We start from the raw sequence: 57671 nt of genomic DNA on the forward strand, positions 1-57671 counted from the left end.
CTGGGCGAACATTGCCGTAAGACGAGATATCTGCGGGGTCGCCGTAGGGGTCTTCACTAGCTGGGCGAACATTGCCGTAAGATGCAGGGTCTGCGGGATCGCCGTATGGATCTTCGCTGGCTGGACGTACATTGCGATCGCGGAATTCGGCATCTTGATCGGCTTGATCGCTGTTCGACCCCAAAAGCAAGTCCTTCGCCTTACGGAAAAATTCATCTACCATAATCTGTCTCCTGATTTAAGTTCGTGTTTCCGACGTGCGCGATCGGCGTTATCCTCCGGGAAACCCGCTTTCTTATTTACACACGCTTCGCTGGTCTAGAGTGCTGGGGCTGCGGATGAAGTTAGACCAGTGAGATCGCGACCTGTGGCACTCCGGTTATAGCCTTGGAATTCCCGATACTTTTGTGCTTCAGATTCTGGTACTCGAATTCCTTCTGCTGGTGGCGTTACCCAATGAGCGCGATGTTCAGCATCACGGTAATATACACGCCCATTTTTGGATAGATAGTATTTACCTTGCGCTCCTTCTTGGGGAGCATTCTTATGTTGGTTGTACATATAGTAAAGTGCCGCAGCTCCTGCCAAAAGCGCCACTTTTTGCCCTGTACCCAATCCTTTCTTAACTTCGGTTTGGCTTGCAGTCTTGCGATCGCTCACTGTTCTACCAACGGTATCATCCACTGGTGGTGGCACATTAGCTTTTTGGGAACCGCCTCCGCAGCTACTCAGCAAGGGAACCATTAACAATGCCGAAAGCAGCACTGCAAATAGACGCGAAACTATTTTACGTTCTTTATATATTGTGTTCATTGGATTTCGTTCTCACCTGTATTTGCTAAAAGCCTTGCTGTTGCAAAAACAAAGTTGGAATTCCTGTTATTTCGCTGGGAATTGAAAAAACATATACCACTCAATTTACAACTGCACAGCTACAGCGTTTCTCTTTCATATTCATGGATTTTCTCAAGTATTACATCCCGCCTTTGAGAGAAATCGTATTCATCCCAAGGAAATATATTGTTGATTTTTTTATGAGTCTATTTAGCTGAAACGCCGAAATTTTCAGCAATTTCTCGGTTATTTTTTCTGCATAAATAACTTAGAAAGATACAGTTACTATGATGCTTTTTGCCAAAAAGTACACTCAATATGACATCAAAAAACACTAGCACTCGTCTTCTTTTAGCTTTGTGGGATTTGGGAGGAGTGCAGCAGGAAGTTAAGAAGGGTCAACTCACTAAGCGAATTGTATCCAAAAGTCAAAAGGTAGCAGATTATCAGGGCATATTCGAGGAATTACAGAAGCAAGGTGCGATCGCAATTTCCAAAAAAGGATATTCTCTGACATCTGGCAAGGGTTTAGAGGTGTTGGGTGAGGGTTTAAGAAGTGGCGATTTTAAGTTTGAAGAGACAACTGTTAGCGCTTGGGTGGCGAATGCGTTGGTGAAGTGGATTAGTCAGATTGATATTGCGGTAGTTGGTGCAGATGTACCAGTTAATGGGAAGAGTGCGTTAGCCGAGCTTTCCAAAGGAATCGCATCTTACGACGAGTTTAAGTCGGTGGCGTTGGAAGTCTACGACAAGCTTAACCAAAACTACAACCTAGATGATCTTGTTCCAATTTATCGTATCAGGAGAGAAATAGGCGATCGGGTTAGTCGTGAAGATTTCAATACATGGCTGCTAGAAATTCAAGAAAAGGACATTTTGCAACTTCAGGGTGGAAGTATAGAAGATAGCGCCCCCGACAAGATTGAAGATTCCATTACTACTAAAGTCAGTGGATTACGTTGTTATGCTAAACGCCTCAATTTTTAAACTAAGTTACTCGGTTTTTTCCCCTTTTATTTCTTAGTAATTATTTTCAGCAGATGCACAATCATGATTAATTCTTTCTCTTCATATTCAGACATCAACAAAGCTATTACAAGCCATAACCCATTTGATAGATCATTAGTAGTCAGAAATTATGATATCTGGAACCAAACTTTTCCTGATGTTCCTTCCATAAATGCTCATGTATCAGATGCTGTTTATCAGGCAATAGAGCAAATCAGCACAGGAAAACGTTCAGTTATTGGTATAACTATTAAAGCTGAAAAAGGACTGGGTAAAAGTCACTTAATGAGTCGCATTCGCCACCATATTCTGGATGAAGGTGATAGTTTTTTTGTTTATATGAGCGAAGTTGATTATGGTGACTCAAACAAAATACATTCTAAATTTCTAAACACATTGTCATTTAGTCTAAAACAGACTGGTAATCAAAGTGTAATGCAATGGCAAGAGATCGCAACTACTTTAGTCAATGAGGTATATAAGTCAAGCTACACTCCTCAAGAGTTAATGAAGCGATTTCCTGGGGTTTTAGCTCAACATCCTAAAATAGTTGATGCCTTGACTGCTAAAGTACTGAAACTTAAGTCAAATATTGAAAATCCTTATTTGATTCAGGCTATCCTATGGACGCTTTCTTTAGATAAAGTTTCATTTGCAACTAATTGGCTTGCTGGCAGAGACTTAGCACAGTCACAAGCTGACTCTATGGGATTACCAAATACTAGTCAAGACGATAAAGAAGCTGAAGCATTCCAAACAGTATGTCAAATTCTAGACTTAATTGGTGATTACAGGACAATAGTCATCTGCTTTGATGAGTTAGAAAGCCTCAATTGTAATGAGCAAGGTTTTACAAGGGCACAGGTTATTGCTCTGTTTGCAAAAGATATATATAGCAGAATTAAACGTGGGGTATTAATTCTAGCTATGTTCGATGAAACTTGGACGCAACAAGTTAAAGTTGTACCACAAGCAGATTCAGTTATTGATAGAATTGGTGAAAAGAAATTTGATTTAAGGCATCTTAATAGTGATGATGTAGTAACTCTTGTTTCGCACTGGCTGAAAGATTTTTATGATACGAATAACTTAACTCCACCTCATCCGGTCTATCCTTTTGATGAAAATAATTTACGAGTACTTGGTAAAGAAAAACCAATAGTTAGAAAGGTTTTACAGTGGTGTACAAATAATTGGAATTTGCCTGGTATCCCACTGGTGGAAACAGCTCCACTACATAAAATTGAAAAAGCTTTTAATAAAGAACTTGCAGCACTTGATAACACAATAGACAATTACTTTGAAGATAGTAGTACCATAGCTAAATCTATAAGTTTTTGTTTATCAGCTCTGAAAGGCGAAACTGTAGAGAGAGTAAAAATTGATGAAGTTGAAGAAGTTATAGTCAAAAATGTAGATAAAGGCTACCTCAACTTTAGAGTTATTGGTAAGGAAGATGGAAGAGTTATCAAAATAGTAGTAGCAGTGGTGCAAGAATCTAGCAATAAATTTGTAAGTGCTGCCTTGAAAAGATTAATAGATTATAAAACATTTGATATGACTCGTGGCTGCTTAGTTCGTGCTAAAGATGTGAAACAGAATACTAAAGGAAAAGAGTATTTAGATAAACTACTTTCTAAAAACTTAGGAGGAGAATTTATTCAACTTAATGTTGAAGATATTAAGCCTCTTTTAGCTATTTTATTTGTTAAGCAAGCTTGCAAAGATTATGAAGTTAGTGAAGAGGAGATTTTTCAGTTTATAGTTCAGCAGAAAATTACAGTTGATAACTACTTAATACGTGAAATTTTAAGCGATCCATCTGGTCAAATTCCCAGTGGCTTAATAAATGAGGAATGTGTTGCTGAAACTCAGCCTATACAAAATCAAAATGGAACTAAACAACTAGATGATATGCTTGATAATTTAATGATTAAACTTGGTTTATGAGTAATCTAATTTTGCTCAATACTGCCTTATCTCTACCTTCTCCCGACGTTGAAGCTTTGCTACAGGGTCGAATAATTATAGCTCTACCCCAGACATTTATCCAGCCGGGGCGTTCCTTTGCTCTTTATCCCTCTGCAACCTCAATCAACGTGCTACCCGATGAAAAATACTACAAATCAAATTTCTTGACGATTACCCAAAAAGTTATTCCTCCAATAAGTTCTGAAACAGTCTGGATTCAATCTTGGGGTAAGTGTGAACTGTGCCAAATCGTAAATCACTCAGAATCGTTAAAAGCTTTGTCACAATTAAATATTTGGACAACAAAAGGATTACAAGAGATTTTGCTGCAAAGGAAGCATATCTTTCTTGCTTATTTGCGTGTCTATTTATTATCTGAGCCAATTGAAATATCTGTGAATCCACAAAGCCAGTTTATAGGTTTACCTGATCCGTTGAAGGTATCTGTTGATTTACCAGTATTAAACGATCGCACCTTCGCCCAACGCAAACACCAGTTAGAAAAGCTAGAACCCTCGATGCATCCTGAATTGGAAGAATTGCAGAGTGCGATCGCATCCCTAGCCATTAGCCAACCAGCAGCGAAACAATTAGACGAGGAGATCAAAGTATTTCTGGGTTGGAGTAGTGACAAGCTAATTAAGCAACCCGATCCAAATTTAGCTTGGATAAATGATATTGCAAAATTAGGCGATCGCAGCATTGAGCTAGAGGAGAAAAAAAGCAACTACCAAGCTGGTACAGATTTTGAAAACATCGCACGTCAAAGTCTGGAGTTTTTAGGATTCAAGGTTGAAAATGCTTACAAAGGTGGCGCTGGAGGCTTAGATTTATTTTGTTCAAAACCTTACCCTATTGTTTGCGAGTGTAAAGCGGGTAGGCTTATTCCTAGCGGTACAGTTGAGGAATTAATTAAGCTAGGCGGAATGCATTTAGGTGCTGATCAATTTTTTGATTCGGCAAAATTAGTAATTGGCCCAGGTAATCCATCTACGGATATACTAAAAGCCGCGCAAAAATGGAAAGTAAGTATTATTAATGCTATGACTTTACAAAAGTTAGTTGAATTCAAAGCCAAATATCCAGGTGCTATTAATTTAGTCGAATTACAGCAATATTTAGAACCTGGGCAAATTGACTATAGAATTAATGAATATATTGATAAAGCTGAGAAAGAGATTAAATTGCGATCGCATATTATCCATCTCGTCAAAAATTATCTAGAAAATTCAGGTATAGAATCAGCTGGTGTTGAAGCTCTACATGGTGCGTATTTCGGATCGCATCCGCCACAGCCAATCAAAACAGCAGAAATGCACGAAATACTGATAGAACTTTCCTCACCCTTAACAGGCTATTTAGGGCGAATTAAGGGTAGTGATTGGAAGAGCGATCGCTTTTACTTTCTCCGCGATTTACCTATTAACTAAATATAGTAAAATATATCTCTTTTTTTACCTTCGCGCTCTTTGCGTCCTTCTCTAACGAGACGCTGCGCATAGCTTGCTTTTCCGTAGGAGTATGCGGTTCGTTTAAAAATAAATGAAGTAAGTAAGCGTAGCCAGCCGTAGACATCGCTTTTAGCTTATAGGTGATTTCCCCGTTAACTAAAGATAGTGAAATAATTTTATTTTTTTACTTATGCTTTATCTGGATATCTGCTATTCATTTAAAAATAACTGCGATCGCAATTATCCTAAAGTTAATATACCAGCCTGATAATTCACCACCAACGGCAGAATTTTTAGCCATTCTGAACCTAACAATACTTCCGTCATTTCATTGCCCACATAAACGTTAATTTCATACTCTTGTTCGTTTAATATCACCTTGCCTAAATAAATATCAAATCTTGATTCCCCCTTAGCAGTTCGTAGAGATTCCTCACCGATATAAAACCAGTTTAGACCCTCTAAATCTTGTTTGTTAATAGCGAGAAAGCCTGTAAAACCAGCATCCAACATAGCATCTACAGGCAAATCTAATCCATCAGATGTAATCAAATCAATTTCAAATTGGCTCTACTGCAATATACCAGCCGTAGTGTTCCTTAATCAAATCGGGACGTACACGCTCAAAAATTTCGCGACAGCGATGATAAAATGCCTCATCTTCAGCTTTGCGTCTCGCAAGTTCTTCTGGTGGTAAAATTCGTTCTGGAAAGATTCTGCCTCGACGTGCAGGTTGTTTTGCAGTTGATTCAGCCATAGTAGTTAGCCCTATTTCTTAATGCTGTCTTAACTTTATTTTACAGAAATATAAAGGCGATCGCTTTTACTTTCTCCGTAATTTACTTATTAACTAAAAATAGTACAATCTATCTCTTTCTTTTCTTCTCTCTGCGTCTCAGTGGTTCGTTTAAAAATAACTGAAGTGCGATCGCGATTCCATTTATCTCAAAGTTAATATACCAGCCTGATAATTTACTAACTCCATTTTTTTATGCTGCCTTAACTTTATTTTAGAGAAAAACAAAGGCGATCGCTTTTATTTTGTAAGTAATATTACTAAAAATTTAAGCAATAAAATATACTTTTAGTTTACTTTTGTGCCTCTCGACAATACGCTATACTTAGCTTTCTTCTCCGTAGTAATATGCGGTTCGTTTCAAAATAACTAAAGTACAGATTGCTTTACAATTAATTACTTTATGAATAATTAATATTATCTATTGACTTAATTTTATTTTATGAGAAGCAATAAAAATCTTAGTTGCATCCCACCACAAGGCATCGCAGTCTTTCATGTTTTTCTCAGTAACTACTATTTATAGTTACAAACTTTACAAAAAGTTCATACTTAGCCACTGTGTACTTTGATTTACATAAGATAAAGGCTTAGTACTGTCGAAGAAACACATTATACTTACTACACTGGTATTCATTAATCACAAATCCCTAAAAAGTTGAAAACTTAGGCAAGATGACCCATGTATTATCAAATTTGGAATTTCTTTCTTAAAGAAGATAAATACATTTATTGGAAAGAAAAAATAAAAGTTAACAAAAACTTTGACAAAGTGACATGGCAAAAGATTATTGATTTCTTGTCATTAGTAGAGCAAACTTTCCAGTTAAAAAGTCAACTAGCAGAAACCGATAGCCTTGAACCGTTTCTCAAGCTAGCAAGAGAAAACGGTTACAATTTGACCGCAGAAGAACTCGCCTGGTTTCTAATTACAAGAAGACAGATTTGGGATCTTTTTGATATTGCCCAAAAAACGCCATCTCTCAAAGAAGAATTACTAATAGCTAAAGAGCCACAACAGTTCATCGATATTGCTGCCGAAAATGGTTATTACTTTTCTGTAGATGAGTTAGCTTGGCTATTAATTGACATTAAATCATCATCAGATTTAGTATCTATTAACAACAGCGTTGGAGAGATTCTCACGGTATCAAGCTACGGCAGAATTGAAACAGGATACTGGATTTGGCTAGCAGAACACTGGGGAATTGTGCCACCATTTTGTCATCGGGATAAACCCAGCACTTTCTTATGTCAAAATCTCAACAATCCTTTTTTACCCGATCGCTGTTTTTTACCCAAGAGTTACTTTAATCAACGCCTGATAGCAATTCATAATTAAAATAATTCGTAATTAGGTAAAGGAAGAGAAAAAAGCAATACTTAACCAAACGGTATTGAGTTATGAAACTTAATTACGAATTATACAGTGAAGCATCCTAGACAGAAGATATATCTTCTATTTAGGATGCTTCACAATAAAAAATTGTTGAGACAACAATTCTGGACAAAATCTGAGATTTAGATTAGAGCTATCAGCTAGCAGAAACGGTCAAACTACCGGGTTTCTGAAGATTGCCTTGTAAAATCACACCTCGTTGATTGGCATGAATGTGACGCAAAATCTTGTAAATTGCCTCAACTTGGTCTGATGCGCCTGCCTTCTCGGCGAGTTCGTCAAGAGAAAGGGGAGTTTTTTCTTTTTGTAGTACTGCTACCACTCGTGTTTGCAAATCTAGAATGGAGGCGGCAGCTTTTTTGCCAGCTTCTACTCCTGGTTGATGGTAGGCGTTGACGTTGACTAAGCTAGCGTATAAACCAACAGCACGTTCATACAAAGCAATTAATGCCCCTACAGTTCGGGGATTAACTTGGGGAATCGTGACTGTAATGGAATCGCGGTGATTTTCATAAAGCGCTTGTCGGGTTCCTTGGAGAAAACCGGAAAGATAATCGCCTGATGTAACTCCAGGATCTATTTCAGTGGACGGGCCGTGACGATCTTCCAACACTTCGATGAAGGTAGCAAAGAAATTCGCTACACCCTCGCGTAACTGCTGGACGTAAGCGTGTTGATCTGTTGAGCCTTTGTTGCCATAAACGGCGATACCTTGATGGACAACATTACCGTCTAAGTCTTTTTCCTTGCCCAAAGATTCCATCACCAGCTGTTGCAAATAGCGACTAAATAAAAATAAGCTGTCCTTGTAAGGTAGGACAACCATATCTTTTTCGCCCTTTCCGTTACCTGCAAAGTACCAAGACAAAGCAAGTAAAGCTGCTGGGTTATTTTTCACATCTGGGACGCGGGTAGCGTCATCCATCTCTTTGGCGCCATCTAGCATAGCGCGAACATCAATGCCTTGTAATGCCGCTGGTACTAGCCCCACAGCAGACATTTCTGAGGTGCGTCCTCCTACCCAGTCATACATCGGAAATCTAGCCAGCCAACCTTCATCTTTGGCCAGCTTATCGAGGTTGCTATCAACGCTAGTAATTGCTACCGCATATTGAGCAAATTCCAAATTGTGTCCGGCGTAAGCTTTTTTAACTTCAATCATGCCGTTGCGCGGTTCCGGTGTTCCCCCAGATTTGGAGATCACCAATACCAAAGTGCTGGCGAGGCTATTTCGTAGATGATTGAGAACGCGATCGATACCTGCGGGATCGTTGTTATCGATAAAGTGAAGTTTCAGCGGCGGGAAATCAGGAGCGAGAGCTTCCGCGACAAATTGGGGGCCGAGAGCGGAACCACCAATACCAATAGAGATAATATCCGTGAAGCGGCTTGCTCTGGGAGGATGAATAGCACCTGTTTGGACTTTTTCCGCAAAGGCTTCGATTTGTTCTAAGGTTTGGACTATTTCTTGTGTAAGTTCTGGAGCTGGCGCTAAATCAGGATTTCGCAGCCAGTAGTGTCCAACCATGCGGTTCTCGTCAGGATTTGCGATCGCACCCTTCTCTAGTTGAGCCATATCCGCAAACGCCTTGTCAAACTTCGGCTGCAACGATTCCACGAAGGCATCATCGAACCGCATCCGACTTATGTCTAAGTACAGTCCCAATCCCTCGTGGAAATATAACCAGTTTTGGTATCGTTGCCAAAGTGCCCTAGCATCCATAGGGAAATCTCAAATAAAGTGTTTTTCAAAAACCAGTTTAATGTAAGGTTATAGCGATCCCTGCCTAGCCTTATACAGTTTACAGTTTTCAGTGTTCCTTTGACCGTGCCAATTTTAGATTTTAGATTTTAGATACTTCGACTCCGCTCAGTACAAGTTTTAGGTTAAAATTTATTTCGGTTGATGCTCCGCACTTCTTTACCAGAAGCTACCACGAACGTGCCAAGAAAGCGAACGTGGGTGGAACAAATCCAAAATCCGCAATTCCAAAATTCAAAATTGATTGACTCTTGACTTTAAACATCGGGCATAGGGATGACACGCAAAAATTTCACAATTTCACCTCTAATTTCTATACCAATCAGATAATTGTCTAGGGTGAAGCGGTGAAAAATGCCTTCACTATCAAGCTGTCGCAGTTCTTTTAAATCGCTCAACTGCCACTTTTGGGCTAACTCAATAAAAACAAAATCATGTACCCGCTCGTAGGCGGCAGGTTCTAAATTCTTCAGGTCTAGCAAAAAAGACCTGGCATAGCGCATTTCCAGACTCACTGGGCGTTACCTTCACCAAAACTTGAGGGGCCAAAGAGTGCTGAGTTGAAAGTGCTGAGTGCTGAGTCAAGAACCAGTACTAAGACTTACAATTCAGTATATGGATCTAAATCCTCTGACTTTAGTTCTAAATAATAAATAAATCCTAACTAATCCCTTAGTTTTAACTATGGGCTACTACTGGGCACTCAGCACTCAGCACTCAGCACTCAGCACTCAGCACTACTAAAAGCGCTGCTGAATCAGAAAAACATCAACAGTCTGACCGCTTCTTCATGGGTTAAGATATCCCACGGTTGCTGCGATCGCTTGACTTTTTGTATCGCTTTGAGCATATAAAAGTCATAATGTAAAGCTTCGAGAACATTCCAAATGTCTTGCAAATCGTCATCGCCTAATTGCTCGATTAAGTGATGCATTCTAAGTCGCAGCAAATTCATACGTTAATTATTCCCTACCACCAAACACCAACAATAAATAGTATTCCCATAAAATTAGCTACGCTCAAGCTACGCTAAAATTTATTCGCCCGACGAGAAGGCAGAGGAGCAGAGGAGCAGAGGGGCAGGGGAGCAGGGGGGCAGGGGAGGATAATTAATGACAAATGACAAATGACAAATGACAAATGACCAAATAATTTAATATGGTTGACTATCTCATTTTCTTAGCAATTTCTACAGCACTTTTTGCTTTATTCGCACTAGGACTGAATTTACAGTGGGGCTTTACGGGATTAATTAACTTTGGTCATATTGCTTTCATGACTCTGGGAGCGTATACAACGGTATTGTTAAGCTTAAAGGGCGTACCCCTACTTATATCAGCACTGGCTGGGGCAATTGTCGCAGCCTTATTGGGTTTGATAATTGGTTTTGTAACTCTCCGCTTACGAGAAGATTATCTAGGAATTGTCACCATTGGTACGGGCGAATTAATTCGTTTGGTGGTGAATAATCAGGAATTACCTGTGGGTGACACCTGGATTTCTGGGGCGTTTGGTGTACAAAGTTATCCCATACCCCTATCCACAGAACCAAGTTTGTTTGTCAGATTAATAATGATTGGGCTTTTAACGCTGCTGGCTGCCGTAACTTTCTTTTCTTTGTGGCAATGGATTCGCACCACTCAAATATCTCGGACTACTGATTTGGGCAAAAGGACGACTAGCAAGCAAGAATTTGCATCGCGCTTGGGTGTGGGAATTGTGTTAGCAATTTTGGCGGCAGCGATTTATATTTCTGGGGTAATCGGATTGTATAACTACAACCCAAAAGCGGGTTTAATGCTGGTGTTGCTGCTGGTTTTAGCATTTGTATACTGGCGCTTAGAAATTTTGGTGCGATCGCCTTGGGGTAGAATTCTCAAAGCTATCCGCGAAGATGAAGAAATTCCTAAAGCGCTGGGAAAAAACGTTTTTTGGTATAAATTACAATCTCTCATGTTAGGAGGTGCGATCGCGGGTATCGCTGGTGCTTTCTTTGCTTGGCAACTCAGCGCCATTTACCCTGATAATTTTCAACCGCAGATCACCTTTGACACTTGGATTATGGTGATTTTAGGCGGTTCTGGGAATAATGTTGGCACAATCGTAGGTGCGGTAATTTTCTTTGCTTACGATGCGTTAACGCGAGAAGTCTTACCCAGAATCGTTTCCCTTGATGAAGCACGTTTGGGCGCATTTCGGATCATGGTAATCGGATTAATTTTGATGGTACTGATGATTTGGCGTCCTCAAGGTATCTTAGGGAAAAAAGAGGAACTCACCCTTGGTAAATAACTATTCATCTCCACTTCCCCTTTTGGCAGCCACTGGACTTTCTAAAAGCTTTGGTGGTGTCAAAGCAGTTAATGAGGCCAGAATCGAAGTTGCTAAAGGCAGCATTACGGGCTTGATTGGCCCCAATGGTGCTGGCAAAACTACTTTATTTAACTTACTCTCAAACTTCATCCGCCCAGATAAGGGACGAGTGATTTTTGACGGCGAACCGATTCACAATTTGCAACCATATCAAATCGCCCAGCAGGGGGTAATCCGCACCTTTCAGGTTGCACGGACTCTCTCGCGGTTATCGGTGTTAGAAAATATGCTGCTGGCGGCGCAAAAACAAACGGGTGAAAATTTTTGGCAGGTGCAGTTGCAACCGCACATCGTCGCTAAGGAAGAAAAGCAACTGCAAGAGCGAGCAATGTATCTATTAGAATCAGTTGGCTTGGCAAAAAAAGCACACGATTATGCTGGTGGTTTGTCTGGTGGACAACGCAAGCTGTTGGAAATGGGACGGGCGCTGATGACTAACCCCAAGTTAATTTTGTTGGATGAACCTGCTGCTGGGGTGAATCCGAAACTTATTGATGATATTTGCGATCGCATTATCACTTGGAACCGTCAAGATGGCATGACTTTTCTGATTATTGAACACAATATGGATGTGGTTATGTCCTTGTGCGATCGTGTTTGGGTACTTGCCGAAGGGCAAAATTTAGCTGACGGTACGCCAGCAGAAATTCAAACTAATCCCAAAGTTTTAGAAGCTTATTTGGGAAAATAGAGTGTGATTGACTTTCTGTTTATGCAATGTATTTAGCGATCGGACTTTGGACAAATAAAAGTACATGAATACTGTTACTTGTTCAAAGTCAAATTTAAGACTATTAATCGTGCTTAGATTAGAGTAAATATTATGGGTATTACAGCTAGCTACAAACGCATTACACCACAAAAATTTGCAGAAATTCAGAATGCTCCTGAAGCGGCAGCATCTTTCTTTAAGCTTGATTTAGATAATTTAGTTTTTGATTTTAGTAATCCACAGGTAATGATTGCCAAACTACAAGATCGGCGACGCAATGAACATTACTTCAGGCTTGAAGATTGGCACGCACTACATTTTCTTCTCACTGGAGAGTCAAGTTTGGAAGGTGATACCCAAACATTGCCACCTCTTTCTAATGTAGTCATGGGAGGTACGCCGACGCAGTTTGAAGCGACTTACGGATTTGTACGGTATCTCACACTTGAAGAGGTTCGAGATGTTGCCGATGCCTTAAGTCAAATTTCTGTTGAAGAATTGAAGAGTCGATTTAATTCTAGCGTGTTTAATGCAGCATAAATATACCCAAATCCTAGCTCTGGAGGATGGGATGAAGAAGAGATAGAACCGTTGTTTGAGCTATATCCACAATCGGTAGAATTTTTTCAGAATGCTGCTAAAGAAGGTGATATTGTTTTGCTGTCATCTGATTGATTAATTTTTTCGGAAATTTGGCTTTTGTTAAAATCGAGTTGTATATCTCAGTAGAAAAAGTTTTTTATGTCAATGATGACAGTCAAAGATTTAGAGCAAGTTCAAACCGCTTTTACCGAAGCAGGTTTAGATTACCAGCTGGAACTCGAAAATGGGAAAATTTCAATAATGGGCCCGTCAGATATTGTATCCAGCGAAATCAGTAGTCGTCTCATCGCCTTTCTCTTTGCTTGGATAAATCCTCGTCGCTGGGGAAGAGTATTTGATTCTGCTGGCGGTTTCATTATGCCAGATACAAACCTCAAAGCACCCGATGTTTCCTTTGTTCGCGCTTCCCGACTTCTCCAAAGTCCTCGTTACTTTGGAGAACTTGTCCCTGACTTAGTAGTAGAAATTAAATCTCAGAGCGATAAAATTAAACTTATAGTAGCCAAAATTTTGAAATTTATAGAACTAGGAGCGGTTGTCGGAATTCTGATCGATCCTGATGAAGAGACAGTTACAATTTATCGCTCTATAGGCGAACCGACAGTTTTAGAAAATGGCGATACTTTAACGATACCAGAACTTTTTCCCGGTTGGGAATTGCCCATTACTGAGTTATGGCCTCCTATCTTTACCGAGGAAGAAACACAAATTTAGTGAATGAGTACACCCGCATAAATTCAAATTAATCCAAAACTTTTAGAAGCTTATTTGGGATAAGAAAGTGTAATTTGCCTTCTGTTTATATAATGTATTTATTGCTTATAAATTTCCCTGAGTTTATTATTCATTGATTCTGACTCCTAAATTAGGACTTCTGAATTCTTATTCAATCTTCGTTATTTTCTGCAAAATTGACTTGCTCATAAAGGTCGCGCAATTCAATTTGAAAATCAACTGTTTGTAGTGATAAAATTGCAGATTCATGTTCAATTTCAGTAAATGACCATTGACTTTCCGCAGTTTTTACATACTGCATCACATGATACTGATATTGATCGATTAAAATATATTCCTTGAATTCGGGAATAGAGCGATAATAAAGAAACTTATCGCCTTGGTCATAATTTTTAGTCGATTTAGATAAAACTTCAGCAATTAACATCGGGTTCATAACCGTTGTTGTGCTGGTTCCCGTATAAATAGGTTGTCCCTCAATCACCATCACATCAGGATAAGTATGCTGCCGATAACGGGGTATCCACAAACGCACATCACCAATATAAACATCATAATTCTTGCCTCTCAAACCAAACTTCAAATAAGCATAAAAGTTGCCAGCAATTTTATTATGATTTGTAGTGCCACCTGTCATCGGTACAATTTCTCCATCACGGTATTCGCTTTTATATTCTGCTTTTTCTTCAAGTTCTAAATACTCTTCAGGTGTATAAGAAAATTTTTGTGTTTCTAACTGCATAAAAATACAACCTATGATTGTGCGGTTTGCTCATCTCTCATATCTATGTTGTACGCCAATAAACCCCATTCTCTCGCTGCATTAACTTGCAAGCAATGAACTCCCGTCGCAGGGTGGCGCAGTCGGGATGGTAGCGTTTAAGAATGTCATTTACCATGCGTTCAGGGTAGTTGACTCCTATATCAAACTGGTTTACTAACCACTTGAGAATTACTAGACGCTTTTTGCGACTAGCGGGGATTTCCTTAAGGTATCCACCCTCAAAATAGTTTTTCAACACTTTGCTTTCCCAAGCTTCAGTATCCACATCCTCTATCAAGGATGCTATTTTTTCAGGTGTGAAAATTTCCTTGCTAATGCTTTGCAAAGCCTCACTATCCAATTGATATAGACGGCTATTACCTTCAGGACGCATTGTCACCAAATTTAGCTCTTTAAGTTTCGCTAAATGATGAGATACCGTCGGTTCCTTCAGTTGCAGTAGCGCCGCCAATTCTTCAACGCTGCACTCCTGATTTGCCAGGATACCTACAATCTTCAATCGGCTATCATCCGCCAATGCCTTGAAAAAGCGGAGTAAGATGTTAAATTGCTCTGGTTGCATAACTAACTTCTAATTAGATATCTATCTAATTAGAAGTATATCTAATTGAAAGCTCAGATCCCCAACTTTTCACAGAAGCCGGGGATTTTGTTGTTAAATTTAACTAAATTGTTCTTCTGCATCAAGGTTGAACAGCATTTGCAGAGTTTGCATACAGCGCCGTCTAGCTTCAACATCTTGCTGCGATCGCAATTGCACCATCGGGTCATGTAAAATTTTATTGACAATTCCCCGTGTTAATGCCTCTATTATTTCTTGATGTTTGTCAGCGAATTCCGAACCCAATCTCGACAAAGCTTTTTCTAACTCTTGTTCGCGGATGGTTTCGACTTTATTTCGCAGACAGCTAATAGTAGTAACAGTTTCCAGACTGCGCCACCAAATATCAAAGGCTTCCACTTCTTCTTCTAAAAGTCGTTCGGCTTCCTGTGCAATCTTCCGACGGCTTTCGTAGTTTTGCGCTACAACAGCCTTCAAATCATCCACATTAAACGCTTGTACATTTTCCAGTTCATTTACATCCGCATGGACATTACGCGGCACAGAAATATCAAATAACATTAAAGAGCGCTGAACTTCTAAAACCATTTCCAATTTGGCACGGTCAAGTATTGGCTCTGTTGCCGAAGTACTTGTAAATACTAGATCGCTATCGGCAATTACGCTCATCATTTCCGATAGCGGATGAATTTTGATCGGTTGTTGAGGGAACAGCTTTGCTAATTCTTGGGCGCGATCGCGAGAGCGATTTACAATACTAATTTCCACAGCACCTTTAGAAATTAGGTGTTGCACCAACAGCCGCGACATTTTACCAGCACCCAGAATTACCACTCGGCAAGCTGCTAAATTTGCCACTTTTAGCTGTGCTAACTCGACAGCAGCCGAACTGATAGAGACAGCGCCAGTACCAATACTAGTTTCAGTACGAACCCGCTTACCAGCTGTCAGCGCTTGTTTAAATAATCGATTCAAAATGGTTTTTATACCGCTATATTGCTGTCCCAGTTTGTGAGTAGTTTTCACCTGAGCCAGAATTTGACCTTCTCCGAGTACCAGACTATCTAAACCACCTGCTACGCGCATAACGTGCATCACTGCATCATCATGTAGCAGCATAAACAAGTGTTGTCGTAGAGAAAGCACGGGTAATTTACTATATTCCGCAAGAAACTGCGTTACTTCCCGAATACCTTGGTCTGCTTCACTGGCAACAATATAAATTTCTAGGCGGTTACAAGTGCTAAGAATTGCAACTTCGTCAATATGGGGATAGCTGGCCAGTTGAGCGATCGCATTTTCAATTTGTGGTTCTGGAATGCTCAGTTTTTCCCGGACTTCTACTGGGGCTGTTTTATGGCTTAACCCCACCACTGCTATATTCATTTGCTAAATCGTAGTTACTAGTTGGTAGTTGAGAATAGGGCATTGAGTGAGAATAGGGAATGGGGAATTTTTGTTTATTGGTTGATAATTTTTCCAACTAATAAACAATAACTAATCACTAAATACTAACTACTAACTAGTGTAACGATGAAGCATTTGGTTGACTATTTTTCCATTTTATAGAAAGATTTATTTCCTAATGCTTCACCTCTACTTTTACCATTCCCCATTCCCTAAAAATTAGTTCAGTTGGAGAGTCTTGGGTTTACCAAACATGTGAATTGTATCAACAAATCGAGCCGTATTCGATTGGTTGGAAATTACCAAGCTTTGAGTTCTTGCTCCACCACTGAAGAAACGTACACCTTCCATGAGATTACCACTGGTAATGCCGCAAGCAGCGAACAGAACAGTTTGACCAGATGCTAGTTCATGAGCATCATAGACCTTATCGGGGTCATTGATATTCATAGACTTTAAGCGATCGATGTTGGCTTCTCTGCTTTCTCCAATCAGACCTGTTTTAACTATCGCTGGATCGTAGATTAGTTGACCTTGGAAGTGTCCACCCAAAGCACGCATTGCTGCTGCCGAGATTACACCTTCAGGAGCCGCACCGATACCCATCAGCGCGTGGATATTAGTTCCAGCAAAGCCACAGCTAATGGCTGCACCCACATCACCATCTGAAATTAGAGCGACTCTTGCTCCAGCCTCACGGATTTCTTTAATTAAATCGTTGTGGCGTTCGCGCTTCATCACCACAACTACGAGTTCTTCAATCGAGCGCTCTAGACACTCAGAGAGAATCTTCAGGTTTTCTGTGGCTGACTTGTTGATGTCTACCTTGCCCTTAGCTGCGGGAGGTGCTGCTAACTTTTTCATGTAAAAGTCAGGAGCAGCAAATAATCCACCCTTTTCAGAAATTGCCAAGACAGCCATCGAACCAGGTTGTCCATAAGCTACCAAGTTCGTACCTTCACAGGGGTCAACGGCGATATCAATTTCAACTAGTTCATCAGGATTACAGAGAGCTTCGGCATTTGGTTGAGTACAAATACCAACTTCTTCCCCGATGTATAACATAGGCGCGTCGTCGCGTTCGCCTTCCCCAATCACAATGCGACCGCGCATATAGATTTTATTCATCCGTTCCCGCATAGCTTCCACAGCTACCTGGTCAGCGATGTTTTTTTCGCCTTTACCCATCCACTTTGCGGATGCGATCGCCGCTTGCTCTACTACTTCAATAATCTCTAACCCAAGTGTATTTTCCACAGAGTCTGCCCTCTCAACTGCTTGAATTTCCGCCGCTTTATCTGGCCATTTCAGTTTTCAAGTCTACCAAAGGGCGGATACACGTGGAAGAAAGTTAAGTTTTACTGCTAACTGGTTACAAAAGTGCCAGTTAACACATCTTTATTTTTTACTCTTAACTACTCCAGTATAAAGCGTGTTTAAAAGTAACTAAGTTAAGAACTTGCACAAATGGGTAGCAGTTTATGTATACAACATTGCTTTTCTTCAGTGTTTATCTTTAGGTATAAAATAATAAAGGAAAAAAGCTGGTGAATTCACTCAAAACCGAAAAACGAGGCGCAGAGTAAATAGCTTGTCAAATTAAGAGGTGAATCGTGTTTATCGACTACATCACACTCATGTTGATCAATATGGTAGCTGGGCTATTTCTACTAGCTGACTATGTGTATCGTGGTATAGATAGTTCTAATCAAAGACAGTGGATTCCAGGATTCGGAATTACAGGTGCGATCGCACTCACGACTGGTTTACACATGAGCTTCACCTGGCCAGTAATGGGTAGCTTTAACATTGCCTTCGGTGAGACGAGTATCCTATTTGGAATCTTGTTTATTGCAGCTGCAATCGCACTTGCTCAAGGTTGGGATTTGTTGACAATAGCAATTTATGGTTTCTTTGCTGGTGCAGTTGCGATCGTAGTCGGTATCCGTATCATCAACTTGAATTTGACAAAGCAACCGCTTTTATCGGGAATAGGCTTTATTTTAACTGGATTAGGCGGTATTTTTGCAGCACCAACTCTTTATTGGAAAACCAATCGAACCTGGCGGCTAATTGGCGTAGCAGTGCTGATAGTAGCCGCTCTAATTTGGGCTTTTACTGGATATTTAGCTTACTGGAATCATTTAGAGGGTTTCCAAAAGTGGGTTCCAGCGCCGATGCGGTAAGCAATGATCTAGGCTAAAGACATAGTTAAAACCTTGCTTAAGATCAATATGCTGGACTTTCTCAATCCCCTTTTAAATCGCCATCCAGAGCGAGTCAAAGCCAACGTCGAACTTTACACATGGCAAACTTGTCCTTACTGCATTCGAGCCAAAATGCTGCTGTGGTGGAAAGGTGTAAATTTCACTGAATACAAAATCGACGGCGACGAAGCAGCCAGAGCGAAAATGGCAGAACGCGCTAACGGCCGCCGCACAGTACCACAAATTTTTATCAATAACCAGCACATTGGCGGCTGCGATGACCTCTATCAGTTAGACACACAAAGTAAACTCGACCCCCTTTTAGCTCAAGCCGCTATTTAGAAATCAAATTAGCCCCAACAATTTTCTTGGTGATGCTATGTTGGGCAATTTTTGATTTTAAATTGCTCAGTAAGCAAGTTTGTAGTAAGGACTTTAGTCCTTAATATTCTAAGCACTAAAGTGCTTAGGGACTTCCAAATAAAAAAATATCCAATTATTTATTGTGGGGTGCGCGTCTCGCCCGCCCGTAATCAAGGGCGGGCAAGATGCCCACCCCACAAGATTGTATAGTTTATTTCTTGGAAATCCCTTACTACAAACCCTAAACTTTCAAAACTAGCTTGACAAAGTGCCAGAAAACTGTGGCACAAGTTTGCCCACCTTTAGGGCAAGGAATATTGAATTGATAAGAATATGTTAACCATGTATACGGAATATCTTATACATCAACAATGGATGAATTATGCCTTAGAATTAGCAAAAACAGCAGGTGATGCAGGTGAAATCCCTGTAGGTGCTGTTATCATTGATTCAACAGGCAAATTGCTAGCAGAAGGAGAAAACAGAAAAGAGCGCGATAAAGACCCTACTGCTCATGCGGAAATTCTAGCTATCAAGACAGCTGCAACAACTTTACAAAATTGGCATCTTAATGAATGCACACTCTATGTCACTCTCGAACCTTGCCCAATGTGTGCAGGTGCGATCGTCCAATCACGACTAGGACTACTGGTATATGGAGTAGACGATACAAAAACTGGCGCAATTCGTACAGTTATTAACATCCCCGATAGTGCTGCTTCTAATCACCGTCTCCAAGTAATCGGAGGCATTCTAGAGTCAGCTTGTCGTCAGCAATTACAGACTTGGTTTGCTATTAGGCGGCGTAAAGTAAACTAACGGACAGAGGTAAAACTGTCCATCTACTACGACACAAGTCACACAAGAGAATCTACGGTGTAACTAATCACGCCTTTCGTTAAATTTTTACCCGTCAATCAGCTGCATCCGTCATGATGGAATTTTACTCTTCATCCGATACCAGCCAGCACACCTCAGTAAGTCCTCAGGTAGATAGCACTACCTCAAAGGTTTCTCCTTGGTTAAGTCCCCTGGCATATTTATTAGGGCGTCACTGCCTATTACCATTATTCTTTGGACAAATTAGAATAACCGGACAAAAAAATATCCCCACAACTGGGCCTGTGATCCTTGCGCCTACACATCGGGCGCGTTGGGATGCGTTGCTTGTACCCTACGCTACCGCTTGTCTGAGAAAGCAAGACTTGCGATTTATGGTGACTATTGACGAATGCCAAGGTTTGCAAGGCTGGTTTGTTCGACGTTTAGGGGGATTTCCTGTAAATTCTAAGCATCCATCAATTCGCACGCTGCGACATGGAGTAGAGCTACTTCAGCAGCACAAAACCCTGGTCATCTTTCCAGAAGGTAACATTTTTCGTGATGGCCAAGTTCACCAGTTGAAGCCAGGAATTGCTCGTCTTGCTTTGAGTGCTGAATCTAGCCATTCCGGGCTGGGAGTGAAAATTATACCCGTAGGCATTAACTACAGCCAACCTTATCCCAATTGGGGTACAGATGTGAGTATTGACATTGGCTCCCCAATAAAAGTCGCAGATTACATGAATGGCTGTATAAAACAAGATGCAAAAAGCATCACAACTGATTTAGCAAAGGCACTACAACAATTAAGCCATCAAGAAACAAAAGTTACTAATCACGCATTTGCAGAAATTACTAATTCTTGATAAAGTCAAACCTTATAATCATTGACCGTGCATAATTCAGAAACTGCAAAATTCAGTATTTGAGACTAATTGCTAACTGCACTGCTATATTCATCCTAAGTAAGTCAAAAAAGATTAGTGGTATTTTGCAACCTTTGAGGATGTATATATAAATTACCCTCTATTGATAATATATTCAGCCAAATTGGCATTTTTTTGAGCCAATAGCTAAATTAATTGTCTGCAAACTACTGAATTGCTGGATGATAAATATTTTCACATTTGGTCAGATAGTTAAATAAAAGTTGGGAAGCGCTGACTGAAGACATCGCTATTCTGAACTAGTTTGGTGCGATGCCTACGGTGGGATTCACCTACGCAAATACTTCAAGCAGTGCTTTGGAAAAATTCTCCTGCCAAATATCCCAGTTAACCTGAGATAATTATTGGAGATAAAAGTAAGTACTCAGACCGATGGTGACGCACTCCAGCTTCAGTATCGCCATCGCAGTGATATAAGTTAGTTGGTATACAGGGGTAATGGGAACTCTATTAAACTGATTTTTAGTCTAAATCAGAGATACTTAGGAAGTAACTTTGCTTTGTCCAAGACCAAAACAGAGTTAAGATACCCGAAGTTTCCCTAACTCTTTTATATAGTTGTTGCACTAATTGATCCCATGAACACTGCTGTCGCTGTTACCTTGATGCACCGTACTGTTTTATCAGTTATAGCAGTCCTCAGCCTGCTATCACCTGTGAATGCTCAGGTATCACAGTCACCAGGCACTACCAGCCAACCACAACCCATTGACCCCAACGATCCTAATAACCTCCGCCCCATAACCCAAAGTAACAGCCTTTTGAGCATTGCAGGTGGCGATCGCTTAGTAAAAGATGCAGAACAAGCCGTTTCTGCTCAAAACTACACCTTAGCTGCCAAGAAACTGCAAGAAGCACGTCAAGTTTATAATCAGCTATCTAATTTTTATCAAGAGTTAAATTCTAGCTTTTCGGGAATTGACAACAGAGTTTCTGATTCTCAGCGTCAAAAAGCTCTATTAACAGCCCAAAAGCGAGATGAAGCCACCTTTCAGCTAGCATTGGTACATCGGGCACAAAATCAGCCAGAATTAGCTGTACCATTGTTAGTTCAAATAATTAAGAGTCAGAACCCGACGCGGGATTTAGGCAAGAAAGCCTATAAACAGTTGTTTGAGTTGGGTTTTGTTGATTCTCCCTATCCCAGAGAAGGTGGTAATTCATCCTCTTCATCCCCCAAAAAATAAAATTTTTGTTGCCTGTTTTTCCCTACCCACATTTCCCTAACCAGTCGCTTGGGAACGCCCCAGTGCTAGGATAGAGCTATCCGCCATAACCAAGACCTGAGCGTTCTCAAGCAATACACCTCAGAGACGGCTTTATCTACAGCCTTGCCAAAGCCTGAAGTTGGCACAGGCATTTGCTCTATATCTGTTAATAATAGAAAAGTAAGTTTTTTCAGGAATTGCGATGATTAGTCCGCAACAGGTTGAGGAAATGATCAAGGCGGGACTGCCAGACGCACAGGTTCAGGTGCAAGACTTGACTGGTGGCGGCGACCACTATCAGGTGACAGTAGTTTCATCGCACTTTGCAGGTAAAGGACTAGTGCAACAGCACCAGTTAGTTTATGGTGCGTTGGGTCAAGCTATGTCAACTGAAGCGATTCATGCCTTGGCGGTGAAAACATACACTCCCGAAGCTTGGCAAGCAACAGCAGCTTCGTAAATAAGAGTCAGAAGTTAGGAGTTATGAATTTTGATTCCTTACTTCTCACTCCTCACTGTTGAATCCAACATAGGAAACATAAATACCATGACACCAGAACTCAAAGACAAAATTGATAGCTTGCTACAAGAAAACAAGATTTTAGTTTTCATGAAGGGAAACAAGTTAATGCCCCAATGTGGTTTCTCCAACAACGTTGTGCAGATCCTCAATACCTTGGGAGTTCCCTTTGAGACGGTTGATGTTCTATCAGACCCTGAAATTCGTCAAGGTATCAAAGAATACTCTAGTTGGCCCACAATTCCCCAAGTATATATCAATGGTGAATTCCTTGGCGGTTCTGATATCTTGATTGAACTGTACCAGAAAGGTGAATTGCAGGAAAAGGTAGAAGTAGCATTAGCTTCTTAAGCTCTCTTTACCCAAACTAAAGGGTATGTTGCTGAATTTGCCCTTTGCAATCAAGGCAATGTGCCGTTTTTAATATCCTTGAAAGGAGAGATACTATTTTTTTCCCCTTTCAAGGTTTTTTTAATCGGTTTCTGACAAAAATACTCTTTGTTGGACTTGATTTTATTGCTAGACAACAATCCCCTCACTCTGATTGGCAAAACCAATATAGGGCTGAGGGGATGCGTTTAATCAATACAATATCTCCAAAATTTCACACCACGAAATCCGTTGACCAATACAGATAATATGCTATAATTATCTGCGGTAATTAACGGTTACTAGCAATGACCAGGTAAATGGTAGTTAGTAGTAATCGGGTTGTGGCTGTGGTTGCGGCACTGCAAAGTTTGATCCATCGTACAAGAAGCGGCTGGCCTCCTCTTCTAGGCGATGAATCAGAAAAGGTTCAATGACGTTGCTATGTCGCAGTGCGGCTAGATATCCATCCAAATACATCCGCATGTCATCCGTGCGATAACCGCGATTCCATAACTCGATGAAGGCATCGGTGAGTCTTTGGTAATAGCGGATGGTTTGTGTGTCTTGGAGCATAACTGCTGTATTAATCTCTTTGGAATGAGAATTGTAAATGATTCACGCTAAAAAGTGAAGTGTAATTTCACTTTGGCATAAACTCAAAGTCAACACATCTACTTTGGGTATTACCCTTATAGCAGCTACAAGCTACTTTAATCCTATTCCAGAAAACATCAATTCTAGTTAGCTGCTTAAGTTATTTTTTTGATTTTCACAATCAACAGCCCAATTGTATTGATGTTATATTCCTGGATGGGAGTACTAAGTATTTGTGAAAAAATCCACTTTTACCATAAGTACCATAAGCTTGAATCAGGTTGAAAAGCTGTTGTTGTTAGCTGGTTGGGTTATACATATTTTTTGCCACATTACACCCATCTAAAAGCAAAATGTTAAGTTAAAAGAACTTTTCATAAGTCTAACAATACTTTCGAGAAATTTAATAAAAATTTAATAATATTTCTCATCCCCTATTGGCAAGGCATAAATTAAATATATTGCCACTGATTTTATTAGGAAATGTAAAGTTAATGGCAATTGAAGTAACAAAGGCTACAAAACCTTAGAGATGGGCTTGTTACTTTGAAAGTCATCGACGCTAAGGGGTCTTGCCACCGTGGGTTCGGTTTGTATAGAAATCATTGAGGGGAATCCCCATCTGAGGTCGTTGTTGGGTTGGCACTTGCAACAACTGGAATACCGCGTGCATCAAGCTGCCAGTATTTATCAAGCAAGGGAAGTATTTTTAAGCCATCAACCAACACTAGTAGTTTTAGATGCAGACCTGCCTGATGGTGATGGCATTGAGTTTTGTCGTTGGTTGCATCGTCAGCAGCAGCCTCTAATCTTAATGCTATCTGCCCGTAATAGTGAAGCTGATATAGTCGCAGGTTTAAAGGCGGGTGCAGATGATTACTTGAGCAAACCTTTTGGGATGCAAGAGTTTTTGGCACGGGTAGAGGCACTGATTCGCCGGAAGCGCACACCTACTGCACCAGCTTATTTGGATTATGGCACTTTGCAAATCGATTTAGTTCAGCGTCGTGTCCGCTTTCAAGGGGAGTTTATTGACTTAACGCCCCAAGAATTCAGTTTACTGTACGTTTTAGCACAAGCTGGAGGAGTACCTCTAAGTAGATCGGAATTGCTGCGTCGTGCTTGGCCTGACGCTATCGATAACCCTCGTACCATTGATACTCACGTTTTATCGCTGCGGAAAAAGGTTGAACTCGATCCCCGGCAACCCAATTTGATTCAAACTATCCGCAATGTTGGATACCGTTTTAACATGGAAATTTTGAATACGAATATTTCACAGTCACAAACAACAAAGTTAGCTAGAGAGAGATTTAATAATCAACGTTCAACACTTACTAGTAGTCAAGTGTGAATAGGGCATCCCTTCTCTGCGAGACGCTACGCGAACGCTCAGGGCAAGTGGGCATTGGGGTGAGGGGGAGTAAGAAAACGATTCCTGATTCCTGTCTCATCCAAAATTTAAAATCCAAAATCGTCTTGAGATGCTGCTTGAATCAGGTTTTTTCGTAATTCAATCCAGTCTATCTCTGAGGCTCTTTGATTTGCGAATAAATGACCTTGTTGTAGGTGTAATAACCGAGTGCAAAACATCTGGGCTAGTTCCAGTTGATGATTTACCATCAGAATCGTGGTTTGATGAGTTTGACTCAACTGGATTAAGACTTGCATTAGATGAGAAGCCGTACCAGTATCGAGGGCAGAGGTTGGCTCATCTAATAATAATATTTTAGGCTGGATAACTAAGGCACGAGCGATCGCTACTAGTTGTCGTTGTCCCGCAGAAAGTTGCACCTCTGTTCGCCCTAACCATTCATTGGGAATGTGCAGTTGGTCTGTCCAATGATTAACTCGTTGCTGAATTGTCTGTTTGGGCAAACCACGCAAAACTAAAGGATAAGCCAAGGCTTGCCCAACTGTCATCCCTAACAGTTTTGACTCTTGCAATACAAGTACAAGCATCTGTCGTAGCTGGATGACGGGAATTTGGCGATATTCTTGATTTTCTAGATAGAGCTTACCACTCGTGGGTTCAACTAGGCGGTTGATGAGGCGTAATAACGAAGTTTTCCCAGCGCCTACTGAGCCGACAATGGCAATGCGATCGCCCTGAAATACTTCCAAGCCAATATCTCGCAATATGGGATACCCTTGCTGATTGCCGGGAAGTTGGGTTTTCAGCTTTGTAAACAGATTAACTTGCTCTAGCCTGAGTATGGCTTTTGCTGTATTCAACGGGACTGAGGATTGCAGAGAAATAACCTAAGTTAATTGTGTAGTAGTTAAGGCTGTAGCGATCGCCCAGCCATCGACTAATAGTAGCAGCAGAGTGAATACTAGTAAAATCAGGTACATCCAGGGCTGTGCTAAAGGGCGAACATCTGTGGTATCAATGCTCGTCTTTGCTTGGACAATTTGCACCAAACGGGCAAATCCAGCTACACGCATCGGTAGTAAATAAGCTTTCCCATCCTGGCTGAGGAAATAATAAACTAGCCCTCCTTGACCAGTGCTGCGGGGTTTTAACTCTTTGACTTGTGACCAAGGTAAAGACCAGCCTTTACGAAAAAAGCGAGGCACCCAGGCGGGGTAAGTAACCTGAATTCCCTCGTCATCTACCATTACTTGTTCGGTTAATACCGCGTACAAGGCAACTAAACCGATGCCAATCCCTATCCACAATAATTCTGGAGGTACGGGTGCAGCTGTTACCTGCGATAAAAAGGGTAATGGGACTGTGAGTGCTATGTATAGACTCAGCAACGTTATCCGAATCAAAGGAGACAAACGAAAAACAGAAGTTGAGATATTGGCTGAGTTTGCTGTCACGGCTCAATTACAATGCTTTTCTTCATTGTAGGGTAGGTCTATGTCCCTGGTAGTTGATGTGTAGTAGTTCACGGTAAATACTTTTGCACTACAATCCAACCAGTAAGGGACACCCAGGCAAATCCTATAAATAGAATAATATTGACGCCGATGTGTAAGGGTCTAGCCCAAGGTCGTCTGACACTAATTAGGGTGGCACTGAAAGCAGATAGTAAAACTAGTGCTACCACTATCAATCCAGCGATTAAGTGCGATGAGTGACCTAAAGAGCCAAAGTGCCCTAAAGTGCCAACAATACCGATCGCTAGCAGTAGTAAGACTAAACTTACCATGCTGATGCCCATTGTATAGTGGAGCGATCGCACCCCTTTATTACCGCCCATAAATGGCGTGATAAAAGGAAATTGTTGCGAAGTTCTCGCCCGAAACATCCAAACGCCGGTGACTGCTAACATCAGATATGCCAACAGAGACAACCCCATAGACCAGGCGGCTATTTTCCACAACCAAAGAAATGAAGGCAGATTCATAAGAATGATTGTAGATGAGATGAGGGAGACAATGAGAATAACCAATGTCCCATACCCAATAAATAATAAACAAAAGGGCTGCTAAATTAGCAACCCTTAAATTTAGATAAAATTGTTTTTTTTTAATCAACCGAGGCTAAACCAAGGATTTGCAAGGGTTTTGTAGTATCTCCGATTTTTGTATTAATTTGCTGCACCATTAGTTTGGTATTAAAAGGGTCTTTTTCGTCTGATGAGTTTGTATCAAACTCATTAGTACTGGGTTCTTCGAGCATCAGGCGATCGCACGGAATCTTATCGGATAAAATTGCACTAGCCATCATCCCTGTATGAATCTCCACTTGACCTTTTAGTGGAGCTTCAAAAACTAAACGTTGTCCAGGGAAAACAACCCTTTCAAAATACCAGTTGGGAATATTGGAGATGCGAGCTACCTGTATTTTGCTCGTGGCATTAATGTAGCAGCAGAGAATTTTTCCCGATTGCTCAGGTGGTAGAGGATCTAATATTTGAGCCATAACTGCTGAGGAGCTTTACGCCACAATTTTACATTACACTAGCCAAGCCTAGCACCCACTGATCCCAGTTGCTGTAACTGCGAATACCAACTGAGTTGTTGTAGATTATTTCTGTCTAAAGATATATTTTCAGTTGTGAAAATTTTGTAACTTTTCACACCTTTTTCGGAATTATACACTATAAACAAAAGTTTTTGATATTTTTTTCTGGTATAAAAGTTTCGATTCTCTTAAAACAGATTCTTAGGGAATTGACATAACGATGATCCCCTAGCTTTTAGCATAGCGAAGAAGTAAGTTTTGCTCTTTCATCTATCCCAGGATTAAGCAGCTGGGATCATCGCTTAATGAATAAACTCGATGTTATGGTAAAGCTATATGAAAAAATATCTTCATAAAGCTCTCTATACATTCCATGTATGTTTTATGCACAGCAATTTTAGCGTTTTCCGCAGTTGTTAACGGCAAGTGAGCATATATCAATAATTGGCTGAAATGTCAAGCACGATTGTGATAAATAAAACCAAATAAAACAAGCACACACTTTAAAACTGAATGTTTTTCTCGCTTTCTCCACAGATTGGCAAGATGGAAGTTAAAACACAGATGATGGAAAATCGAATTCTTTACGTTCGCCTTCCTTGTAACCCCATCTTTCCTATTGGGGTTGTCTACCTAAGCGATCATGTCCACAAGCAGTTTCCTAATATTGAACAGCGCATCTTTGATTTGGGAACAGTGCCACCTTTAGATTACAGTTCGGCTCTGGATCGCTGTATTGATGAATTTAAACCGACACTACTAGTATTTTCTTGGCGGGATATTCAAATTTATGCCCCAGTTGGTGGGCGTGGTGGCAACCCTCTGCAAAACGCTTTTGAATTTTACTACGCCAAAAATCCTCTATTGAAACTACGTGGTGGATTGGGCGGTTTGCGAATCTTCATCGCTTATTATGTAGAGTTGTGGCGAAACCAGGGCTTAATCAAACGCGGTTTAAACCGTGCCCAAAAATATAATTCTGATGCTCGTGTAGTTGTCGGTGGTGGTGCAGTCAGCGTATTTTACGAACAATTGGGTAAAAGCTTACCTAAAGGGACAATTATTTCTGTAGGTGAAGGCGAAACCCTGCTGGAAAAACTTTTAAGTGGCAAGGATTTTCGCGATGAACGCTGTTACGTTGCCGGAGAAACTCAACCACGTCAACGACTAATTCACGAACAACCCACCCCAATAGAAAAAACAGCTTGTAACTACGATTATATAGAAAGCATCTGGCCGGAATTTAACTTTTACCTGCAAGAGCAAGACTTTTATATAGGTGTACAAACGAAGCGTGGTTGTCCTCACAACTGTTGTTATTGTGTCTATACGGTTGTCGAAGGCAAACAAGTACGTATCAACCCAGCAGATGAAGTAGTTACGGAGATGCGCCAATTATACGAGCGCGGCATTCGCAACTTCTGGTTTACCGATGCCCAATTCATCCCTGCGAAAAAATTTATCGCCGATGCTGTAGAACTATTGCAAAAAATCGTCGATTCTGGTATGACAGATATCCACTGGGCAGCATATATTAGAGCCGACAATTTGACACCCGAATTGTGTGAGTTGATGGCGAAAACGGGGATGAACTACTTTGAAATCGGGATTACCAGTGGTTCTCAAGAACTTGTGCGGAAAATGCGGATGGGGTATAACTTGCGAACCGTCTTGCAAAACTGCCGTGACTTAAAAGCCGCTGGTTTCAACGACTTAGTTTCTGTGAACTACTCTTTTAACGTCATTGACGAACGTCCCGAAACCATCCGCCAAACCATCGCTTACCACCGCGAACTAGAACGGATTTTTGGTGCTGATAAAGTCGAACCTGCTATCTTCTTTATTGGACTACAACCCCATACCCATTTGGAAGAATATGCTTTCAAAGAAGGCATTCTCAAGCCAGGGTACAATCCAATGAGTTTGATGCCGTGGACAGCCAAAAAACTTCTTTGGAATCCCGAACCCCTTGGTTCATTCTTCGGCGAAGTCTGCTTGCAAGCTTGGCAACAAAATCCCAACGACTTCGGGCGCGAAGTCATGAAAATCTTAGAAGAAAAGCTGGGTTGTGCTGACTTAGAAGCAGCACTGACAGCACCATTAGAGACGAAAGAAAAACAGTTAGCGGGTGTATCCTAGAAAACACTAAAATGTGAAGAAATTCATAATTTTGAATTTCTCCCTCTATCTTCCTCAGTGCCTCTGCGGTTATTTTTACCAAATCCCATGTTAGAAGGTTCAATCCTACAAAAACTAGAAACAGCCCATCGTCACACCACCAGGCCAATTCGATTTGGTGTTTACTACAAAAATACCTTAGTTGCCCTGTGCCACGCTCTAGAAGACCATATCTTAACCGATGACGGTACACCCTTAGTCATCACAGCTTTTCAACAAGGTAAATGGTATCTACAAGAAGCTGATCGATATGCAGACATCGCCCAATGTAGTTGCCAAATTGCCATCATGGCTGCTGCTGAATCTGGCTTTGCTGAACATCCTACCAGCCAGCTACCCAATGTAGACTTAGTAGGATTAGATTCAGGCGATCCAGTGGCGCAGGAGTGGCACTTAATTATTTTATCGTCTAAATACACAGCAATGGTAATTTGTCAAGAATTATCTGAGGCTGATTATGGTAGCGCTGGAGTACCGACATCAGACTTAGAGCGCAAATTCTATGGCTTGTGGACATTTGAGCCAGAGTTAGTACAAGAGACAGCAGAAATAGCGATCGCTCACATCAAAAAATACAATCCAGAACTAGCCCAAAAACTCACAGGCGATAAACAGCAAATTGTACCGTCAATGGACAGATCCCAAAATTTAGGTGCAGTTGTCTCCCGTGTAGTAGATTACCTCCAGACTGGGCAAGAAAATTTATCTATCCCCACAGCCCTTCAGAAACAAACCCTGGATCGCAACTTGGTTTCTAACGAAATCCAAGCCTTTTTGCGAATGGCGCAACTGATGGATATGGCAGATGTCAACAATCCAATGGCAGCTGCGGAAATAGTAGTTCTTGCTGAAGCGATCGCCCAGCTTTTAGATCTTCCCGCATGGCAGATTAAGAGGTTGCGGTTAGCGGCTTTATTACATCGCATAGATCCATTACAAAAAGCCGAAAGCGTTCTCACAGGCGGTATATCCACACGCTACCAAGAAGATGTTCCCAGTTCTCCATTAACTTGTCCCTTAGTACCAGGGGCGCAAGTATTGCGAACTATGCCAAGATTACGAGCAGTTGCCCAAATTATCACTCACCAAAGCGAGTGGTGGAATGGCACAGGGGAACCAGCAGGTTTAGCTGGAGATGAAATACCTCTAGAGTCGAGAATTTTGGCATTATTGGCAGATTTTCAGTGGCGACTCAATCAGCGAAAATCGTCAAATCAAAGCCGGGAACAGATATTTACTCAAGCTTTAGATGAGTGCAGACAGCAACAATCTACCCGCTTTGACCCTAAACTTGTAGATACCCTAGCTTTATTAGTAATGGGTTTACAACAGGGACTTGACTTACCCTTGATGACACCCAAATTCAGCGCCGGCATCTGGATACTTGATTCCCAATGGGATAGCCACAGCAAGATCAGTGAAGAGATTGGTAGTTACTTTACATGAATATTGAAGCCATTAAATTAGGAAAACTCAAACAACTTCCAGGGGCAAATTTAGAAGACGAGGAACTCTCCCGACTGGATTTAAGCCGGATTAATTTTGCTGGCGCTACCCTTGTCGGAACTAATTTTGCTGCTTCCAAACTCGAAGGAGGGCATTTGGAGGGGGCAAATTTGATGGGGGCCAACCTCCAAGAAACTGACTTACGGGCGAATTTGATGGGAGCCAACCTGATGCAAGCAGATTTAACGGGCGCTGACTTGCGGGGTAGTAATTTGCGCGGCGCTAACTTGATGGGAGCAAGACTCAGTGATGTGTCATTGGTGGGTGCTTTTTTAAGTGGTGCAAATTTGATGAATGTCAACTTGCAAGGCGTAGACTTACGCGGTGCTGACTTGCGCGGTGCAAATTTGACAGGGGCAAATCTCAAAGGTGCAGACTTGAGTCGCGCCGATTTGCAAGGGGCGTTGTTGAGTGAAGCAAACTTGGAAGAAGCTGATTTGCGGGGGGCAAATTTGGCGGGGGCTAATTTGACAGGAGCGAATTTGCTTTGTGCAGAGTTAGAAGGTGCAAATTTGAGCGGCGTTAATTTGAATAAAGCGTGTGTGGTGGGTACTGTGGTTGAGACGAGTTTATGAGGATTGCAAAAAGGTGTAGTTTTTTCTCCTTCATGGAACAAAGCTATAAAATATTTTAAGATTCAGGTACCGTTTCCACGCAACCGATAATATCTTAACCCAGAGACTCCACCCCAAATGGCACCCAGAATTGTTCCAGTCTGAACACAAAAGAGCCAAACAAAAATTAAATATCCTGCCATCACTCCCTGACTTAGACCACTTAGATTGGGATTTAAGAAACTTGGATCTGTTCTTATCGTCCATTTATACCACAACCATGCGATTAAAAAACCAGCACCAGAACCAAATACACTAACAGTAAATGACCACAAGAATGTTAATAATCCATATTTAATAGACCTCAAACGTACTGTAGCAATGGCTATAAATACTGTTCCTATTAGTGCTGCAATTATTACTGTTGAAAGAATTAGTCTCACCATTGAGTTCTCCTCAATTACTCTTAAAGTGATAATTACTTAAGGTTTTACTATTAGTGTTTGCAGTTTAAGCAGGTGAAAATTTGTGAGTCTACAAGAAGTTATCAAACTGGCAAAGCAGCTTTCAACTGTGGACAAGGTACGCTTGATCCAGCAAATTGTTCCTGATATAGAACGCGAGTTAACAGATAAGCTCTCTACCTTTCCCCGCCAATCTTTGTAGGGGCTATGTGTTGATTTAGGAAATGCACCTTCCACAGATGAAATCGATATAGCCCGTACTGAAGAATGGGCTAGCTTTCCACGGGAGGATATTTGATGCTGCGTGCCGTAGCCACTTTTTCATCACCAAACCCGCTGAATATTATAGGCATCAAAAGCCAAATCACGACTAATCAAAACAAGGGAATGATCTATCGCCTGTGCCACCAGAATACGATCAAACGGATCTCGATGATGCAGTGGTAAATAACGGAATTGAACAGTATCGGTAAAGGTAATAGGGAGAATCGTTATACCCGCAGCAATTAGTTTAGGTTCAATCTCTTCAAAAGCACCCTGTAGGGATAGTTTTCCAATATTGAGTTTAATCGCCATTTCCCAAAAACCTGCAATACTAAAGAAAACAGCCTCAGCGGATTCAATTTTTTCTCTAGTTAACACTGGCAGGGTGGCATCATTCGAGACAAACCAGATAAAAGCATGAGTATCCAATAGTAATCTATTCATTCCATATATTCTTTCATATCTTGAAGCGGCTCATCAAAGTCATTAGGCAATGGTAGAACAAACATTCCTTTCATTGTTCCAGCAATGCGACGCTTGTTTTTCTGCTTTTCTTCGGTAGAGTTTTTAGCGTGCTTCTCTATCAAAAACTCAATGTAATGAAGCACTTCTATCTGAAGAGACTCAGGGAGTTCTTCTAATTTTTCTAAAATGACTGGCTGTATCATTGTTTTTTCTCCTTGGCAATTTTTATGAAAAACATCACAGCTATATTTGTTTAAATGTCAAATACATTTTAATACGGTTTAGATAAGCACTTTCATATCATGTGTAATCTGGTATATTTTTGGCCATTTCCTCACAAAAATCCCCAAATTTAGCTGATTATCTTTGAAAACATCCTTTCTTAATTTTACTAAAGATAAAAGGTCGCCCTAAATACTCTCCAAAACTAGTTTTGCAAGCAGGTAGTCCTAATTTGGCGCGAAATTCTTCGTCATATACCGCTTCTTCCCAATTTTGTGCTAATTTAATTTGCTCGGTTGTCAGATTTTTAGCATGACGAAAGTCTGTTCTATTTACGCTACTTTGAGTAAAGTCAACATCACGGAGGTTTGCACCTCTTAAATCATTTCCATCCAATTTTGCAAACTTTAATATAGCACCACTCATATCTACATCTGTTAACCCTAGATCGACGGTAAATTTGCTGTGGCTTAAATCAGTATTTTGTAAGTTTGCCGATTGAAAATTGCCATCACGGAAGGTAGTATAAGCTAAATTAGCGTGATTTAGATTTGCTTGTGATAAATCTACTTTCGTAAAATACGTACCTTTTAAGTTAGCACCACTTAAATTCGCAGCACGGAGATTACTATCAGAAATAAATAAGCCAGAAAGATTAGTATCAGAAAAGTTAACTGATTCTAAGTTAACTTTTTCTAACGAAACTTTATAGTCTACATTACAACTAAAATCAATATCACCGATTTCTGAGAATCCAGATTCTCCATGATCGTCTTCAGATTTATCAGTCCATCGCATCTCTGCTTGGCGTAGATCAGATCCTTGTAAATTTGCACCGTTTAATTTAGCATTAGTCAGTTCAGCTTCTCTTAAATCTACTCCAGCTAAATCAGCATTTGTTAAATCAGCACCACCTAAATCACACTTGGGGCATTTTTTAGTTGTTAGCAACTGCTTCACATGAACGGGATTTGAAGTTTTTTTAGCCTCACAATCTGTACAACCAGAAATAAAAGTGAGTAATAAAGCTGATACAATCAATATTTTTATTTTCATATATGACGCGATCGCTCAGTTCGCCCTCGTATCCACAAAGCTAGTACACTCATTAACAACACCCCCATCACTCCTTGTAGGGGATTATTATTCACACCAGTTACCCAATCAGGAACCTGACCAGAATATTTCACTAATTTACCAACATTAATAATGTAGTAACCCCAAACTAAACCACCATGTAAACCAATTGGAAAACCCAAGCGTCCCCTACGCCAACGCTTTCCCCATACTTGCGTTAATCCCAGCAGTACTAAAGCTGGAAATTGCGGCAGTGTATGAATAATTGCCTCCAAAGGTTTAATAAAGTGCAATGTAGCAAAGGCAATTGCATCTGTCCACATTGCCACACGCAGACTGTAATCTCGTTGTAATTCATCTAGCAACCAGCCTCGGAATAACAACTCCTCAGCAAATCCAACACCTAAGCCAACAAGTAAACCCTCAAAAACAACTTTCAGCAAAAAAACTTTCGGTTGTTGCCACACCAACCAACCCAACAAACTTTCTACGCCAAAAAGTATCAGAATATTAATTATCCCCAGAGCCAAGCCACGCAGCAAATCCACACCGTTTTGCCGCGTGAATTCTAAACCATAATGCCGCAGAATTTGGGGCTGTTGGTAGACATATTTACCCCATAGTCTCAGGATAAAAATAAATACTGCATATAACAATACCAATGTCAATATACTTTCTAAGTTTGAATCATGAACTAGTAAGTATATCGGTGTAGCCAATGGCAACCATAGCAACAGTAAAGTCAAAATAAAAGCACCCAGCCTAATAGGGGCAGGGCGTTCAGCTAAACGGACAAGGTTTTTTTTCATACTAAATAAGTCACTAATCAGCAGCCAATACTCTAAATTTCGACTAATGACCAATGACCAATAACCAATGACTATTCATCAGGTTCAATCGTGCTACTTAAACCATGACTTATCAATGTTTCGCAATAAAACTCAGCGTGTTCCAAGGCACAAGTAATGACTAAAGCTAGCCCGTTAGTATGGGCTTCCATCATGATGCTCACAGCTTGGGGTTGGGTAAGGCTTGGTACAGTGGCGATTAGTGACTGTACAACATGCTCCATAGAGTTGTAGTCGTCGTTATGGAGCAAAACGCGATACCGAGGCGCGAGCTTGCGGGTTGTGGAAGGCTTTTGAATAGTTTCAACTGACACGGCTCTCTGCTCTTTTCTCGTTAATTCACTACAACAAAGTCTCTGTTTTGCGATCGCTCAACAGTTATTTACCTATTCTATAGTATTTCTGCTCAGATACTATGCTAGGAAAACCCTTTGCTGACAGGGATTGATTGTATTAGTTTTGCGTAGCCACTTGATAAGGCACACGTCTAAGACATGGCTGCCGTAAGAGTGCTACCCTAATCTTACAGAAGCTTTTCTTAAACGTAGCGCATTTTCACTTTTAAGATTAAAGAAGTTGCAAGCAAAATAATCCTTGCCCCTGCCCAAGATGGACATGAGCCTAGATTTTCTTCAACCGGGACAAATTGTGTCTCTAGAGTATGGCGACAGGAACCTGTATGCAGAAGTCATTCAATTTGTAGTTTCCCGCCAGTTGTGCTGGGTGCGTCCTTTATTAATGGTTACTTTCATAGAAGAATCACCCCTAATTACCGATTTGCGAGATGCATCTGACTTACTTTGGCCTGCCAATTTATTTCGCCCAGCATTAGACACAGAAGTAATTACCTTCTTAAGCCAACTTTTAGCGAAAGAACCAAAAACTGAAGCTGATTCAGTCGCAAAGCAGCAACTGAATCAGTTTATTCACCAACTTTGGCAAGCATATCAAGAGGGGTTGGAGATTGGGGATTAGGCAACATAGAGACTTCTTGAATAATTCTTCCTTGTCTTCCTTGTCCCTCTTGTCTTCCCATCTCCCAGCGATGCACTGAGTTTCGACACAACGACTGCGCTCAGTGCATCGCTGCGCAAAAATCGAGCTAAGTCGGGATTCAACTACCGTTGGTTGTTGGCGCAGCCTCTCCAAGAGTTGTATCCCTAATTCCCAGTCTCTTCCTCAACTGTAGCGAATACCAACATTTTTCATGCGTTGAAGACTGTGAAATTCGATTGCTACATCCTTCGCACCAGAAATTTTTTCGTACCTTCGTAAATTGGATAATTGTGGTTAGCAGCGTCGTCAATCGCCTCATGCATCACCTGAAGGATATGACTAGAAGTCAGTTTATCTGGCTCGCCAGTATCTATATTGATCATATCAACTCCCTTAGCAACGAGTTCATTCCGCTTGTGGACAAATTCAGCAAACAGATTGGGAGGAATTTTTTTAAACATTTAGCGAACTGTATGAAAATTGACTACGAATGTACAATGTAGATGTTCATTAGCACAGTTTACGCTACCTTAACTATTTAAATAATCAACCTCATAGAAAAAGACTAGCAATCATATCGCCTTTGTATCCCCCTGCTAAATTTAATTACGAATACGTTAGGGCGTCCTCGTATCCTTGAGAAGCAAGCTACACACAACTTTTGTCTACCACAGGCTGCGCGAACGTAGAGAGCATCTAAAATCCCAGGCTAGGAACTAACTGGATTCGTCCAGCATCCATCTCTGCCATTAATAATTCTAGGGCTTCATAATCAACATCAGAAATGTAACCCAGTTCTGTTAGTTCTGAGTTGATTTCATTCTCTATCTCAGGAGTTAGTTTTTTAATGTCAAGAGCTTTTTCTACCAATTTACGAATAGCGTACTGAGTTCTCATAAGTAATAACCCAACTGTAATATGACACTAATCATCCCAGATCAGCCTCAGTATAAAGAGTGATCCAAATACTAACTTAGTAGTGATATATATCACAATTTAATTAGTTAGATAGATAATTCACTATGACTTTGCCGTATGCCATCAGCAACGCTAAAGTGCGAGATTTAACCTAACGTTAAGACTGGGCTAAATTAGCTCTAGTTATAGACTAAGCAAGGTTTCTCAGCATAGTTACTGATAATTTGTCTGCTTTATGGCTGTCTATAGTTGATTGTTTTTGAACTGACATAAAAAAAAAGTATATATAAACACATTTTAACCTGGAATTATAACAATCTTTAAACAGACATACTAAAGCAATAAAGATTCAGCAAAGAGAGCTAAGACGTATGGTCGATGCAACAAAATAGAGTTTATGTTCAAATAATCCTTAGCTTGACGCTTCAAAATTCTTAATAGGATGTAACTATGCAGGCAGTGCTTAACTATCCCAAGATTGCAGTTATTCGCCCCCAAGGGTGTTTAAATGCTGCTAACGCCTTGGAATTTGAACGAGATATGACCACAGCGTTGGCGCAAAATGGGATTTCCATCTTGGTAGTAGACCTCGCAGCAGTAGAATCGTTAGACAGCGCGGGGTTGATGGCATTGTTATCTACACACAAGCTGGCTCTTACTTTAGGAAGAAGTTGCCAACTTCGCGCTGTTGCTCCACAAATTAGAATGATTTTTGAACTGACGCAACTTGATAGGGTATTTGAAATATTAGACGCTGAAGCCGAATTAGCCCAAACATAACTTTATGTAAAAGCGCAAATGTTTAGGTAATAAGCGGACTTTATGTAAAGGAGTTGTAAGTTGCAACGATAAAATCTGTTAGAAGACCTAATTCAATGCTAATGTTGGGGTTGGGTAGCTGTAATTAAGGTAGCTAGAAGATAGCACAGTGGTTGTTGCAGTTGAAAAATTAATAACGTCGGATATTTTAAAACCAGCACGTTACTTAGGTAACGAGCTGTTAGCAGTACACAAACCTTGGGATACGGCAGGAATACGTTGGGTTTTAACCTACCCAGAAGTATATGAAGTCGGTGCATCTAATTTAGGGCACATCATACTTTATAACATCTTGAATGCCCAACCGCGTCAATTGTGCGATCGCGCCTACCTCCCAGGAAAAGACCTGGCAGCCAAACTACGCGAAACTAATACGCCATTGTTTGCGGTAGAGTCAAAGCGATCACTGACAGAATTCGACATTTTAGGCTTTAGCCTCAGTTACGAACTGGGTGCAACTAATATCCTCGAAATGTTGGATTTGGCAGGGATTCCTTTGACGTGGCGAGAAAGGCAGGAAAGCAGAGGAGCAGAGGGGCAGGAGGGTAGGGAATCTACTGATACCCAGTCGGCCTTTCCGTTGATTTTCGCTGGTGGGCAAACAGCGACATCAAATCCTGAGCCTTATGCTGACTTCTTCGACTTTATCGCCCTAGGAGATGGAGAAGAACTGCTGCCAGAAATTGGTTTGGTGTTGGAAGAAGGCAAACAAGCAGGATTAAGTCGGGAACATCTGTTACTGGATTTGGCACAGATACCAGGCGTATATGTGCCTCAGTTTTACGACATGGCAGAGGATGGCTCAGTTCACCCTCGTCGTCTAGACGTGCCAAAACGAATTCTGCGACGGGTTGCAACTCCCATACCAGCATATTCCATAGGGTTAGTTCCTTATGTAGAAACGGTGCATGACCGCTTGAGTATTGAGATTCGGCGTGGTTGCACTCGTGGCTGTCGCTTCTGTCAACCAGGAATGCTGACTCGACCAGCACGGGATGTAGAACCCGATCAGGTTGTAGAAGCAATTGAACAAGGTATGCGGGCAACTGGTTACAATGAGTTTTCCCTCCTATCTCTGAGTTGTTCTGATTATTTGTCCCTACCAGCAGTGGGGATGGAAATCAAAAATCGCTTAAAAAATGAAAATATTTCTCTGACTCTACCAAGCCAACGGGTAGACAGATTTGATGAGAATATTGCCAACATCCTGGGAGGTACGCGCCAAGGTGGACTGACTTTTGCTCCAGAAGCTGGTACTCAGCGGATGCGAGACATTGTGAATAAGGGGTTGACAAATGAAGAATTGTTGCGAGGGGTGAAAACCGCTTGGGAGCAAGGCTGGGATAAAATAAAGTTGTATTTTATGATTGGCTTGCCGGGTGAAACGGATGCTGATGTTTTGGGCATTGCTGAAACGGTAAGCTGGCTACAGCGAGAATGTCGAGGCAAGGGCAGAAAACCTCTAAACTTTAACCTGACGATTTCTAACTTTACGCCCAAGCCCCATACACCATTCCAGTGGCACTCAGTTTCTACCGCTGAATTTAAGCGCAAACAAAACCTGTTGCGGCAAGAATTCCGCCGAATCAAGGCAGTGAAGGTAAATTTTACCGATGTCCGCATTTCGGCAATGGAAGATTTTGTGGGACGAGGCGATCGCAATTTGAGCAAAGTAGTCCGCCTTGCCTGGGAATTGGGTGCAGGTATGGATTCCTGGTATGAAAATTTAGATCGAGCTTTTAGCGCTTGGGGATCTGCGATCGCCCAAGCTGATTTAGATTGGAAATACCGCCAAGTAGAAAATGGCGAATGGAATTTGTTTCACGTAGAGACGCAAAAGGGCAAAGAAGCAGAGGAGAATAGCCCACTCAGTACTCCCCACTCCCTCGATATTCCCCTGCCTTGGGATCATATTGATACTGGGATTGACAAAAAGTGGCTCCAAGAAGACTTACAACGCGCTCTAGAAGCTACAATTGTACCCGACTGCTCTTTTGAAGGTTGTTCTCATTGTGGCGTCTGTGGCACTGACTTTGGGCATAATATCGTGATTGAATCACCTGCTATCCCAAAATTTGCTGGCGAATTTGTCCCCAACACAACTAAGGCGCAAAGACTACGAGTTTGGTTTGGGAAACAAGGTAATATGGCTTTGATGAGCCATCTTGATTTAATCCGTTTATTTGACCGAGTTGTGCGACGAGCAGGCTTACCAATTGCTTTTACTGGTGGGTTTCATCCAATGCCACGCATTTCTCTAGCAACTGCTTTGGCTCTAGGGGCTACTAGCAGCGGTGAAATTGCAGATTTTGAGTTAACTGTGCCAGTGGAAGTTGATACTTTCCTCAGAAAGTTGGCTTGTGAAATGCCCACAGACATACCTATATATAATGTGGAGCAGATAGATTTAAAAGCTAGTGCTGCTACCCAGCTGCTAGAGACCGCAGAGTATTTAATTACTGTAGCAGCACTTGCAGAAACAACACCCATACAATGGCAAAACTGGATTGATACAATCAAAGCAAAAGAGGAACTTTGGTACGAGCAAATAACTAAATCAGGCAAGAGCCAGTTAATAAATCTGCGCGATCGCTTATTTGAACTGGAGTTAGTAGAAAACTACAATTGCGTTGCAGAATCTATGTCATCTGTAATCCGTTATCTAGGTAGCTATCGCCAAGACGGTTTGGTGTTGCGTCCCGAACAAATCCTGTTTATGCTAGAGACAGTGGCTGGTGTAGAATTTCAACTCTTGCACATCCACCGCAATCGGCTAATTTTAGGGGTATAATCCCTGTAGGGCAACTTGCTAGTAGTTGTCCTAAGATGGCAGCTCACAGGAATTGATTTTTAGCAAGGTTGCGTTAGAATAGGGTGAAGAGAAATTTTCTGGCGCTGCATTGAATTAGCTGGTTCACTACCCTGGTATTCAGGGGGCGAAAGCAAAGATATTAGAGTGCAACTTCTAGGATTTTATCCTAGACAAACAAAAAGCAGATTAAAGAATGCACACTCTCTCTATAGCTACCTTGTGAATCAGTAACTAACAGCAGGCTCGGTTAGCTTCTCTAAATCCATGCTTTTAAACAACTGCTGAATGTCTAATCCAGGTAGTGCCCAAGAGCTAGTGCATTACTTTTTTAGAGTTAAAGCAACTGCTGTCGGTTATGCCGACTTGTTGTAGACGTTCACGAGACGCGCAAAGGGCTGCTTGTCTTAGGCTAGAGCCGCTCAAGGCAGGTTGGCGACTGGCGAATCTGAATATAACCCTAAAATAAATCCAGGGAATGGAAAATAGAAATAGTTTCTTTTTCTTAACGAATTCAGTAGGTTACTCTCAAATAAAGCATCCTGAGTTAAAATGCTCACTCAGGATTTAGAACTTTCAACTCAGAACTCTCAAGATTTGAGGGTATTGCATCACAAATCAACCACGGACGGTTGATTTAATTGCTTAAACCATATGCAGCAGTTCTGGAATAATCAGCCGTAGAAACGCTCTTAAGAGCGCCAATAGCTATTTAACTTAGAAGCTCAGATTTGCGATTTTTATTATCAGTAGCGCCTTTTGAGGGTTGCGAGGGCAGCGAAAGTATAATATCAAACCGAGAAAACACTGGTAATTAAAACTGACGCGGAGACGCAATTAGTTTTGAATTATTAAGTAATTAACCGGACTTGATACAACAAACCTCAAACCTATAAGTGCTGCCAATTTTTGAGGAAATTGAATGCCGAAACAAATTATCATCGCGGAGCAGCACCAAATTGCTGCGGTTTTTTCTGAAGATCAAATACAGGAACTCGTTGTTGCTACGGGTCATCATCAAATAGGTGATATCTACTTAGGAGTAGTAGAAAACGTATTACCTGGGATAGATGCGGCTTTTGTTAATATTGGCGACCCAGAGCGCAACGGTTTTATTCATGTTACCGACTTGGGCCCATTGAAGCTCAAGCGTACCGCAGCAGCAATTACAGAACTACTTACACCACAACAGAAAGTTTTGGTGCAAGTAATGAAAGAGCCAACGGGGACAAAAGGCCCCAGGCTCACAGGTAATATCACCTTACCTGGACGCTATGTAGTACTGATGCCTTACGGTCGGGGCGTAAATTTATCTCGACGGATTAAAAGTGAAAGTGAGCGCAACCGCTTGCGAGCGCTGGCGATTTTGGTCAAGCCGGCGGGAATGGGTTTGCTTGTGCGTACAGAAGCAGAAGGCAAACCTGAAGAAGCGATTATGGAAGATTTGGAGTTGCTGCAAAAGCAATGGGAGGCTATCCAGCAGGAAGCTCATTCCACCCGTGCGCCAGCGCTGCTCAACCGAGACGATGACTTTATCCAGCGCGTATTGCGGGATATGTACGGCGCGGATGTCAATCGGATTGTCGTGGATTCTAGTACTGGTTTGAAGCGCGTCAAACAGTACTTGCAGAATTGGAGTGGCGGTCAAACACCGCAGGGATTGTTGATTGACCATCATCGCGATCGCTCCCCAATTTTAGAATACTTCCGCATCACTGCTGCGATTAGAGAAGCCCTGAAACCAAGGGTAGACCTACCTTCTGGCGGTTACATTATCATCGAGCCGACGGAGGCATTAACCGTAATCGATGTTAACTCTGGTTCGTTTACGCGATCGGCAACAGCTAGAGAAACAGTTTTGTGGACAAACTGCGAAGCAGCAACAGAAATTGCTCGTCAGTTGCGTCTGCGAAATATCGCCGGGGTGATCGTCGTTGATTTTATCGATATGGAATCGCGACGCGACCAACTGCAAGTACTCGAACACTTTAATAAAGCACTCAAAGCAGACAAAGCTCGTCCCCAGATTGCCCAACTTACCGAACTTGGTTTAGTAGAATTGACCCGAAAACGTCAGGGTCAAAATATTTACGAATTGTTTGGTGAAACTTGCCCCACCTGTGGCGGTTTAGGACATACTGTGCGTCTGCCTGGAGAAATTGAAAACCGATTGCCAATACCGGCAGAGACACCAGAGCGCGAACGTTTTGTATCCTTGCCTCACCGAGAACCACGTCAGCCATCTGCCCGCATTCCTGAACCACGAGAAACTTATGATGGATTTGGGGAAGCATTTGACGGCGACTCGGAATTGAGCAACCTAAATCTGATCAATCATCCTAGTTATCAAGAACTGAATGATAAGCGCCGTACCCGGACTCGCCGCAGTCGAATTGGTGTCAATGGATTAAACGGCAAAGATGAAGCTCGGATTGTTCCCAATCCCCTCGCTTTTGTTAACGAGCCAGATTTAGACCTGGATGTAGAACCAGAACTAGGAGTTGCACCAGAAATTCCCTCGCCCACCCTTGGTAAACCAGGCTGGAGTGAAAGAGTAGAACGCACTAAAATTATCAAGGCAGAACCAGTTAAGCCAGTGGTAGAACCACCGGAGATTAGAACTGTAGAAATGAGCCTCCAAGAACAGGATATATTTGCCTTAATGGGAATATCTCCGTTGGTGAAGTTAGAGCAAGAGGTGAAAAATACCAAGTCTGTAATTATTAATGTGATTCAGCCCGGTCAACAGCCAACGACCCCAATTGAATCAACCTCAGAATCACCTATTGTCCAAAAAGCAACACCTGAAATAATCACTATTGCCCAAAAGGCAACACCTGAAATAACTGCAAGCAAAATACCGACACCAAAAGTTATTGAGCTAGAACAGAAATCTTTGATCGAAGAGACAACTGAACCATCGGAGTTGAGTGTGAATTCTTCGGGACGCTTGTCTGCGAAAGCCGCCGCCGCGAACGAAATCGCAGATGAAAGCGAAGCTAATAGCAGCGCCACTGCCAGCCGTCGCCGCCGCCGCCGTTCCTCAGCGATCGAGGATAATTAATTTGCTTTATGGTAGAAATATTGCCAACGCCTTTGGAACAATCCACTTGGTTGGAGTTTTCTACCTTGTCAGAAATTCCAGGGTTGGTTGCAGGTGTGGACGAAGTAGGGCGAGGTGCTCTATTTGGCCCTGTGGTGGCAGCGGCAGTGATCTTACCAGATCGCGCTTTGCCAATACTGATGGCAGCTAAAATTAAAGACAGTAAAAAGTTGTCTAGTTCTCGGAGAACTCAACTAGCGCAGCAAATTTGTGCGCTGGCTATAGACTGGAAAATTGGGTTTGCTTCTACTGCCGAAATTGACAAGATAAATATTTTGCAAGCGACGTTGTTAGCAATGAAGCGGGCTGTGCTGAAGTTAAAGGTACAGCCTGCACTCTGCTTGATTGACGGCAATCAGTCAATCAAAGATTTGCTATTGCCGCAACAAACAATAGTTAAAGGAGACGAGCGATCGCTCGCTATTGCCTCTGCTAGTATTGTTGCCAAGGTTTGGCGTGACGAGCTGGTACTGCGCCTAGCATTAAAATACCCTATGTACAGCCTAGAGTGTAACAAGGGTTATGGAAGCCAGCAGCATTTGCTGGCTCTGCAACAATATGGGCCCTCGCCCCTACATCGTCAGTCTTTTCGTCCTTGCCAAATCAAAGGTCTGAGTGTTGAGTGATTGAAGAAGAATACAGAATTCAGAATCAATTAGTTTAGTAGGGGATAAGCTGTGGGAAGCAAGCTACAGACCTTCTACTAATTACAGAATTCAATTCTGTAGCTTGCTACCCTGAAAGGGTATTCTGGCTCCTGACTCCTGAATTCTGTTTGTTAACAAATTACTCAGCATTCAGGATTGGTAATTCAGTACTATCACTGTCAAGTCCTCTATCTTTGGTTTGTGATATCACCCAGTAGCGATAATCCGTCAAAAGTTGATTCAATAACCGTTGCTTGACCGACAATAGTACACTTTTGAGCAAACCATTGCCAGTAGCTTCTAAAATCGGCTTAGGAGTAAAGGAAAATGGCGGTGGAAAATCCACTACTACTTCTAAATCAGCTTTTCCTTGCAGGCGAGTGCCAGTGCTAAACTCTTTGGGAGACAAATACCCTTTTAAATTGAGAGCAAAGCGCTGGTTAATATACTCGAAACCTAAAATTTCACAGTTTAGCGATCGCAAATAAATTATTCCATTTGATTCTGCCCAGACTCTCATGTCTACAGTAGGTTGAATACTCAATGACATAAAAGTTAGCGGACGCATTTTCAAGCGAAATACTTCCTCAGAAAGCTGCTGAATCCGGCTATTGTCAACCAAAGCCTTAACCAGACGTTGAGGCTGACGCAAGTAGTGCTGAATGGGAATAGGCTGCTCTGGAACAGCGATTTCAACCGATTGGGAGGCAGTAAACCGGGTAGCCATGAGCTAATAAAAATATCTGTTTCTTAATTTTAATATTTTTTAACAACTTAGTTCTGATTATTAGAAAAGTACAAAATTTATTGACTAGAAAAACGATTGTTGCTTATCTGCTATACGTCATTAGCAAAAAGTTGTTGCGCTCATTCTATCCTGAGTTCAAGAAATATAGATTAGGATTTAACACTTGACACAAAATCAAGAATATGCTTATTTATTTGGGTAGAAACCAATATCATTGCTCTTAAATCTTCAGAGGGATTTAGTAAAAAAAACTACTAGGAAATCTATCTGCTAGAAGACTAATTTCCATAACTTGTTTTCTTGGATACATATTTCCTTCTATCCCTTTAGTGCGTAAATTTTAGAGATAACAGTGTTTAGTAAGAGTAAATGTTGGATATATTTGCCAAACCAAAATATCATAATCTTTGTTTAGGCATTAAACTCGCAATTCAAGGCTAAAAGTATGACTTTATCGATCGCACATTTAGGGCCTCCCGGTACTTATGCAGAACAGGCAACTATTTTTTATGCCAACTGGTTGAGCAAAAATAGGGGAATTGAAGCTAGATTATGCCCCTATCCCAGCATTTCCCAATCACTGCATGCCGTTGCGAATGGTCAAGCGCAGTTGGCTGTTGTACCAGTGGAAAATTCTATTGAAGGAAGTGTTACTACAACACTGGATACACTTTGGCTGTTGGACAGTTTGCGAATTCAGTTGGCTTTGGTATTACCCATTGCCCATATGTTAATTTCTTGTGCGTCTAATTTAGATAGTATTAAAACTGTTTACTCTCACCCACAAGCTTTGGCACAATGTCAGGGATGGTTAGAGAAGTTTTTGCCGACTGTACAGATTATTCCCAGCAATTCTACAACCGAAGCACTACAGCGATTGGAGCAAGAGACAACAACAGCAGCGATCGCTTCTAGTAGAGCCGCTCAACTCTACAAATTGCCGATACTTGCCAGTAACATCAACGACTATCCAGAAAACTTTACTCGTTTTTGGGTAGTAAGTCAGGGTGAAGTGGACGCTGGATACCAGGCAACAAAAGCGCCTGCTAGTCACACATCGCTGGCTTTTAGTATGCCTGCCAACACACCCGGAGCATTAGTCAAACCTTTGCAAATATTTGCTCAACTAGGGATTAACCTCAGCCGGATTGAATCTCGTCCGACGAAGCGATCGCTAGGCGAATACTTGTTTTTCATGGATTTAGAAGCAGATGTCAAGGAAGCACAAATGCAATCTGCTTTAGCAGAATTAACTACCCACACAGAGATTTTAAAAATTCTTGGCGCTTACAATGTTTTACCGATCGCCGCCCTTACTTAAAAGGTTAGAAGTTATTTGTTAAGAGTTATCATTTAGGATTTACTAGTTATCAGCTAGGAAATATAACTTATAAGTTGTCGATTTTTTATTTTTGTTTTTTCTTCCTAACTCCTCACTCTTAACTCCTAACTCCTCACTTTTCACTAAATGTATCTTTGAGAACAGCGCGAGCTGCCAAGTGATTCCGAGTAGAAGTTAAAATTTCTGCTTCCCGCTCTAGACGAGTCACAGTATCTTGCATTTCTAACAATAATTGCTGCTCTGCGGCGACACCATAAAGATTACTAGCTACCCAATAAGATAACTCTGTTGGTAGATCGGGCAAATCTTCTGGCAATTCAATATTTTGTTCGGTTAATTTAGCTGACAGACGCACCACATCTCGCAGTAGTTGTTCTACTTCAGTTGATAAGGGTCGCAAATCTTTAGTCGGTGGTTGGTCTTCAATCCATTCAACTAAGCCAACGCGATATGGCTTTTCACGAACATACTCTAATACACGAAATCTTTGCTGCCCTAAAGTCATCATCTTGATCCGATCGTCTGGTAGCCTTTGGTGATGAATGATTTCGGCACAGCAACCAGTGTTTGCAATTGTACCTTTGACTGGATCAAACATCAAAACACCGAACCTGCGATCGCTCTCCAAAATCGTGTTCATCATGATTCGGTAGCGAAATTCAAAGATGTGCAGAGGCAATGGTCTGGTAGGAAACAGAACTACTTCGGGTAACGGGAACAGAGGTAGTTCACGAACTGCAATTTTAGAAGATGATGTCATTGTTATCTTGGTATAAACTTAATCTTTAAAATTTCTTTTTCTCTGCTTTTCCCGTACTTTATCTACATTCTATCATTTGTTTCCTAGCTAAATAAAAGCCCTGAGATATATTTCTTCAGGGCTGTGTAAAAAATTATACTATTGTATTTGTCTTTTGTCGTTTGTCTGAGTACTAATGACTAAATTAAAGTTTGACTTCAATATCTACACCTGATGGTAGATCCAATTTCATCAAGGCATCAATAGTCTTAGAAGAGGGCTGGTAAATATCAATAATCCGGCGATGAGTACGGGTTTCAAAGTGTTCCCGTGAATCTTTATCTACGTGAGGCGATCGCAGCACACAATAGATCCGGCGTTTTGTTGGTAAAGGAATTGGACCTACGGCTGTAGCATTGGTGCGGTTAGCTGTATCTACAATCTTCTCGCAAGATGTGTCTAATAAGCGTCGATCAAAAGCTTGTAAGCGAATTCTAATTTTCTGCTGCTGTAGAGTTGCCATCTTTAATTTTCCAGGTTCTGCGTAATTAGGGGAATGGGGAATGGGGAGAGACGCGATTAATCGCGTCTGTACAAGAGTGGGGAGTGGGGGTTAAGGGAGACAAAATTGCTTGGCTTCTTCCTATTCCCTACTCTCTTTAATTAAAAAGGAAGAGAAAGGAGCAGAGAGGCACTATACCATCTCTGCTCCTTTGTTATGAGCAAAAAGGTGCTACTTGATAATTTTGGAGACGACACCTGCACCGATGGTGCGACCACCTTCGCGAATAGCGAAGCGCATTCCTTGTTCAATCGCGATCGCGTTGATCAATTCTACTGTCATCTTGATGCGATCGCCTGGCATCACCATTTCTACTTCTTTGCCTTCATCGGAAGTGTAGGCTTTGATAGTGCCAGTTACATCGGTTGTCCGCACGTAGAACTGGGGACGGTAGCCAGCGAAAAATGGAGTCTTACGACCACCTTCTTTTTCTGTGAGGACGTACACTTCACCTTCAAATTCATTATGAGGTTTAATTGAACCTGGTTTGGCAATTACCATACCCCGTTCAATATCAGCCTTCTGGATACCCCGGAGTAGTACGCCAGCGTTATCTCCAGCCATACCTTGCTCAAGACTCTTCTTGAACATTTCAATCCCGGTTACGGTAGTAGCGCGAGTATCTCTGATACCCACTAGTTCAACGTTATCGCCAACTTTAACTACACCCCGTTCAATCCGACCAGTGGCGACAGTACCACGACCTGTGATTGAGAACACGTCTTCTACAGCCATCAGGAAGGGTTTATCAACATCCCGCTCAGGTGTAGGGATGTAAGAATCTACAGCATCCATCAGTTCATAGATTTTGTCTACCCAAGGATTTTCTCCGCGTTGGGTCTTGGGATTCTTGGTCATTGCTTCCAGAGCTTGCAGACCAGAGCCTTTGATAATAGGGATATCATCGCCAGGGAAATCATAGCTGCTTAACAGTTCTCTCAGTTCTAGTTCCACTAGTTCCAAGAGTTCTGGGTCATCCATCAAGTCTTCTTTGTTCAAGAAGACAACCAGACTGGGAACACCAACCTGTTTTGCCAACAGAATGTGTTCGCGGGTTTGGGGCATAGGCCCATCGGTAGCAGCAACTACAAGGATACCTCCGTCCATCTGTGCAGCACCGGTGATCATGTTCTTCACATAATCAGCGTGTCCTGGACAGTCTACGTGAGCGTAGTGGCGATTTGCAGTTTCATACTCTACGTGAGCGGTATTGATGGTAATACCCCGTGCCTTTTCTTCTGGGGCATTATCAATTTGGTCGTAGCCCTTAGCTACAGCCTGACCCATAGCTGCCAAGGTCATGGTGATGGCTGCTGTCAAGGTAGTTTTACCGTGGTCAACGTGGCCAACTGTACCGATATTGATGTGGGGTTTATTCCTTTCAAACTTTGCGCGTGCCATGAATACTCATTTCCTTATTTTAACTAAGCGTTCCCTTTGCTTTTTGCAATGATAGTTTCAGCTACGCTGCGAGGCACCTCTTCGTAGTGGCTGAACTCCATCGTGAAGATACCCCGACCTTGCGTTTTTGACCGGATATCAGTGGCGTAGCCAAACATGGTCGCCAGTGGAACTTTGGATGCGACCTTAGCAAGTCCCTGTTCGGTGCTTTGGCTTTCAATCTGCCCTCGGCGGGCGATAAGGTCGCCAATGACGTTCCCGATATAGTCTTCAGGAACTTCAACCTCAACTTTCATCATAGGCTCTAAGAGGACGGGTGAAGCTTTCAGCACAGCCTCTTTCATCGCCATTGAGCCAGCGATTTTAAAAGCCATTTCCGAAGAGTCCACATCGTGGTATGACCCATCAATTAGCGTCGCTTTAACGTCAATCAATGGATATCCAGCTAGAACCCCAGATTCGCAGCTTTCTTTCATTCCCTGTTCTGCGGGGCCAACGTACTCTTTAGGTACTGAACCGCCAGCAATTTTGGAAACGAATTCAAAGCCAGTACCGGGGTCTCCAGGTTCCAAATTGATCACAACGTGACCGTATTGACCTTTACCACCACTTTGGCGGATGAATTTGCCCTCAACTTTGTTTACAGCTTTCCGAATTGTTTCTCGGTAAGCTACTTGTGGCGCACCTACATTCGCTTCCACCTTGAATTCTCGTAACATCCGGTCTACTAGAATTTCTAGGTGTAGCTCTCCCATCCCCGCGATTACGGTTTGGTTTGTTTCCGGATCGACGCGGACACGGAAGGTGGGGTCTTCTTCTGAGAGAGATTGCAGAGCTTTGGACAGCTTGTCCATGTCGTTTTTGGTTTTGGGTTCAACCGCCACCGAGATCACAGGCTCAGGAATGAATAGGGATTCCAGAATTACTGGCGATCCATCATCACAAAGCGTGTCACCTGTCAAGGTGTCTTTCAATCCCAAAGCTGCTCCCAAATCACCCGCTCGCAGTTCATCGACGTCTTGTCGGTCATCTGCCTTCATGAGAACTAAGCGGGAAATCCGTTCTTTTTTATTCTTACTAGCGTTGAGAACGTAGCTGCCCTTTTTCAGGACACCAGAATAAACACGAACAAATGTCAGGCGACCGTAAGGGTCAGCCATAATCTTGAATGCCAGAGCCGCTAGGGGTTCGTTGTCATCAGCCCGCCGCTCAACAGTATCGCCATTGGGCAATAAGCCTTGAATTGGCGGTACTTCACTTGGCGCTGGCAGGTAATCGACAACGGCATCCAGCATCAACTGCACGCCTTTGTTTTTGAATGCCGAACCGCAAAGTACTGGTACAATTGTCCCCGCAATTGTGCCTTTCCGCAGGGCAGTCCGAACTTCCTGTTCTGTAAGTTCTTCGCCCTCGAAGTACTTATTCATCAGAGCATCATCGGTCTCTGCTGCGGCTTCTATTAGCTTGGTGCGGTGTTCTTCTACCTGCGCTTGCAATTCTTCCGGGATATCGGTTTCCTGGATATCGGTTCCTTGGTCATTGGCGTAAATATACGCACGCATCCGTACTAGGTCAACGATACCTTGGAAGTCATTTTCACTACCAATTGGTAGTTGAATAGCGATCGCATTGGCCCGCAGGCGATCGCGGATTTGGTCGTGAACTTTATAAAAGTTCGCTCCGGTGCGATCCATCTTGTTGATAAAGGCTATCCGAGGAACTTTGTAGCGTTCTGCTTGACGCCACACTGTCTCAGACTGCGGTTGCACGCCACCCACAGAACAAAATACTGCGATTACACCATCCAACACGCGCATGGAACGCTCAACTTCAATTGTGAAGTCTACGTGACCCGGAGTATCGATAATGTTAATTTGATGATCTTTCCAACTGGTACTGATAGCAGCGGCAGTAATGGTAATTCCCCGCTCCCGCTCCTGCTCCATCCAGTCTGTGACGGCAGTTCCTTCATGAACTTCGCCAATTTTATGAATTATCCCAGAGTAAAATAATATTCTCTCTGTTGTTGTTGTTTTGCCCGCATCTATATGCGCCGCAATACCAATGTTGCGTACTTTCTCTAGCGGGATCGTGCGTGCCACAGGTGCCTCCTATCGTTTTTGCCTCATGATATCTTGTATATTACTCTTTGTTAAGATTCTATACTTTTACGGAAAACCGTCTTTTTTTGTAAATCTACGATATACCGCTTCGGCAATGTGATATATCGCTTTTTTACTTAGTAGCGATAGTGTGCGAATGCTTTGTTAGCTTCCGCCATCCGGTGCGTTTCTTCACGTTTGCGAATAGCATTGCCAGTTTCGTTGGCAGCATCCATTAACTCATTTGCCAATTTGCTGGCCATTGTCCGGCCTGGTCTTGACCGAGAATATTGCACTAACCAACGCAGTGCTAGGGTAGTACCCCGTTCTGTACGCACTTCCATTGGTACTTGGTAGGTTGCTCCACCAACTCGCCGAGCCTTTACTTCTACTAAAGGCGTGGCATTTCGCACTGCTCTTTCAAAGGTTTCTAAGGCACCAGCACCAGTGCGTTCTTCAATAGTTTTTAATGCATCATAAACAATGCGTGCGGCAAGTGATTTTTTGCCATGACGCATGATCCGTCTGATAATCATGCTCACAAGGCGACTGTTATATACGGAGTCAGACGGAACTGGGCGCCTTTGAATAACACCACGACGAGACATACTTCACCTTTAATTCGGAATTGGCAACGAAATTATATGCTATCAGACACCGGAAACTAAAAGCGGTAGAACCCAACCCTCAGACTTCCTCAATTTTTTTCGACCGTTGCAGCAAGGCTGACTTAATTTACTGCCAATTCTTGATTTTTGATTTTTAATTTTGGATTAAAAGTTTTCGGTATATATTCTGATCGCAATGATCTGAACAAATCAAAAGTTTGTAAGCCTAATTCCCTTGTGGGTTCGACCAATCCAAAACCGCAAATCGTTCGACTGAGCGTAGCCGAAGTCTAAAATCAAGAATTGTTTGACTTAACTACCTGCAACGAAATACTCAAGGCGACAAGATTATAAACTTTAATGTTCAGCTGAGAAATTAGCTGTAGATTACAGCATTTTCCTCCTCAGAACTTCTACACTTGCTCGCTTAGTGTAGATGTAGCTTGCTTGATTTTTTGAAACAGACTTTAGCAGCCTTCATCACTACCTTTAGAACAAAGACGGCGCTCCTTCTTTTGCCCTTGGGCGTTTTTAAGGTAGACGATTAATCGTGTTGGATGCGATTAATCGCCTAATCCTATTTTTTCGCTTCTTTAGGACGTTTGGTTCCATACTTGGAACGGCCTTGCTTGCGGTCTTTGACTCCGGCTGTATCTAGGGTGCCACGGATAATGTGGTATCTCACGCCTGGTAGATCCTTAACCCGACCGCCACGAATCATCACAACTGAGTGTTCTTGTAAGTTGTGACCAATGCCTGGAATGTAAGCTGTGACTTCAAATCCAGAGGTAAGTCTGACTCTTGCTACTTTGCGTAGGGCTGAGTTAGGCTTTTTTGGTGTGGTCGTGTATACTCTGGTACAAACTCCCCGACGTTGGGGACATTGTTTCAGAGCAGGGGACTTGGTTTTCTGACGCGCTTGTTCGCGCTCATTTCGTATTAGCTGCTGTATTGTTGGCATGAGTTACAGCGCGTAAAGCTGCTTATGGTCTAAGTTTTAACAAATCCTGATTATATCTTTTTTTATCGCTTTATGTCAATTGTTATTTTTCCTTAGGATTGAACATCTGTTTTTTGACTAATTGTTCAATCACTAATGACTCAAGGAGAAGGAATTTCCACAGCCACAGGTAGCGATCGCCTGGGGATTGTGGAAGCGAAAACCACCACCCATTAAGTCTTCTGAATAATCAACTCTCAAACCATTGAGGTAATTTAAGCTTGCGGCATCTATGACTATTTGAATCTCATCCAAATCAAAAACCTGGTCGTCAACTTTTATTGCTTCATCGAAAGACATATCATAAAAGAACCCGGAACAACCACCTGGTTTTACTGCCAATCGAAATAAGACATTTGGCTGCTTGGACTTTATTCGCCCAATCTCACTTACGGCTGCTTGACTCAGATGAATCATGGAACTCGTTTTTTGCAATTGAATACCCCATCTTCCATTTTACAGATAGGTTGACCTTTGCTGTGCAAAATTCCAAATTATCCAAAGCATGAGCGCGATCGCTATTACTACATTTATAACACTAATATGCTTCAGTCCCTACCTAGTTAAGGTAGGGACTTCTGGGGTGTAGTAGTTCGTTTACAAAGACGGTTTACACAAAAATGTATTTAGCTTTGGGATTAAAGCTTTAATTGCGTTCTTTTGGTTTTAATCTTTGGTACGGGCATAGTCATCTTGGTAGCGGATAATATCATCTTCTCCCAAGTATTCGCCATTTTGGACTTCAATCAATACCAAGGGGATCACGCCAGGATTCTCTAAACGATGAGACGTACATTGGGGTACGTATGTTGACTCATTATTGCTTAGTAGTACTTCTTTCTCACCACAAACTACTCTAGCTGTACCAGAGACGACGATCCAATGTTCGCTGCGATGATGGTGCATTTGTAGACTGAGGCGGTGTCCAGGCTTAACTTCGATGCGCTTAATTTTGTATCCGCGCCCTTCTTCCAAAACTGTAAAAGCACCCCAAGGACGTAATTCAGTTGCAGCAACACCCCTGGAAGTTATGGTTGGAGGTAGGTGTAGAGTTTCAGTCTGTGTAGTTTCTTGATATCGAGCCATAGTTACCTCATTTGAAGACATAACAAACCGTTGGTACTCTTAATTATTGATAAAAAATCTGGCGCTATCTTGCAACCTTGAAAATCAGCAATTTTGTTGCACTTTGATAAACATAGCAAAATCAACCCTTATGGTGTAAACCATCACTACTAAAATTCTGATGTCTACACCAAGTCTTCATCAAGCAAAATGACAGCTTGTTCTAAACTTTAAAAAGTGACTGGAATTGGGGATTGAGTTTTTCCCCTATTCCTTCATTTTCGTGGTTGCAAGAAAATACCAATTCCGTTATGAACACGAGCAGCGGTACTGGGCGATCGGTCGAGTAGTTGCCCTCCTAAATAAAGGCTGGTAGAACTACCGCCATCCAAATTTAAAGCATCCACACAGCCCATCTGTTGCATCAATTGAGCATGTTCTGCCAAATTAGGCCCATAACCGCCAACACGATTATGTGTGGCAGTAATCATCAGTGTGCCTGTTGCCGTTGTGCAAATACCGCTACGAATAGCCTTTTCGGCAATAAAGGCATTACTGAATTTTTCGCCTTTGGCATCAAGGACAATTTGACGATTTTGGACTAATAGCGGCCCAGCACCGATAATGTGGGGATAACGACTAAAATCAGCTGGAGTAGTGGTGCTGGAAAGACTTACTGCGCTTCCAATAGGTAGCTGGGAAGCAGCAGTAGTAGCGTTAGCGCGTAAAGTTAGCAGGTAGCCATCCTGGGGAATCGGAACCGCTGTAGCACCAACTTTACCGCCTGGTAACTGATTAGTAATTTGGTCTTTTTCTACTACTAAGATAATTTCGTTATCTGTCAGGGGTGTGTAAGTTGATCCCCAAGTTGAGGTGTAACGAGCAATACCACTCTGGACGTAGCCACTGTTGAAAAACAGAATTGGTAGGCGTTGGTCATTTGCCGTAATTAAAGTTTCTTCCAAGGTGAGACGACCGAAGTAAAATTGTCCTGAATTATTCCAAGCGATCGCACCTCGATTCAGAATCGGGCCTGATAACCATTGACTATCTCGACGAATCGCACCCAATGGCAATTTATTATTACGGTTAAAATAACCACCATTAATTCCAGCTATTGCTAAGTAACGTTGTGCTGTTTGAATTAAGGGAGCAGTACCCGCAAGCCCATCAGGACTAGCCCACATAGGTTTCAACGTTAGCCCAAATTTACGAGCATTAACTTCTAACCAGACGACTGGAAAGCGTTCTGTGCCTAAGTTGACATAATGCTGTCGCCAGCGCAATCCTGGGGCCCAAGTAATATCCCGTTCTTCTAAAGGATCGGGTCGAATATCGATAATCAGGCGATTGGGGTTAGCTACAGTAGTGACTTGAGGCGATAGACCAAAGGGAACGCTCAGACTAATAATCGTTTGGTTTTTCACCACCTCCACTTTTTGAATCAGTGGTTCAGGGACTGGTGGCGCTGGTATTGGTTGTGTTGGTATCGCTGGTGATAATTGTTTGAGCAAGTTTGGCAGCAATGTTGGTGGTGCAGCTGGTGGTTGGGGAATATAGCGTTCTATCAAAACAGGATCGGCTATTCCATCCAGAGTAATTGTCCACTGTCTATTTGGCGGTGCAGTGGATTTTGGAGTTGGCGTATCTGGATCGGAGGAAGGAGTTTGCAATTTTGCGATCGCTGACCCTTGTACAACTTGCCAGGGAGTGGGACGATCTAAATCGACAAGAATCCGAGTCTGTTGCAAAGGGGTACTCGCTTCTGGAGGTTCCTGACTCTGAATAATATTTGTGATTTGTGTTTTTGGGGTAGCAATCACCAAAGTGTTGCCATTGGTTCGGATTTCCCATCCAGATGTTTGAGCAAAATTGCTAATATCCAGATAGCGATATGCTCCTAGTAGTCTGGTGGATAAAACCAGTGGCGTTGTCACCGACGAAAACCACTGTATTGGTTGCTTCGCTGAATTACTACTGTTTAAGAAATTTACTCCAATTAATTGCCTGAATGCCCCATCACTGAGATGAGTTATCACCTGACCTGCTTTTCCAGGTCGCTGTAACCAAGTTCCTGGTACAGTACGACCATTGAGGGAAATTTGATTACCAGAGGATGCTACACCTGTTAAAGGAGGTGCAGCCGATTGAGAAATTAATCTAGGTGTTGATTTGGTGGTTTTTGGGGACTCTTGGGCGTTGGTAGCACAGGTAGTAGTTAAGCACACTACTGTCAAAAGTATTGGTGACACAGTAGCCCGGAAAAATCTGCGATCGCCCTTGGCGTTTGTAGAGCCGTCGCTAATCTCTGATTGGCAACAATTCGGCATTTTTACCATAATTTACTAGGTACTTTGGAAAACTATCACCCAAGGTCTAAACTAACCAATTATTTGGAAATATAAAGAAAACATGACTTTATTTTTGAAGAAATATGGTAATCTATATATTGGCTAGTTATCTCTTTTAGACACAAATTTATTTAGACGCTAAAGCCACTGCAATCAAGTTTTTTAACTCCCACTAATTCTAACCACACTATATACGGTAGTTTTGGTTATCAAAATTGGATTAAGATATTTAATCCTAACTGAACGTTGCTACTGTTATTGCTTCAGTAATGTCTAGTTAATAGTAATACATACAGCAACTGGTAAGCGGCAAAATTCTAGACAACAATATTTGGGAATTGTCAAATGGGTATATATTGTAATACGCTGATTTTATTGCTGGATCGGGATAACCAAATAATTACTAATTCGTAATTAAAAGGGTACACCAGCTCAAACTCAATTTTTAATTCAATGGTTAACAAAACAATGGAGGGTAGAACCCCTCACTGATTGTAACCACGAATTAAGGTAGCGTAGCGTAAAGCTTTTAGCATAGCTTCTCTAAGAAACGCAACGCGACTGCTTAGAGTGAGTTCTTGATTGTCACGAGCAATTACGAATTATCTGGGCTTTGGCTTTAAAAAATAGTGCAGCGTTCAATTTTAGTTTTGTTTCAGGTGAGCCAAAAAATAGGCTCTATGAGTAGCTAGTGTGCATCTGGAAAAAGGGATTGAGAAAATACTTAACTTCAAAATATAAAAAAGAAACTGTCAGGGCAAAAAGAATGCCTTGGCGGAGGTAACTTGTCTAACACCGCATAAACACATAAAAAACACGCAATCATTTTAACACGGGAGAACTGATAAAGGAAAACCGAAGTTAAAATTTTTTTTCCCTAAATTTCGGTGCTTATATATTTTTCCATCGCTGAAATTAGAAATTTTTTCCCACAATGTAGTGGCAAAATTGGTAACTCAATACTTCAGGAACAGGGTATGAATAATAAACCGATGAATCAAGACCAGAAAATCACAGCGAATATCAACTCAAGAGATACCTATCAGGGGCAAAAGTGGTTAGTAGAAGAACGAGATGCCTGTGGTGTAGGTTTTATTGCTCATCGCCAAAATCATACCAGCCATGAAATTGTCGAAAAAGCCTTAGCTGCTTTAGCCTGCTTAGAACACCGGGGAGGTTGTAGCGCCGATCGCGACTCTGGTGATGGTGCTGGAGTATTGACAGCAATCCCTTGGGAGTTGTTCCAACAAGACTTTGCCCAAAGAGGGAAGGAATTTCCATCTAGCGATCGCATAGCTGTGGGGATGATATTTCTACCACAAGACCAGCAAGCTGCACAAAAAGCTAGAGCAACAGTTGAGCAAGTAGCTGCTGAAGAGAAATTAATTGTATTGGGTTGGCGAGTAGTACCTGTGGAATCTGATTTGCTGGGGGTACAAGCAAGAGAAAATCAGCCCCAGATTGAACAAGTTTTGTTAGCTTCTGTTGACAAAAGCGGTGATGAATTAGAACGCCAGTTGTATATTACCCGCCG

At 41.8% G+C, this 57671-nt stretch carries 60 protein-coding genes and 1 pseudogene (1 of these 61 only partly in view); 27 read left to right on the plus strand and 34 right to left on the minus strand.

Annotation, left to right across the window (positions count from 1 at the left end):
- Both RMY16_RS13950 and RMY16_RS13955 read right to left on the minus strand, forming a co-directional pair.
- On the minus strand, positions 1 to 223 hold a 223-nt coding region (locus RMY16_RS13950), incomplete at its 3' end, for a translation initiation factor (RefSeq protein ID WP_322736860.1).
- A 95-nt stretch (positions 224 to 318) separates the two neighbouring features.
- Positions 319 to 813, minus strand: coding sequence for a hypothetical protein (locus RMY16_RS13955; RefSeq protein ID WP_194042997.1), 495 nt, complete (start codon positions 811 to 813; stop codon positions 319 to 321).
- 339 nt (positions 814 to 1152) lie between these two features.
- Between RMY16_RS13955 and RMY16_RS13960 the strand changes: the two genes are divergently transcribed.
- From RMY16_RS13960 to RMY16_RS13970, 3 genes are all read left to right on the plus strand, one after another.
- Positions 1153 to 1821, plus strand: a complete 669-nt coding sequence (locus RMY16_RS13960) for a hypothetical protein (protein ID WP_322736861.1) — start codon at positions 1153 to 1155, stop codon at positions 1819 to 1821.
- A 63-nt stretch (positions 1822 to 1884) separates the two neighbouring features.
- Positions 1885 to 3792, plus strand: a complete 1908-nt coding sequence (locus tag RMY16_RS13965) for a P-loop NTPase fold protein (RefSeq protein ID WP_322736862.1) — start codon at positions 1885 to 1887, stop codon at positions 3790 to 3792.
- On the plus strand, positions 3789 to 5243 hold the full coding sequence (locus tag RMY16_RS13970; RefSeq protein ID WP_322736863.1) for a DUF1802 family protein: 1455 nt from the start codon (positions 3789 to 3791) through the stop codon (positions 5241 to 5243). The genes RMY16_RS13965 and RMY16_RS13970 overlap by 4 nt, the downstream gene beginning before the upstream one ends.
- 261 nt (positions 5244 to 5504) lie before the next feature.
- Here the strand turns inward: RMY16_RS13970 and RMY16_RS13975 are convergent, their stop codons facing one another.
- A complete protein-coding gene (locus RMY16_RS13975) occupies positions 5505 to 5777 on the minus strand; it encodes an aspartyl protease (RefSeq protein ID WP_322736899.1) in 273 nt (90 codons plus the stop codon).
- Positions 5778 to 5829: 52 nt separating this feature from the next.
- Positions 5830 to 6021, minus strand: a pseudogene (locus RMY16_RS13980) (hypothetical protein); the annotation flags it as partial.
- A gap of 721 nt (positions 6022 to 6742) precedes the next feature.
- Between RMY16_RS13980 and RMY16_RS13985 the strand changes: the two are divergent.
- Positions 6743 to 7402: a Nif11-like leader peptide family natural product precursor gene (locus RMY16_RS13985; RefSeq protein ID WP_322736864.1), complete on the plus strand. Its 660-nt coding sequence runs from the start codon at positions 6743 to 6745 to the stop codon at positions 7400 to 7402.
- 193 nt (positions 7403 to 7595) lie between these two features.
- Here RMY16_RS13985 and RMY16_RS13990 read toward each other — a convergent pair whose 3' ends face one another.
- From RMY16_RS13990 to RMY16_RS14000, 3 genes are all read right to left on the minus strand, one after another.
- On the minus strand, positions 7596 to 9182 hold the full coding sequence (locus tag RMY16_RS13990) for a glucose-6-phosphate isomerase (RefSeq protein ID WP_322663493.1): 1587 nt from the start codon (positions 9180 to 9182) through the stop codon (positions 7596 to 7598).
- A 296-nt stretch (positions 9183 to 9478) separates the two neighbouring features.
- Positions 9479 to 9736: a cytotoxic translational repressor of toxin-antitoxin stability system gene (locus RMY16_RS13995; protein ID WP_251959737.1), complete on the minus strand. Its 258-nt coding sequence runs from the start codon at positions 9734 to 9736 to the stop codon at positions 9479 to 9481.
- A gap of 242 nt (positions 9737 to 9978) precedes the next feature.
- A complete protein-coding gene (locus RMY16_RS14000; RefSeq protein ID WP_104907481.1) occupies positions 9979 to 10176 on the minus strand; it encodes a hypothetical protein in 198 nt (65 codons plus the stop codon).
- 203 nt (positions 10177 to 10379) lie between these two features.
- Between RMY16_RS14000 and RMY16_RS14005 the strand changes: the two genes are divergently transcribed.
- The 4 genes from RMY16_RS14005 to RMY16_RS14020 all read left to right on the plus strand — a co-directional run bounded on the left by RMY16_RS14005 (position 10380) and on the right by RMY16_RS14020 (position 13623).
- The gene (locus RMY16_RS14005) at positions 10380 to 11513 is read left to right on the plus strand and encodes a branched-chain amino acid ABC transporter permease (RefSeq protein ID WP_322736865.1); all 1134 of its coding nucleotides are present in this window, start codon (positions 10380 to 10382) and stop codon (positions 11511 to 11513) included.
- Positions 11503 to 12285, plus strand: a complete 783-nt coding sequence (locus tag RMY16_RS14010; RefSeq protein ID WP_322736866.1) for an ABC transporter ATP-binding protein — start codon at positions 11503 to 11505, stop codon at positions 12283 to 12285. Before RMY16_RS14005 ends, RMY16_RS14010 begins: the two co-directional genes overlap by 11 nt.
- Before the next feature lie 132 nt (positions 12286 to 12417).
- Complete coding sequence (locus tag RMY16_RS14015; RefSeq protein WP_322736867.1) at positions 12418 to 12846, plus strand: DUF1877 family protein; 429 nt, start codon at positions 12418 to 12420, stop codon at positions 12844 to 12846.
- Between the two features lie 201 nt (positions 12847 to 13047).
- Positions 13048 to 13623: a Uma2 family endonuclease gene (locus RMY16_RS14020; protein ID WP_322736868.1), complete on the plus strand. Its 576-nt coding sequence runs from the start codon at positions 13048 to 13050 to the stop codon at positions 13621 to 13623.
- A 172-nt stretch (positions 13624 to 13795) separates the two neighbouring features.
- Here RMY16_RS14020 and RMY16_RS14025 read toward each other — a convergent pair whose 3' ends face one another.
- The 4 genes from RMY16_RS14025 to glpX all read right to left on the minus strand — a co-directional run bounded on the left by RMY16_RS14025 (position 13796) and on the right by glpX (position 17654).
- Entirely contained in the window at positions 13796 to 14386 is a 591-nt protein-coding gene (locus RMY16_RS14025) for a Uma2 family endonuclease (protein ID WP_322736869.1), read from the minus strand.
- 43 nt (positions 14387 to 14429) lie between these two features.
- Positions 14430 to 14990 carry a metalloregulator ArsR/SmtB family transcription factor gene (locus RMY16_RS14030; RefSeq protein WP_322736870.1) on the minus strand — a complete coding sequence of 187 codons (561 nt, stop codon included), beginning with the start codon at positions 14988 to 14990 and terminating at the stop codon, positions 14430 to 14432.
- A gap of 99 nt (positions 14991 to 15089) precedes the next feature.
- Positions 15090 to 16376 carry a glutamyl-tRNA reductase gene (locus tag RMY16_RS14035; protein WP_322681125.1) on the minus strand — a complete coding sequence of 429 codons (1287 nt, stop codon included), beginning with the start codon at positions 16374 to 16376 and terminating at the stop codon, positions 15090 to 15092.
- Positions 16377 to 16616: 240 nt separating this feature from the next.
- The gene (gene glpX / locus RMY16_RS14040; RefSeq protein WP_322663506.1) at positions 16617 to 17654 is read right to left on the minus strand and encodes a class II fructose-bisphosphatase; all 1038 of its coding nucleotides are present in this window, start codon (positions 17652 to 17654) and stop codon (positions 16617 to 16619) included.
- A 356-nt stretch (positions 17655 to 18010) separates the two neighbouring features.
- On the opposite strand from glpX, the gene RMY16_RS14045 reads away from it, so the two are divergent.
- The 7 genes from RMY16_RS14045 to grxD all read left to right on the plus strand — a co-directional run bounded on the left by RMY16_RS14045 (position 18011) and on the right by grxD (position 22815).
- Entirely contained in the window at positions 18011 to 18583 is a 573-nt protein-coding gene (locus RMY16_RS14045; RefSeq protein ID WP_322736871.1) for a DUF981 domain-containing protein, read from the plus strand.
- Between the two features lie 48 nt (positions 18584 to 18631).
- Positions 18632 to 18946: a glutaredoxin 3 gene (gene grxC, locus RMY16_RS14050; RefSeq protein ID WP_322663510.1), complete on the plus strand. Its 315-nt coding sequence runs from the start codon at positions 18632 to 18634 to the stop codon at positions 18944 to 18946.
- Positions 18947 to 19300: 354 nt separating this feature from the next.
- On the plus strand, positions 19301 to 19786 hold the full coding sequence (gene tadA / locus RMY16_RS14055) for a tRNA adenosine(34) deaminase TadA (protein ID WP_322663512.1): 486 nt from the start codon (positions 19301 to 19303) through the stop codon (positions 19784 to 19786).
- Positions 19787 to 19899: 113 nt separating this feature from the next.
- Positions 19900 to 20655: a 1-acyl-sn-glycerol-3-phosphate acyltransferase gene (locus tag RMY16_RS14060; RefSeq protein ID WP_322663514.1), complete on the plus strand. Its 756-nt coding sequence runs from the start codon at positions 19900 to 19902 to the stop codon at positions 20653 to 20655.
- Positions 20656 to 21314: 659 nt separating this feature from the next.
- A complete protein-coding gene (locus RMY16_RS14065) occupies positions 21315 to 21923 on the plus strand; it encodes a hypothetical protein (RefSeq protein WP_194042006.1) in 609 nt (202 codons plus the stop codon).
- Between the two features lie 223 nt (positions 21924 to 22146).
- Positions 22147 to 22404 (plus strand): BolA family protein, encoded by a 258-nt coding sequence (locus RMY16_RS14070; RefSeq protein ID WP_094349510.1) that lies wholly within the window; start codon positions 22147 to 22149, stop codon positions 22402 to 22404.
- An 87-nt stretch (positions 22405 to 22491) separates the two neighbouring features.
- Entirely contained in the window at positions 22492 to 22815 is a 324-nt protein-coding gene (grxD, locus tag RMY16_RS14075; RefSeq protein ID WP_094349509.1) for a Grx4 family monothiol glutaredoxin, read from the plus strand.
- 345 nt (positions 22816 to 23160) lie between these two features.
- Here the strand turns inward: grxD and RMY16_RS14080 are convergent, their stop codons facing one another.
- Positions 23161 to 23409: a DUF6761 family protein gene (locus tag RMY16_RS14080; protein WP_099102685.1), complete on the minus strand. Its 249-nt coding sequence runs from the start codon at positions 23407 to 23409 to the stop codon at positions 23161 to 23163.
- A gap of 601 nt (positions 23410 to 24010) precedes the next feature.
- Between RMY16_RS14080 and RMY16_RS14085 the strand changes: the two genes are divergently transcribed.
- Complete coding sequence (locus RMY16_RS14085; RefSeq protein ID WP_094349507.1) at positions 24011 to 24784, plus strand: response regulator transcription factor; 774 nt, start codon at positions 24011 to 24013, stop codon at positions 24782 to 24784.
- 107 nt (positions 24785 to 24891) lie between these two features.
- Here the strand turns inward: RMY16_RS14085 and RMY16_RS14090 are convergent, their stop codons facing one another.
- From RMY16_RS14090 to RMY16_RS14105, 4 genes are all read right to left on the minus strand, one after another.
- Entirely contained in the window at positions 24892 to 25665 is a 774-nt protein-coding gene (locus tag RMY16_RS14090) for an ABC transporter ATP-binding protein (RefSeq protein WP_322736872.1), read from the minus strand.
- Between the two features lie 27 nt (positions 25666 to 25692).
- Complete coding sequence (locus RMY16_RS14095; protein WP_322736873.1) at positions 25693 to 26259, minus strand: hypothetical protein; 567 nt, start codon at positions 26257 to 26259, stop codon at positions 25693 to 25695.
- A gap of 68 nt (positions 26260 to 26327) precedes the next feature.
- Positions 26328 to 26789, minus strand: a complete 462-nt coding sequence (locus RMY16_RS14100; RefSeq protein ID WP_322736874.1) for a DUF4079 domain-containing protein — start codon at positions 26787 to 26789, stop codon at positions 26328 to 26330.
- A gap of 122 nt (positions 26790 to 26911) precedes the next feature.
- A complete protein-coding gene (locus RMY16_RS14105) occupies positions 26912 to 27307 on the minus strand; it encodes a DUF1830 domain-containing protein (protein ID WP_322736875.1) in 396 nt (131 codons plus the stop codon).
- Positions 27308 to 27895: 588 nt separating this feature from the next.
- Here RMY16_RS14105 and RMY16_RS14110 point away from each other — a divergent pair.
- From RMY16_RS14110 to RMY16_RS14120, 3 genes are all read left to right on the plus strand, one after another.
- Positions 27896 to 29488, plus strand: coding sequence for a photosystem II high light acclimation radical SAM protein (locus RMY16_RS14110; RefSeq protein WP_322736876.1), 1593 nt, complete (start codon positions 27896 to 27898; stop codon positions 29486 to 29488).
- An 87-nt stretch (positions 29489 to 29575) separates the two neighbouring features.
- A complete protein-coding gene (locus RMY16_RS14115) occupies positions 29576 to 30973 on the plus strand; it encodes a DICT sensory domain-containing protein (RefSeq protein ID WP_322736877.1) in 1398 nt (465 codons plus the stop codon).
- Positions 30970 to 31608 (plus strand): pentapeptide repeat-containing protein, encoded by a 639-nt coding sequence (locus RMY16_RS14120; protein ID WP_322736878.1) that lies wholly within the window; start codon positions 30970 to 30972, stop codon positions 31606 to 31608. Before RMY16_RS14115 ends, RMY16_RS14120 begins: the two co-directional genes overlap by 4 nt.
- 62 nt (positions 31609 to 31670) lie before the next feature.
- Here RMY16_RS14120 and RMY16_RS14125 read toward each other — a convergent pair whose 3' ends face one another.
- Entirely contained in the window at positions 31671 to 32033 is a 363-nt protein-coding gene (locus RMY16_RS14125) for a hypothetical protein (RefSeq protein ID WP_322736879.1), read from the minus strand.
- An 82-nt stretch (positions 32034 to 32115) separates the two neighbouring features.
- Here RMY16_RS14125 and RMY16_RS14130 point away from each other — a divergent pair, with 82 nt between their 5' ends.
- Positions 32116 to 32253, plus strand: a complete 138-nt coding sequence (locus RMY16_RS14130; RefSeq protein WP_322736880.1) for a hypothetical protein — start codon at positions 32116 to 32118, stop codon at positions 32251 to 32253.
- Between the two features lie 122 nt (positions 32254 to 32375).
- Here RMY16_RS14130 and RMY16_RS14135 read toward each other — a convergent pair whose 3' ends face one another.
- From RMY16_RS14135 to clpS, 5 genes are all read right to left on the minus strand, one after another.
- Entirely contained in the window at positions 32376 to 32759 is a 384-nt protein-coding gene (locus tag RMY16_RS14135) for a type II toxin-antitoxin system VapC family toxin (protein ID WP_322736881.1), read from the minus strand.
- Positions 32756 to 32983 carry a DUF2281 domain-containing protein gene (locus RMY16_RS14140; protein WP_322736882.1) on the minus strand — a complete coding sequence of 76 codons (228 nt, stop codon included), beginning with the start codon at positions 32981 to 32983 and terminating at the stop codon, positions 32756 to 32758. The genes RMY16_RS14135 and RMY16_RS14140 overlap by 4 nt, the downstream gene beginning before the upstream one ends.
- Before the next feature lie 157 nt (positions 32984 to 33140).
- On the minus strand, positions 33141 to 34058 hold the full coding sequence (locus RMY16_RS14145) for a pentapeptide repeat-containing protein (RefSeq protein ID WP_322736883.1): 918 nt from the start codon (positions 34056 to 34058) through the stop codon (positions 33141 to 33143).
- Positions 34055 to 34888: a type II CAAX endopeptidase family protein gene (locus tag RMY16_RS14150; RefSeq protein WP_322736884.1), complete on the minus strand. Its 834-nt coding sequence runs from the start codon at positions 34886 to 34888 to the stop codon at positions 34055 to 34057. Before RMY16_RS14150 ends, RMY16_RS14145 begins: the two co-directional genes overlap by 4 nt.
- A 71-nt stretch (positions 34889 to 34959) precedes the next feature.
- Positions 34960 to 35241 carry an ATP-dependent Clp protease adapter ClpS gene (gene clpS / locus RMY16_RS14155; RefSeq protein WP_012410249.1) on the minus strand — a complete coding sequence of 94 codons (282 nt, stop codon included), beginning with the start codon at positions 35239 to 35241 and terminating at the stop codon, positions 34960 to 34962.
- Between the two features lie 295 nt (positions 35242 to 35536).
- Here clpS and RMY16_RS14160 point away from each other — a divergent pair, with 295 nt between their 5' ends.
- Positions 35537 to 35902: a hypothetical protein gene (locus RMY16_RS14160; RefSeq protein WP_322663634.1), complete on the plus strand. Its 366-nt coding sequence runs from the start codon at positions 35537 to 35539 to the stop codon at positions 35900 to 35902.
- A 260-nt stretch (positions 35903 to 36162) separates the two neighbouring features.
- Here RMY16_RS14160 and RMY16_RS14165 read toward each other — a convergent pair whose 3' ends face one another.
- Entirely contained in the window at positions 36163 to 36306 is a 144-nt protein-coding gene (locus RMY16_RS14165; RefSeq protein ID WP_322663539.1) for a hypothetical protein, read from the minus strand.
- 313 nt (positions 36307 to 36619) lie between these two features.
- Entirely contained in the window at positions 36620 to 36820 is a 201-nt protein-coding gene (locus RMY16_RS14170; protein WP_094349495.1) for a hypothetical protein, read from the minus strand.
- A gap of 471 nt (positions 36821 to 37291) precedes the next feature.
- Between RMY16_RS14170 and RMY16_RS14175 the strand changes: the two genes are divergently transcribed.
- The 4 genes from RMY16_RS14175 to RMY16_RS14190 all read left to right on the plus strand — a co-directional run bounded on the left by RMY16_RS14175 (position 37292) and on the right by RMY16_RS14190 (position 44198).
- Positions 37292 to 37621, plus strand: coding sequence for an STAS domain-containing protein (locus RMY16_RS14175; RefSeq protein ID WP_194043404.1), 330 nt, complete (start codon positions 37292 to 37294; stop codon positions 37619 to 37621).
- Between the two features lie 148 nt (positions 37622 to 37769).
- A complete protein-coding gene (locus RMY16_RS14180; protein ID WP_322736885.1) occupies positions 37770 to 40451 on the plus strand; it encodes a TIGR03960 family B12-binding radical SAM protein in 2682 nt (893 codons plus the stop codon).
- Positions 40452 to 41391: 940 nt separating this feature from the next.
- Complete coding sequence (locus tag RMY16_RS14185; RefSeq protein ID WP_322663543.1) at positions 41392 to 43533, plus strand: Rne/Rng family ribonuclease; 2142 nt, start codon at positions 41392 to 41394, stop codon at positions 43531 to 43533.
- A gap of 8 nt (positions 43534 to 43541) precedes the next feature.
- On the plus strand, positions 43542 to 44198 hold the full coding sequence (locus RMY16_RS14190; protein WP_322736886.1) for a ribonuclease HII: 657 nt from the start codon (positions 43542 to 43544) through the stop codon (positions 44196 to 44198).
- 160 nt (positions 44199 to 44358) lie between these two features.
- Here the strand turns inward: RMY16_RS14190 and RMY16_RS14195 are convergent, their stop codons facing one another.
- On the minus strand, positions 44359 to 44946 hold the full coding sequence (locus RMY16_RS14195; protein ID WP_322663547.1) for a DUF1997 domain-containing protein: 588 nt from the start codon (positions 44944 to 44946) through the stop codon (positions 44359 to 44361).
- Positions 44947 to 45412: 466 nt separating this feature from the next.
- Between RMY16_RS14195 and pheA the strand changes: the two genes are divergently transcribed.
- Positions 45413 to 46288 carry a prephenate dehydratase gene (gene pheA / locus RMY16_RS14200; protein WP_322736887.1) on the plus strand — a complete coding sequence of 292 codons (876 nt, stop codon included), beginning with the start codon at positions 45413 to 45415 and terminating at the stop codon, positions 46286 to 46288.
- A gap of 133 nt (positions 46289 to 46421) precedes the next feature.
- On the opposite strand, the gene RMY16_RS14205 is transcribed toward pheA, so the two are convergent.
- The 9 genes from RMY16_RS14205 to RMY16_RS14245 form a co-directional block, all read right to left on the minus strand.
- On the minus strand, positions 46422 to 47069 hold the full coding sequence (locus RMY16_RS14205) for an LON peptidase substrate-binding domain-containing protein (RefSeq protein WP_094349488.1): 648 nt from the start codon (positions 47067 to 47069) through the stop codon (positions 46422 to 46424).
- Positions 47070 to 47253: 184 nt separating this feature from the next.
- Positions 47254 to 47571, minus strand: coding sequence for a 30S ribosomal protein S10 (gene rpsJ, locus RMY16_RS14210; protein WP_017320518.1), 318 nt, complete (start codon positions 47569 to 47571; stop codon positions 47254 to 47256).
- A gap of 210 nt (positions 47572 to 47781) precedes the next feature.
- Positions 47782 to 49011: an elongation factor Tu gene (gene tuf, locus RMY16_RS14215; RefSeq protein WP_069070114.1), complete on the minus strand. Its 1230-nt coding sequence runs from the start codon at positions 49009 to 49011 to the stop codon at positions 47782 to 47784.
- Positions 49012 to 49034: 23 nt separating this feature from the next.
- Complete coding sequence (gene fusA / locus RMY16_RS14220; RefSeq protein ID WP_322736888.1) at positions 49035 to 51113, minus strand: elongation factor G; 2079 nt, start codon at positions 51111 to 51113, stop codon at positions 49035 to 49037.
- Positions 51114 to 51250: 137 nt separating this feature from the next.
- Positions 51251 to 51721 carry a 30S ribosomal protein S7 gene (gene rpsG, locus RMY16_RS14225; RefSeq protein ID WP_069070112.1) on the minus strand — a complete coding sequence of 157 codons (471 nt, stop codon included), beginning with the start codon at positions 51719 to 51721 and terminating at the stop codon, positions 51251 to 51253.
- Positions 51722 to 52298: 577 nt separating this feature from the next.
- Positions 52299 to 52682, minus strand: a complete 384-nt coding sequence (rpsL, locus tag RMY16_RS14230) for a 30S ribosomal protein S12 (protein ID WP_012410236.1) — start codon at positions 52680 to 52682, stop codon at positions 52299 to 52301.
- Between the two features lie 132 nt (positions 52683 to 52814).
- The gene (locus tag RMY16_RS14235; protein ID WP_322736889.1) at positions 52815 to 53138 is read right to left on the minus strand and encodes an iron-sulfur cluster assembly accessory protein; all 324 of its coding nucleotides are present in this window, start codon (positions 53136 to 53138) and stop codon (positions 52815 to 52817) included.
- Positions 53139 to 53387: 249 nt separating this feature from the next.
- On the minus strand, positions 53388 to 53807 hold the full coding sequence (locus RMY16_RS14240) for a cupin domain-containing protein (protein WP_099099760.1): 420 nt from the start codon (positions 53805 to 53807) through the stop codon (positions 53388 to 53390).
- Between the two features lie 254 nt (positions 53808 to 54061).
- Complete coding sequence (locus RMY16_RS14245) at positions 54062 to 56125, minus strand: phosphodiester glycosidase family protein (protein WP_416211669.1); 2064 nt, start codon at positions 56123 to 56125, stop codon at positions 54062 to 54064.
- 989 nt (positions 56126 to 57114) lie between these two features.
- On the opposite strand from RMY16_RS14245, the gene RMY16_RS14250 reads away from it, so the two are divergent.
- Positions 57115 to 57671, plus strand: the 5' end (the start) of a protein-coding gene (locus RMY16_RS14250) for a glutamate synthase-related protein (protein ID WP_322736890.1). Its footprint extends 4138 nt past the window's final position; the window shows 557 of its 4695 coding nt (coding positions 1-557); the start codon lies at positions 57115 to 57117; its stop codon lies off the right edge, out of view.

Source organism: Nostoc sp. DedQUE12b (assembly GCF_034530835.1).
Classification (GTDB): Bacteria; Cyanobacteriota; Cyanobacteriia; order Cyanobacteriales; family Nostocaceae; genus Nostoc.

Excerpts from the sequence above, each read along its gene's own strand:
- RMY16_RS14245 (WP_416211669.1), bottom strand. The coding sequence starts at position 56,125 with ATGGTAAAAATGCCGAATTGTTGCCAATCAGAGATTAGCGACGGCTCT.
- grxD (WP_094349509.1), top strand. The coding sequence starts at position 22,492 with ATGACACCAGAACTCAAAGACAAAATTGATAGCTTGCTACAAGAAAAC.
- RMY16_RS14120 (WP_322736878.1), top strand. The coding sequence starts at position 30,970 with ATGAATATTGAAGCCATTAAATTAGGAAAACTCAAACAACTTCCAGGG.
- RMY16_RS13965 (WP_322736862.1), top strand. The coding sequence starts at position 1,885 with ATGATTAATTCTTTCTCTTCATATTCAGACATCAACAAAGCTATTACA.
- RMY16_RS14175 (WP_194043404.1), top strand. The coding sequence starts at position 37,292 with ATGCAGGCAGTGCTTAACTATCCCAAGATTGCAGTTATTCGCCCCCAA.
- RMY16_RS13955 (WP_194042997.1), bottom strand. The coding sequence starts at position 813 with ATGAACACAATATATAAAGAACGTAAAATAGTTTCGCGTCTATTTGCA.
- RMY16_RS14005 (WP_322736865.1), top strand. The coding sequence starts at position 10,380 with ATGGTTGACTATCTCATTTTCTTAGCAATTTCTACAGCACTTTTTGCT.
- RMY16_RS14070 (WP_094349510.1), top strand. The coding sequence starts at position 22,147 with ATGATTAGTCCGCAACAGGTTGAGGAAATGATCAAGGCGGGACTGCCA.
- RMY16_RS14115 (WP_322736877.1), top strand. The coding sequence starts at position 29,576 with ATGTTAGAAGGTTCAATCCTACAAAAACTAGAAACAGCCCATCGTCAC.
- RMY16_RS14145 (WP_322736883.1), bottom strand. The coding sequence starts at position 34,058 with ATGAAAATAAAAATATTGATTGTATCAGCTTTATTACTCACTTTTATT.
- RMY16_RS14000 (WP_104907481.1), bottom strand. The coding sequence starts at position 10,176 with ATGAATTTGCTGCGACTTAGAATGCATCACTTAATCGAGCAATTAGGC.
- RMY16_RS14150 (WP_322736884.1), bottom strand. The coding sequence starts at position 34,888 with ATGAAAAAAAACCTTGTCCGTTTAGCTGAACGCCCTGCCCCTATTAGG.
- RMY16_RS13990 (WP_322663493.1), bottom strand. The coding sequence starts at position 9,182 with ATGGATGCTAGGGCACTTTGGCAACGATACCAAAACTGGTTATATTTC.
- RMY16_RS13985 (WP_322736864.1), top strand. The coding sequence starts at position 6,743 with ATGTATTATCAAATTTGGAATTTCTTTCTTAAAGAAGATAAATACATT.
- RMY16_RS14080 (WP_099102685.1), bottom strand. The coding sequence starts at position 23,409 with ATGCTCCAAGACACACAAACCATCCGCTATTACCAAAGACTCACCGAT.
- RMY16_RS14035 (WP_322681125.1), bottom strand. The coding sequence starts at position 16,376 with ATGAATATAGCAGTGGTGGGGTTAAGCCATAAAACAGCCCCAGTAGAA.
- RMY16_RS14020 (WP_322736868.1), top strand. The coding sequence starts at position 13,048 with ATGTCAATGATGACAGTCAAAGATTTAGAGCAAGTTCAAACCGCTTTT.
- RMY16_RS14195 (WP_322663547.1), bottom strand. The coding sequence starts at position 44,946 with ATGGCTACCCGGTTTACTGCCTCCCAATCGGTTGAAATCGCTGTTCCA.
- RMY16_RS14140 (WP_322736882.1), bottom strand. The coding sequence starts at position 32,983 with ATGATACAGCCAGTCATTTTAGAAAAATTAGAAGAACTCCCTGAGTCT.
- RMY16_RS14110 (WP_322736876.1), top strand. The coding sequence starts at position 27,896 with ATGGAAGTTAAAACACAGATGATGGAAAATCGAATTCTTTACGTTCGC.
- tadA (WP_322663512.1), top strand. The coding sequence starts at position 19,301 with ATGTTAACCATGTATACGGAATATCTTATACATCAACAATGGATGAAT.
- RMY16_RS14205 (WP_094349488.1), bottom strand. The coding sequence starts at position 47,069 with ATGACATCATCTTCTAAAATTGCAGTTCGTGAACTACCTCTGTTCCCG.
- rpsL (WP_012410236.1), bottom strand. The coding sequence starts at position 52,682 with ATGCCAACAATACAGCAGCTAATACGAAATGAGCGCGAACAAGCGCGT.
- grxC (WP_322663510.1), top strand. The coding sequence starts at position 18,632 with ATGCTGGACTTTCTCAATCCCCTTTTAAATCGCCATCCAGAGCGAGTC.
- RMY16_RS14190 (WP_322736886.1), top strand. The coding sequence starts at position 43,542 with ATGGTAGAAATATTGCCAACGCCTTTGGAACAATCCACTTGGTTGGAG.
- RMY16_RS13975 (WP_322736899.1), bottom strand. The coding sequence starts at position 5,777 with ATGTTGGATGCTGGTTTTACAGGCTTTCTCGCTATTAACAAACAAGAT.
- RMY16_RS14135 (WP_322736881.1), bottom strand. The coding sequence starts at position 32,759 with ATGAATAGATTACTATTGGATACTCATGCTTTTATCTGGTTTGTCTCG.
- RMY16_RS14030 (WP_322736870.1), bottom strand. The coding sequence starts at position 14,990 with ATGCAACCAGAGCAATTTAACATCTTACTCCGCTTTTTCAAGGCATTG.
- RMY16_RS14185 (WP_322663543.1), top strand. The coding sequence starts at position 41,392 with ATGCCGAAACAAATTATCATCGCGGAGCAGCACCAAATTGCTGCGGTT.
- RMY16_RS14240 (WP_099099760.1), bottom strand. The coding sequence starts at position 53,807 with ATGGCTCGATATCAAGAAACTACACAGACTGAAACTCTACACCTACCT.
- RMY16_RS14160 (WP_322663634.1), top strand. The coding sequence starts at position 35,537 with ATGGACATGAGCCTAGATTTTCTTCAACCGGGACAAATTGTGTCTCTA.
- RMY16_RS14060 (WP_322663514.1), top strand. The coding sequence starts at position 19,900 with ATGATGGAATTTTACTCTTCATCCGATACCAGCCAGCACACCTCAGTA.
- RMY16_RS13970 (WP_322736863.1), top strand. The coding sequence starts at position 3,789 with ATGAGTAATCTAATTTTGCTCAATACTGCCTTATCTCTACCTTCTCCC.
- RMY16_RS14065 (WP_194042006.1), top strand. The coding sequence starts at position 21,315 with ATGAACACTGCTGTCGCTGTTACCTTGATGCACCGTACTGTTTTATCA.
- RMY16_RS14125 (WP_322736879.1), bottom strand. The coding sequence starts at position 32,033 with ATGGTGAGACTAATTCTTTCAACAGTAATAATTGCAGCACTAATAGGA.
- RMY16_RS14025 (WP_322736869.1), bottom strand. The coding sequence starts at position 14,386 with ATGCAGTTAGAAACACAAAAATTTTCTTATACACCTGAAGAGTATTTA.
- RMY16_RS14170 (WP_094349495.1), bottom strand. The coding sequence starts at position 36,820 with ATGAGAACTCAGTACGCTATTCGTAAATTGGTAGAAAAAGCTCTTGAC.
- rpsG (WP_069070112.1), bottom strand. The coding sequence starts at position 51,721 with ATGTCTCGTCGTGGTGTTATTCAAAGGCGCCCAGTTCCGTCTGACTCC.
- tuf (WP_069070114.1), bottom strand. The coding sequence starts at position 49,011 with ATGGCACGCGCAAAGTTTGAAAGGAATAAACCCCACATCAATATCGGT.
- RMY16_RS13960 (WP_322736861.1), top strand. The coding sequence starts at position 1,153 with ATGACATCAAAAAACACTAGCACTCGTCTTCTTTTAGCTTTGTGGGAT.
- RMY16_RS14105 (WP_322736875.1), bottom strand. The coding sequence starts at position 27,307 with ATGGCTCAAATATTAGATCCTCTACCACCTGAGCAATCGGGAAAAATT.
- rpsJ (WP_017320518.1), bottom strand. The coding sequence starts at position 47,571 with ATGGCAACTCTACAGCAGCAGAAAATTAGAATTCGCTTACAAGCTTTT.
- RMY16_RS14165 (WP_322663539.1), bottom strand. The coding sequence starts at position 36,306 with ATGATCAATATAGATACTGGCGAGCCAGATAAACTGACTTCTAGTCAT.
- RMY16_RS14235 (WP_322736889.1), bottom strand. The coding sequence starts at position 53,138 with ATGATTCATCTGAGTCAAGCAGCCGTAAGTGAGATTGGGCGAATAAAG.
- RMY16_RS14100 (WP_322736874.1), bottom strand. The coding sequence starts at position 26,789 with ATGAATCTGCCTTCATTTCTTTGGTTGTGGAAAATAGCCGCCTGGTCT.
- RMY16_RS14015 (WP_322736867.1), top strand. The coding sequence starts at position 12,418 with ATGGGTATTACAGCTAGCTACAAACGCATTACACCACAAAAATTTGCA.
- pheA (WP_322736887.1), top strand. The coding sequence starts at position 45,413 with ATGACTTTATCGATCGCACATTTAGGGCCTCCCGGTACTTATGCAGAA.